The 57671-nt window shown below is 59.0% G+C and carries 43 protein-coding genes, 1 tRNA gene and 1 pseudogene (2 of these 45 running past the window's edge); 24 read left to right on the top strand and 21 right to left on the bottom strand.

Annotation, left to right across the window (positions count from 1 at the left end):
* The 3 genes from OA90_RS07290 to dnaK form a co-directional block, all read right to left on the bottom strand.
* Positions 1 to 482: the 5' portion of an rRNA adenine N-6-methyltransferase family protein gene (locus OA90_RS07290; protein ID WP_068408988.1), read on the bottom strand. Its footprint begins 181 nt before the window's first position; only the first 482 of its 663 coding nucleotides appear in the window; the start codon lies at positions 480 to 482; its stop codon lies off the left edge, out of view.
* A gap of 79 nt (positions 483 to 561) precedes the next feature.
* A complete protein-coding gene (gene dnaJ, locus OA90_RS07285) occupies positions 562 to 1689 on the bottom strand; it encodes a molecular chaperone DnaJ (RefSeq protein ID WP_068408987.1) in 1128 nt (375 codons plus the stop codon).
* A gap of 163 nt (positions 1690 to 1852) precedes the next feature.
* On the bottom strand, positions 1853 to 3790 hold the full coding sequence (gene dnaK, locus OA90_RS07280; RefSeq protein ID WP_068408986.1) for a molecular chaperone DnaK: 1938 nt from the start codon (positions 3788 to 3790) through the stop codon (positions 1853 to 1855).
* Between the two features lie 276 nt (positions 3791 to 4066).
* Between dnaK and OA90_RS07275 the strand changes: the two genes are divergently transcribed.
* Positions 4067 to 4693: an alpha-ketoglutarate-dependent dioxygenase AlkB gene (locus tag OA90_RS07275; RefSeq protein WP_068408985.1), complete on the top strand. Its 627-nt coding sequence runs from the start codon at positions 4067 to 4069 to the stop codon at positions 4691 to 4693.
* 34 nt (positions 4694 to 4727) lie between these two features.
* Here the strand turns inward: OA90_RS07275 and OA90_RS07270 are convergent, their stop codons facing one another.
* The 3 genes from OA90_RS07270 to OA90_RS07260 form a co-directional block, all read right to left on the bottom strand.
* Positions 4728 to 5663 (bottom strand): hypothetical protein, encoded by a 936-nt coding sequence (locus OA90_RS07270; protein WP_199823635.1) that lies wholly within the window; start codon positions 5661 to 5663, stop codon positions 4728 to 4730.
* 197 nt (positions 5664 to 5860) lie between these two features.
* Positions 5861 to 6061 (bottom strand): hypothetical protein, encoded by a 201-nt coding sequence (locus tag OA90_RS28485; protein WP_156510418.1) that lies wholly within the window; start codon positions 6059 to 6061, stop codon positions 5861 to 5863.
* A gap of 581 nt (positions 6062 to 6642) precedes the next feature.
* Complete coding sequence (locus tag OA90_RS07260) at positions 6643 to 7404, bottom strand: class II aldolase/adducin family protein (protein ID WP_082836899.1); 762 nt, start codon at positions 7402 to 7404, stop codon at positions 6643 to 6645.
* Between the two features lie 153 nt (positions 7405 to 7557).
* Here OA90_RS07260 and OA90_RS07255 point away from each other — a divergent pair, with 153 nt between their 5' ends.
* From OA90_RS07255 to OA90_RS29450, 4 genes and pseudogenes are all read left to right on the top strand, one after another.
* Positions 7558 to 8514, top strand: coding sequence for an NAD(P)-dependent oxidoreductase (locus OA90_RS07255; protein WP_156510417.1), 957 nt, complete (start codon positions 7558 to 7560; stop codon positions 8512 to 8514).
* A gap of 88 nt (positions 8515 to 8602) precedes the next feature.
* Positions 8603 to 9253: a TetR family transcriptional regulator C-terminal domain-containing protein gene (locus OA90_RS07250; protein WP_068408983.1), complete on the top strand. Its 651-nt coding sequence runs from the start codon at positions 8603 to 8605 to the stop codon at positions 9251 to 9253.
* Between the two features lie 14 nt (positions 9254 to 9267).
* A complete protein-coding gene (locus tag OA90_RS07245; protein ID WP_068408982.1) occupies positions 9268 to 10443 on the top strand; it encodes a pyridoxal phosphate-dependent aminotransferase in 1176 nt (391 codons plus the stop codon).
* Positions 10437 to 10613: pseudogene (locus OA90_RS29450) on the top strand (alpha-ketoglutarate-dependent dioxygenase AlkB); the annotation flags it as partial. The gene OA90_RS07245 and the pseudogene OA90_RS29450, both read left to right, overlap by 7 nt.
* A gap of 136 nt (positions 10614 to 10749) precedes the next feature.
* On the opposite strand, the gene OA90_RS07240 reads toward OA90_RS29450, so the two are convergent.
* The 4 genes from OA90_RS07240 to iolD are packed head-to-tail and all read right to left on the bottom strand — an operon-like array spanning position 10750 to position 15284.
* Positions 10750 to 11580, bottom strand: coding sequence for a class II fructose-bisphosphate aldolase (locus OA90_RS07240; RefSeq protein WP_068408981.1), 831 nt, complete (start codon positions 11578 to 11580; stop codon positions 10750 to 10752).
* Complete coding sequence (locus OA90_RS07235) at positions 11577 to 12419, bottom strand: 5-deoxy-glucuronate isomerase (RefSeq protein ID WP_068408980.1); 843 nt, start codon at positions 12417 to 12419, stop codon at positions 11577 to 11579. The genes OA90_RS07240 and OA90_RS07235 overlap by 4 nt, the downstream gene beginning before the upstream one ends.
* A 13-nt stretch (positions 12420 to 12432) precedes the next feature.
* Positions 12433 to 13413, bottom strand: coding sequence for a 5-dehydro-2-deoxygluconokinase (gene iolC / locus OA90_RS07230; RefSeq protein ID WP_068408979.1), 981 nt, complete (start codon positions 13411 to 13413; stop codon positions 12433 to 12435).
* A complete protein-coding gene (gene iolD / locus OA90_RS07225; protein ID WP_068408978.1) occupies positions 13413 to 15284 on the bottom strand; it encodes a 3D-(3,5/4)-trihydroxycyclohexane-1,2-dione acylhydrolase (decyclizing) in 1872 nt (623 codons plus the stop codon). Before iolD ends, iolC begins: the two co-directional genes overlap by 1 nt.
* A 120-nt stretch (positions 15285 to 15404) precedes the next feature.
* Here iolD and OA90_RS07220 point away from each other — a divergent pair, with 120 nt between their 5' ends.
* Genes OA90_RS07220 through OA90_RS07210 form a run of 3 tightly spaced genes read left to right on the top strand, consistent with a single transcriptional unit; the run spans position 15405 to position 18614 of the window.
* Positions 15405 to 16508 (top strand): Gfo/Idh/MocA family oxidoreductase, encoded by a 1104-nt coding sequence (locus tag OA90_RS07220; protein ID WP_068408977.1) that lies wholly within the window; start codon positions 15405 to 15407, stop codon positions 16506 to 16508.
* A 21-nt stretch (positions 16509 to 16529) separates the two neighbouring features.
* Positions 16530 to 17420, top strand: a complete 891-nt coding sequence (locus tag OA90_RS07215; RefSeq protein WP_068408976.1) for a TIM barrel protein — start codon at positions 16530 to 16532, stop codon at positions 17418 to 17420.
* Between the two features lie 60 nt (positions 17421 to 17480).
* Positions 17481 to 18614, top strand: coding sequence for a Gfo/Idh/MocA family oxidoreductase (locus OA90_RS07210; protein WP_068408975.1), 1134 nt, complete (start codon positions 17481 to 17483; stop codon positions 18612 to 18614).
* A gap of 59 nt (positions 18615 to 18673) precedes the next feature.
* Here OA90_RS07210 and OA90_RS07205 read toward each other — a convergent pair whose 3' ends face one another.
* Positions 18674 to 19675, bottom strand: coding sequence for a LacI family DNA-binding transcriptional regulator (locus OA90_RS07205; RefSeq protein WP_068408974.1), 1002 nt, complete (start codon positions 19673 to 19675; stop codon positions 18674 to 18676).
* 192 nt (positions 19676 to 19867) lie between these two features.
* Between OA90_RS07205 and OA90_RS07200 the strand changes: the two genes are divergently transcribed.
* The 3 genes from OA90_RS07200 to OA90_RS07190 all read left to right on the top strand — a co-directional run bounded on the left by OA90_RS07200 (position 19868) and on the right by OA90_RS07190 (position 22803).
* Positions 19868 to 20809, top strand: coding sequence for a sugar ABC transporter substrate-binding protein (locus tag OA90_RS07200; protein ID WP_244274566.1), 942 nt, complete (start codon positions 19868 to 19870; stop codon positions 20807 to 20809).
* A 73-nt stretch (positions 20810 to 20882) separates the two neighbouring features.
* The gene (locus OA90_RS07195) at positions 20883 to 22007 is read left to right on the top strand and encodes an ABC transporter permease (protein WP_068408972.1); all 1125 of its coding nucleotides are present in this window, start codon (positions 20883 to 20885) and stop codon (positions 22005 to 22007) included.
* A 1-nt stretch (position 22008) separates the two neighbouring features.
* Positions 22009 to 22803, top strand: coding sequence for an ATP-binding cassette domain-containing protein (locus OA90_RS07190; protein ID WP_068408971.1), 795 nt, complete (start codon positions 22009 to 22011; stop codon positions 22801 to 22803).
* 39 nt (positions 22804 to 22842) lie between these two features.
* Here OA90_RS07190 and ubiB read toward each other — a convergent pair whose 3' ends face one another.
* Together ubiB and ubiE are read right to left on the bottom strand one after the other, a co-directional pair.
* Entirely contained in the window at positions 22843 to 24426 is a 1584-nt protein-coding gene (gene ubiB, locus OA90_RS07185; RefSeq protein WP_068408970.1) for a 2-polyprenylphenol 6-hydroxylase, read from the bottom strand.
* Between the two features lie 3 nt (positions 24427 to 24429).
* Complete coding sequence (gene ubiE, locus OA90_RS07180; RefSeq protein WP_208986029.1) at positions 24430 to 25179, bottom strand: bifunctional demethylmenaquinone methyltransferase/2-methoxy-6-polyprenyl-1,4-benzoquinol methylase UbiE; 750 nt, start codon at positions 25177 to 25179, stop codon at positions 24430 to 24432.
* 290 nt (positions 25180 to 25469) lie between these two features.
* On the opposite strand from ubiE, the gene mutM reads away from it, so the two are divergent.
* The 8 genes from mutM to gyrB all read left to right on the top strand — a co-directional run bounded on the left by mutM (position 25470) and on the right by gyrB (position 35619).
* The gene (gene mutM / locus OA90_RS07175) at positions 25470 to 26363 is read left to right on the top strand and encodes a bifunctional DNA-formamidopyrimidine glycosylase/DNA-(apurinic or apyrimidinic site) lyase (protein WP_068408968.1); all 894 of its coding nucleotides are present in this window, start codon (positions 25470 to 25472) and stop codon (positions 26361 to 26363) included.
* Between the two features lie 100 nt (positions 26364 to 26463).
* Positions 26464 to 27237, top strand: coding sequence for an enoyl-CoA hydratase (locus OA90_RS07170; RefSeq protein ID WP_068408967.1), 774 nt, complete (start codon positions 26464 to 26466; stop codon positions 27235 to 27237).
* Between the two features lie 178 nt (positions 27238 to 27415).
* A complete protein-coding gene (gene rpsT / locus OA90_RS07165) occupies positions 27416 to 27682 on the top strand; it encodes a 30S ribosomal protein S20 (protein ID WP_068408966.1) in 267 nt (88 codons plus the stop codon).
* A gap of 644 nt (positions 27683 to 28326) precedes the next feature.
* Entirely contained in the window at positions 28327 to 28767 is a 441-nt protein-coding gene (locus OA90_RS07160; RefSeq protein ID WP_068408965.1) for a rhodanese-like domain-containing protein, read from the top strand.
* 157 nt (positions 28768 to 28924) lie between these two features.
* Positions 28925 to 30388: a chromosomal replication initiator protein DnaA gene (gene dnaA / locus OA90_RS07155; protein WP_068408964.1), complete on the top strand. Its 1464-nt coding sequence runs from the start codon at positions 28925 to 28927 to the stop codon at positions 30386 to 30388.
* 332 nt (positions 30389 to 30720) lie between these two features.
* Positions 30721 to 31839, top strand: coding sequence for a DNA polymerase III subunit beta (dnaN, locus tag OA90_RS07150; RefSeq protein WP_068408963.1), 1119 nt, complete (start codon positions 30721 to 30723; stop codon positions 31837 to 31839).
* A 46-nt stretch (positions 31840 to 31885) separates the two neighbouring features.
* Positions 31886 to 33034, top strand: coding sequence for a DNA replication/repair protein RecF (gene recF / locus OA90_RS07145; protein ID WP_068408962.1), 1149 nt, complete (start codon positions 31886 to 31888; stop codon positions 33032 to 33034).
* 131 nt (positions 33035 to 33165) lie between these two features.
* A complete protein-coding gene (gene gyrB / locus OA90_RS07140) occupies positions 33166 to 35619 on the top strand; it encodes a DNA topoisomerase (ATP-hydrolyzing) subunit B (RefSeq protein ID WP_068408961.1) in 2454 nt (817 codons plus the stop codon).
* 75 nt (positions 35620 to 35694) lie between these two features.
* Here gyrB and OA90_RS07135 read toward each other — a convergent pair whose 3' ends face one another.
* On the bottom strand, positions 35695 to 37755 hold the full coding sequence (locus tag OA90_RS07135) for a GGDEF and EAL domain-containing protein (protein ID WP_208986022.1): 2061 nt from the start codon (positions 37753 to 37755) through the stop codon (positions 35695 to 35697).
* Between the two features lie 433 nt (positions 37756 to 38188).
* Here OA90_RS07135 and OA90_RS07130 point away from each other — a divergent pair, with 433 nt between their 5' ends.
* Positions 38189 to 38605: a septal ring lytic transglycosylase RlpA family protein gene (locus tag OA90_RS07130; protein WP_068408960.1), complete on the top strand. Its 417-nt coding sequence runs from the start codon at positions 38189 to 38191 to the stop codon at positions 38603 to 38605.
* 345 nt (positions 38606 to 38950) lie between these two features.
* Here OA90_RS07130 and OA90_RS07125 read toward each other — a convergent pair whose 3' ends face one another.
* On the bottom strand, positions 38951 to 40507 hold the full coding sequence (locus OA90_RS07125; protein WP_068409220.1) for a cryptochrome/photolyase family protein: 1557 nt from the start codon (positions 40505 to 40507) through the stop codon (positions 38951 to 38953).
* Between the two features lie 404 nt (positions 40508 to 40911).
* On the opposite strand from OA90_RS07125, the gene OA90_RS07120 reads away from it, so the two are divergent.
* The 4 genes from OA90_RS07120 to OA90_RS27935 all read left to right on the top strand — a co-directional run bounded on the left by OA90_RS07120 (position 40912) and on the right by OA90_RS27935 (position 44002).
* Positions 40912 to 40988, top strand: a tRNA-Arg gene (locus tag OA90_RS07120).
* Between the two features lie 185 nt (positions 40989 to 41173).
* The gene (locus OA90_RS07115) at positions 41174 to 41932 is read left to right on the top strand and encodes a helix-turn-helix domain-containing protein (protein WP_068409219.1); all 759 of its coding nucleotides are present in this window, start codon (positions 41174 to 41176) and stop codon (positions 41930 to 41932) included.
* Positions 41933 to 42057: 125 nt separating this feature from the next.
* On the top strand, positions 42058 to 42390 hold the full coding sequence (gene mobC / locus OA90_RS07110) for a plasmid mobilization relaxosome protein MobC (protein WP_068408959.1): 333 nt from the start codon (positions 42058 to 42060) through the stop codon (positions 42388 to 42390).
* Positions 42380 to 44002 (top strand): relaxase/mobilization nuclease domain-containing protein, encoded by a 1623-nt coding sequence (locus tag OA90_RS27935; RefSeq protein WP_199823634.1) that lies wholly within the window; start codon positions 42380 to 42382, stop codon positions 44000 to 44002. Before mobC ends, OA90_RS27935 begins: the two co-directional genes overlap by 11 nt.
* Positions 44003 to 44250: 248 nt before the next feature.
* On the opposite strand, the gene OA90_RS07095 is transcribed toward OA90_RS27935, so the two are convergent.
* The 6 genes from OA90_RS07095 to OA90_RS07070 form a co-directional block, all read right to left on the bottom strand.
* Positions 44251 to 46986: a phospholipase D-like domain-containing anti-phage protein gene (locus OA90_RS07095; protein WP_068408956.1), complete on the bottom strand. Its 2736-nt coding sequence runs from the start codon at positions 46984 to 46986 to the stop codon at positions 44251 to 44253.
* A 24-nt stretch (positions 46987 to 47010) separates the two neighbouring features.
* Complete coding sequence (locus tag OA90_RS07090) at positions 47011 to 50049, bottom strand: anti-phage-associated DUF1156 domain-containing protein (RefSeq protein ID WP_068408955.1); 3039 nt, start codon at positions 50047 to 50049, stop codon at positions 47011 to 47013.
* Positions 50050 to 50682 (bottom strand): anti-phage-associated DUF3780 domain-containing protein, encoded by a 633-nt coding sequence (locus OA90_RS07085; protein ID WP_199823633.1) that lies wholly within the window; start codon positions 50680 to 50682, stop codon positions 50050 to 50052. It abuts the gene before it with no gap.
* 3 nt (positions 50683 to 50685) lie between these two features.
* Positions 50686 to 53808: an anti-phage-associated DUF499 domain-containing protein gene (locus OA90_RS07080; RefSeq protein ID WP_068408954.1), complete on the bottom strand. Its 3123-nt coding sequence runs from the start codon at positions 53806 to 53808 to the stop codon at positions 50686 to 50688.
* Between the two features lie 332 nt (positions 53809 to 54140).
* Entirely contained in the window at positions 54141 to 56837 is a 2697-nt protein-coding gene (locus OA90_RS07075) for an ATP-binding domain-containing protein (RefSeq protein WP_068408953.1), read from the bottom strand.
* A 53-nt stretch (positions 56838 to 56890) separates the two neighbouring features.
* A protein-coding gene (locus OA90_RS07070; RefSeq protein WP_068408952.1) for a DUF262 domain-containing protein crosses the window boundary here: on the bottom strand, positions 56891 to 57671 show its 3' portion. It continues 1316 nt past the right edge of the window; the window shows 781 of its 2097 coding nt (coding positions 1317–2097); the start codon falls outside the window, past its right edge; its stop codon occupies positions 56891 to 56893.

Raw genomic sequence — 57671 nt, 5'->3', positions numbered from 1 at the left:
CGGACAGGTTCGGGCCGGGTCAGCAGCGGCAGCGAGGAGACGATGCCGTCAAGCGTGTGGGTGTGTTCTTCCCCGCCCGCCAGAAATCCACCCGGCTGCCTGAGAGCAGCGGTAAGGGCGTAGGCGTCTCCCTGAAGAACCGTCAGACCCGGATAGCGTCCGTTGAGAAGTTCGCAAAAATCGGCGCTGTATTCGACCAGATTGAGATGTTTGGGGGTAAAGCCCCGCTCCACGAGCGCCCGGGTCACGACGCCCGTGCCCGGTCCGAGTTCGACCACGCGTGAATGCGGGAGGGGGGTCAGGTAAGACGCCATCCTGGCGGCCAGATCCGGGCCGGACGGGGTCACTGCACCGGTTCTCAGCGGGTTCTGCGCCCACGAGCGGATGAACTTGACTTCATCGAGAACCCTGGTTCGCACGGCATTCACCCTGGTGAGTTTCTGCCGCAGCACTTCCCTGCGATTTCCGTTACGCTTCAGCATGTAAACTCACCAACTTCCATGAAAGGAATATAGGAAGAATTGCGAGAAGATACTACATGCGAACGCCCGGATCGTGCATTTACGCACCAAGATTGTCGATGAAATCCTTCACCTTGGAGAAGAAACCCGCAGATTCCGGATGATTTTCTCCCGAGGCTTCCTGTTCGAATTCGGCGAGCAATTCGCGCTGGCGTCTGCTCAGGTTGGTCGGCGTCTCGACGGTCACCTGGATGTACATGTCGCCATGCTGGCTTGAACGCATGATCGGCATGCCCTTGCCGCGCAACCGGAACTGCTTGCCTGTCTGCGTGCCCTCGGGGACTTTCACCCGGCTGGTGGACCCATTGACGGTCGGCACATCGAACTGGCCACCGAGGGTCGCCGTCGACATGGAAATCGGCACCCGGCAGTAAAGGTCCGCACCGTCGCGCTGAAACAATTCATGTGGCCTGACTGACAGGAAAATATACAGGTCGCCCGCCGGACCGCCGCGCGCACCGGCCTCGCCCTCACCGGCAAGGCGTATACGGGTGCCGTCTTCGATGCCCGCGGGAATATTGACCGACAGCGTGCGTTCCTGGGTCTTGCGCCCGGAACCGCCACAGCTTTCGCATGGGTCCGTGATCACCTGTCCGCGCCCCTGACAGGTAGGGCAGGTGCGTTCCAGAGTGAAGAAGCCCTGCGCGGCCCGAACGCGTCCGGCGCCCCCACAGGTGCGGCACGCGGAGGGGCTGGTTCCCGGCTTTGCTCCGGAACCGGAGCAATCGTCGCATGTGATGCTCGTCGGAACCTCGATCTCCACCGTCTTGCCGGTAAAGGCGTCTTCCAGTGCAATGTCGAGATTGTAGCGAAGGTCCGCGCCGCGTTCGCGTCCACCCGACCGGCGTCCGCCTCCCATACCGAAAAATTCCTCGAATATGTCCGACATCGTCGAGGAGAAATCATGCGCGCCACCGCCGCCGCCAGCTCCGAAACCGCCATTTTCAAAGGCGGCATGGCCGAAGCGGTCGTAAGCGGCCCGTTTCTGCTCGTCCTTCAGCGCATCGTAAGCTTCGTTGACTTCCTTGAACTTCGCTTCGGCTTCGGAGTCGCCCGGATTGCGGTCCGGATGGAATTGCATGGCCATCTTGCGATAGGCGCTCTTCAACACCTTGCCATCCGCATCGCGCGAAACACCCAGCACTTCATAGAAATCACGTTTTGACATCAAGATCTCTCGGTCTTGTTGTTGCACCGCCGGCTGCCAGGATTGTTCCGGCGCCAAGTACGGCGAAGGCGCCGGGCACTGGTGCCCTTGTCATCAGGCAATCAAGCATCCGGCGCCAGGAATTACGCGGCCAGCCCCTTACAGGGCCGGCCGCAGGTCTGGTTTATGCAGATTTTTTATCGTCTTCGTCTTTGACTTCTTCAAAATCCGCATCGACGACATCGTCTTCGGCCTTGGCTTCCGCTCCTTCGGCTCCTTCGCCGCCATCGCCTTCGCCCTCAGCCTCGGCTTCCGCCTGGGCCGCCTGATACATGGCCTCACCGAGCTTCATCGAAGCTTCGGCAAGAGCCTGCGTCTTGGCCTTGATGTCTTCCAGGTCTTCGCTTTCCAGAGACGTCTTCAGGGAAGCCAGAGCGGTTTCGATCGCCGACTTGTCGTCTTCGGAAACCTTGTCGCCATAGTCCTTCAGCGATTTCTCGGTGGAGTGGACCAGGGATTCGCCCTGGTTCCTGGCTTCCACCAACTCCTTGCGCTTCTTGTCCTCGTCAGCGTGTGATTCAGCGTCCTTAATCATCTGTTCGATGTCGGTGTCGCTGAGGCCGCCGGAGGCCTGAATGCGGATCTGCTGTTCCTTGCCGGTCCCCTTGTCCTTGGCGGACACGTTGACGATACCGTTGGCATCGATGTCGAAGGTGACCTCGATCTGCGGAACGCCGCGCGGTGCGGGCGGCAGGCCGACAAGATCGAACTGGCCAAGGACCTTGTTGTCCGCCGCCATTTCGCGCTCGCCCTGGAAAACGCGGATGGTCACGGCCGTCTGATTGTCTTCAGCGGTCGAGAACACCTGGCTCTTCTTCGTCGGGATCGTCGTGTTGCGGTCGATCAGACGGGTGAAGACACCACCGAGGGTCTCGATTCCGAGCGACAGCGGCGTGACGTCCAGCAGGAGAACGTCCTTGACGTCGCCCTGCAGAACACCGGCCTGAATGGCCGCGCCCATGGCGACGACTTCGTCCGGGTTGACACCCTTGTGCGATTCCTTGCCGAAGAAGGTATTCACCGTCTCCTGGATCTTCGGCATACGGGTCATACCGCCGACCAGAACCACTTCGTCGATTTCACCGGCAGCAAGACCGGCATCTTTCAGGGCTGCCTTCATCGGCGGGATCGTGCGCTTGACCAGTTCTTCCACCAGCGATTCAAATTTCGCGCGGGTCAGCTTCAAGGTCAGGTGCTTCGGACCGGAGGCATCCGCCGTGATGAACGGCAGGTTGATTTCGGTCTGGGAGGAAGAAGACAATTCGATCTTGGCTTTTTCAGCCGCCTCCTTGAGGCGCTGCAGAGCCAGTTTGTCATTCTTCAGATCGATGCCCTGTTCCTTCTTGAACTCGGAAGCAAGGTAGTCGACCATCAGCATGTCGAAGTCTTCACCGCCGAGGAATGTATCGCCGTTGGTGGACTTCACCTCGAAGACGCCGTCGCCGATTTCCAGGATGGAAACGTCGAACGTGCCGCCGCCAAGGTCGTAGACCGCGATGGTCTTGCCTTCGTTCTTGTCGAGGCCGTAGGCAAGCGCCGCAGCCGTCGGCTCGTTGATGATGCGCAGGACTTCAAGACCGGCGATCTTGCCAGCATCCTTGGTTGCCTGACGCTGCGCGTCATTGAAGTAGGCCGGAACGGTGATGACCGCCTGGGTGACTTTTTCGCCCAGGTAGCTTTCCGCCGTTTCCTTCATCTTCTGAAGAATGAACGCGGAGACCTGCGACGGGGAATATTTATCGCCGTTGGCTTCCACCCACGCATCGCCGTTGTCGCCTTTGACGATTTCGAACGGAACGAGCTTCTTGTCCTTGTCGACGGTCGGGTCTTCGTACCGGCGGCCGATCAGGCGCTTGACCGCGAACAGGGTGTTCGTCGGGTTGGTGACCGCCTGACGTTTTGCCGGCTGACCGACAAGACGCTCACCGTCGTCCGAGAATGCCACCATGGAAGGGGTGGTGCGGGCGCCTTCGGCGTTTTCAATTACTTTGGGATCCTTGCCGTCCATGACGGCGACGCACGAATTGGTCGTGCCGAGGTCGATACCAATGACCTTTGCCATATCTGCCTCTCTTTCTAGCAAACCGGATAGACCCATGAAGGCGTCAATCCGGCTCCTTTCAGTTGGGTACCGGGATTTACCCGGACATCGCACCTGAACGTTCAGTTCGTGATTTGGCGCGAAGCTTGAACGCTATATAGGTGGATGAAACTTTGCCTGCAAGCCATCTGTCGACGGACACATAGCAGACATATCTCCTCATCCCCGATATTTCTTCCCGGAAAGTTACCGGAAGCAGAGGCTGCGGCAATTCCCATGTTGCGCTAAAAGACGTTCATGAGTGAATTGTCAGTCAACGGCCTGAACGGCCTCAGCTACTTGCCCGGCTATTTCAACCGCGGCGCGCAGGAAGCGTTGCTTGAGGAAATCCGGGCGGTTGTCGCCCGCGCGCCGTTGTACACGCCGGCAATGCCGCGCACCGGCAACGCCTTCACCGTGCGGATGAGCAATTGCGGACCGCTGGGCTGGGTTTCCGATATCGCCGGCTACCGCTATCAGCCGCATCATCCCGATACCGGACAAGCGTGGCCGGAGATGCCGGCTGTTCTGACGGCCCTGTGGAAAGACCTCGCCCCGAATGCCCCTGACCCGGAAGCCTGTCTCATCAACTATTACAAGGAGAGCGCCCGGATGGGTCTGCACCAGGACCGGGACGAGCAGACTTTCGAGGCCCCGGTGATTTCAGTTTCCCTCGGCGACACGGCAACCTTCCGCGTCGGCGGCTTGAGCCGGAAGGACCCGACAAAGTCCTTTCGCCTGCAGTCCGGCGACGTGGTCGTGCTGGGGGGCGACGCGAGACTCGCTTTCCATGGCATCGACAGGGTTCTTAAAGGCACGTCGACACTGCTGAAGACCGGCGGGAGGATCAATCTTACCTTGCGTAGAGTTATACCGCCCAGATAAATGCCGATCAGTCGCCTCCATTCATGACAGTCCGTCACGCCGCGACCGGTACAGCTCGGATCACACAGACTTCATGAAAGAGTGGCGTATCGGGATCCCGGTCAAGCAGGTCCTGTGCTTCGCTGGCAGACAAGGGACTGGCGGCATCTTCATCCGCGAAGAAAACGCAGACCAGATCCTTTTCAAGCCCGGTTCCCCTCAACGCTTTCTCAAGCATTACAAAGAAAGAAATATCGGTTCCCGCGTCCTGGCGGACGATCTGGGAATGCAGCTTTTCCGGCCGGAATCCGTTGGCTTCGAACATTTCGAAAATGATGCCGGTTCCGATGCGGCAGCCGAAATTCATAATCACCTGCGCGGTTGGCGCCTGGTCCCGTATGCGGCGCAGCAGCGCCTCGTTCAAGCCCAGACCGACCGAATTGAACGGATATTCGTCGAAAGCCGCCCACGGATAATAGTGAGCGATGTGATCGTCGGCCTTTTCACCCGCACCCTCCGGCAGCTCGACGGACTGGGCCTTCCGGAAAGCCGTCAGCCGCCTGTCACCAGGATCGCCGACCTGCGGCAGGCAGGCGATTATAACGTCAGTCTCGGCGATCCGGGCTTGGGCTTCCTCGGTATCAATCAAGCTCACCTCACCCCTGACCGGGTGAAACAGGTTGGCTTCTTCGGGAGCCAGACTCCTGACGTTACGCTCGGCGAGAACAACCAGCCGCGGGTCGAGATCGCTGCCTGACACATGCGCGGCGCCGCACATGCGCAGGAGAAAGGCCACATTGATCCCGGTGCCGATACCCACTTCGTAAATACGCTTGCCGGACAGCCCGGCACGCTCCAGGCCTTTCTGGAAAGTCTCCGTCCAGGGATCGGTTGGATCGAAAGCGAAATCCGGCACTTCCGGACTGACACCGTCTGCAGAAACCGGAACGGATGCTCCGGACGGAATTTCGTCAACATTCAGATCAGGCAAAAAATCATTTCCTTGTTTACCGGCCGCATTAAGCCGGCTTCGGCACCCCGGTCGGCAAACTGCATGCCGATCCGGACATTGATGCGTCTGGGTAAATTGACCGGCGTGGAAGAAACAACGGACCAATCTGTCCGCGGTCGTGACCCCGCTACGGATTCATTGATTACCCTTGAAACAGCCTTGTCCCGGGATGACCGCTACTGCGGCCGGGAAATCAGCCGGACGGCGCCACCATGCCGCCCGAGCGAACGGCGCAAACGTTCCTGGTCGCACCCTTCGTCCACGAGGATCTCCAACGGCAAGGCGTGGTCGACGAGCCCCACCAGCGCCTGCTTGATCCGCAAAAGGGTGGGAGCTGCGGATAATCCGTTGCAGTCTATTGCGTTCGTAACGTCCATGTATCCAGTTCCTTGGCTTGCTTCGGCAGCTTGCTGACAGGTTGCCGCAGGCCGGACAGCAGTCATCGCCGCCCGACGCACGTCTAGGGGATCCAGCCTTCCGGCAAGGACACGGTTTCCCATAACCGGACTCTTGTCGGCCAGCATCCCTGTGGCCCAGTGACCTGCATTCCAGATACCTGAAATGCTCACCGGAAAAAGTGTGCTTGTTTGGCAAACTGGTCGGCTACAGAAGCGCAACCAGGAGGTTCGGGCTCTCAATCGAACTTGGCCCAACATCGCTGGGGAGCCAGCGATGTTTCAACCCTCTGCCTTGTTTCACGGGCAAGCATTTTACAGTCTTCCCAGTCGCCCATTCCTGCGCGACACAGACCGGATCAAAAATTTCATGCCCGCGAAATGCCGAAAGTCCGGCAAATCGTGATGCGGCAAAGCTAACACGCAGCTCCGCCAAGTCAAGGACCTGCGTGACTATTTTGTAGGCAGGATCAAAATTGAAGCAACAATTTATATGTTGCTGAACATTTTCATGAAAATACGACACCAACATTACAAAGGACTGAAAAATCTACTAGATTGATCTATTCACAAAACCTGGCATCGATGCGCTCCACAAGGCGCATCATTGCATCCCATTCAAGCAGCAGGTCTCCGTCGTCGAAAGCCATCTGGTCGTATTGCCGGGTGACATGCGCCGCCAGCGCTTCCTCGATCTGCGCGAGCGGCAGTCCCATCGACAGCGTGGATTCCTGAATCTCGCAGGCCCTGTTGAGATAGAACATGTTGGAAAACATCTGCCCGGCGTTTTCCCCCACGGTCAGCAGGCCATGGTTGCGCAGGATCAGGGCAGGATAGGATCCCAGGCTTTCGACAATCCGCTCGCGCTCTTCAAGGTCGAGCGCAATTCCCTCATAATCGTGATAGCCGATACGGCCGTAGAACTGCAGGGCGATCTGGTTCAATGGCAGCAGCCCGTCCTTCAAAGACGCAACGGCAACCCCGGCCCGCGTATGCGTGTGCATGACCCAGGGCGCATCGCTGCGGGCCCTGTGGACAGCGCTGTGAATCGTGAAACCCGCCGGATTCACACGGTTCGGACTGTCGCAAACCTTGTTGCCGTCCACGTCGATCTTCACCAGCGACGATGCCGTGATCTCCTCCCACAGATAGCCATAGGGATTGATCAGGAAATGTCCCGGCTCTCCGGGCACCTTTGCGGTAATGTGGGTATAGATCAGGTCGGTCATCCGGAAATGCGCCGCGAGCCGGTAACAGGCCGCGAGCTCGACTCGGGCTTGATACTCGGCCTTGCTCACATCGCTGCGCCGGCTGGTCTGCAACATCGATTTCCCCTTCAGGTGACTGCTTCAGGTGCTGCGGCCGCATCGTACTTGCGCATGCGGACCCGCCAAATGCTTTACTCATTAATATACATTTGTATAACTGCATGCCAAGGGCAAGTGGAAATTCCGGCAAGGCGCCGCAGGAGACATCAATTGGAACAGGCAAAAACAATCGAAGGCGTGCTCTTGAGCGGTACAATGGATCTGAAAACCTTCTACGGACTCGACTTTACGGGCAGCGGCAGCCCGGTTCGGCTGTTCAACCCGCATGAGGTGTCCGATCCCGCCTCCATCCGTTTCGCCGTGTGCTGGCTGCCTGACGACGAGGCCTTTGCCCGCTATCCGAACATGGAGATGGCAATGTCCGTCGGCGCGGGTGTCGACGCCCTCCTCGCCAATCCAAGCCTTGCTGAAGAAACCCTGGTCTGCCGGGTACGCGATCCCCATCAGGCGGATCTGATGGCAGGATACGCAGCCCATGAAGTGCTTCATTTTCTACGCTCCTTCGCGCAGATGAAGGACCATCAGGGTGCGCGCGCCTGGAACCCGCTTCCCATGACACCGCCAAAGGAGACCCGGATCGCGGTGCTCGGCAACGGCACGATGGGGGCCGCCATTGCCCGCGCACTGGCCGCCATGGGCTATTCCGTAGCCGTTGCCTGTCGCACACAACCAGAGGAACCGCAGGCCGGGATCAGCTATCATTCAGGCACCGGCGCCCTGGACATGGCCTGCAAGGGCAGCCGGATCGCAATCAACGTGCTGCCGCTGACAGACGAGACGGAAAATATCCTGAACCGCCGGCTTTTCAACCAGCTTGAAGCCGGAGCCTGGCTGGTCCAGATCGGCCGGGGCGAGCACCTTCACGAGGCCGATTTCACAGAAGCTCTGGACAACGGGCAACTGGCCGGAGCCACCCTCGACGTCTTCCGCGAAGAACCCCTGCCGGAAAACCATCCGTTCTGGGACGATGCCCGGCTGAGGATCACTCCGCATATCGCCAGCGACTCCACGCCGAGCGTGGTGGCGGAGCAGATTCGCGCCTCTGCCGTCGAGCTCCTTCAAGGCAAGCGGCCGCTTCTGGCAATCGACAGGCATCAGGGTTACTGAACCGGCGGGACGGTGACGCCTTGTGACTTCCAATTTTTTATACAATTGTATAACAAGAATAATGAACCCATAAGCCAACTAGTTTACGATGAGCCGAAAAACTTTCCAGCGACTGACACTTGACGAGCGCAAGCGCACCCTTCTGGAGGCGACGCTGACCTGTGTCGCGCAGCAAGGTCTGAAAGGAGCGACGGTGCGCAGGATCGCGGAAGAGGCCGGTGTCACCGCAGGCCTCGTTCGCCATTATTTCGGCAGCAAGAACGGTCTGATCACCAGCGCCTATGCCTATCTGATCGGCCAGCTGACCGCCGAAGCAGACACCAGGGCACGACAGTCCACAGGCGACGCCAACGATCAGCTGCGCCACTTCCTTATTGCCAATATGACCATGCCCAACCTGTCTGAAGAGAAAGTATCCCTGTGGGCGACCTTTATCGGCCGTGTCCGCTACGAGACCGATTTCGCCGACATTCATCGCGAAGGCTATCGGGACTATCTGACGCTGCTCGAAAGCCTGATCGAGCCCGTTCTCGCCGCGCATGGCCGTCCGCACGGTTCCGCCGAGTGCCGGCGTCATGCCATTGCAGTGAACGGCTTGATCGACGGCCTGTGGATGGAGGGCTCACTCAACTCGGGTCTCTACAGCCGCAACATATTGCCGGATCTTGTCACCGGGGCCTGCGAACGTCTGCTCAGGCTGCAGGAAGGCAGCCTCTCGGGCGGCAAGCAACACACATAAGACAGGAACTCCAGATGCGCTACGCAGGTATCACAGATCGCCTCGCCAACCTCGGCGGAGAAAAATGGGCCGTTCACAACGCCGCACGGGAAAAGACAGCCGCGGGCGAGGACGTGATCGAACTGACGATCGGCGAACCGGACATTGCCGTCGATCCGCAACTGGTCGATGTCTGCGCGGCCTCCATGCGCCGGGGTCGGACCCATTATTCCAACGGGCGCGGCGAACAGGGCCTTCTAGACGCGCTGGTCGAGAAATACGCGCCGCGGTTTCCCGGGATCACCCGCACCAATATCCTTTGCTTTCCGGGAACACAGACCGCGCTCTATGCCGTCATCACGGCGCTGGCGGGCGCAGGTGACGGCGTTCTGGTCGGAGATCCCTATTACGCGACCTATGAGGGTGTCGTTCGCGCGCCCGGCGCGATCCTGCAACCCGTCCCGCTCAACATCGAGGACGGGTTCATCATGCGCCCGTCGGACCTTCAACGCGCGATCACGCCGACAAGCCGTGTGCTGCTGCTCAACACACCGCACAATCCGACCGGATCCCTGCTTGACCGGGACACGCTTGTCGAGCTTGGGCGTCTTGCCTGCGAGCACGACCTCTGGATCGTCTGCGACGAGGTCTACGAGGACCTTATTTTCGAGGGCGAATTCGCCTCACCGCTCGAGATCGAGACGCTTCGGGAGAGGACGGTCGTCACCTCCTCCATTTCCAAGACATTTGCGGCGACAGGCTTTCGCAGCGGCTGGGCGGTCGGGCCGGAGGAATTCTGCACGAAGCTTCTGCCAATTTCCGAAACCATTCTGTTCGGCAACCAGCCCTTCATCGCGGACATGACCGAAGTCGCCCTGCGCGGCAATTTCGACACGGCGGAACGCATGCGTGAAAGCTATGCCGCGCGGGCCCGGTTGATTTCCGACGACCTTGCAAGTTGCGCCTCTCTCAAGACCGGCGGGGTGTCAGGTGGCATGTTCATCATGATCGACGTTTCCGGGACCGGACTGGACGGCGAACAATTTGCCTGGAGCCTTCTCAAGACCCAGGGGGTCGCGGTCATGCCCGGCCCATCGTTCGGACAGAACGCGAAATCCCTGATCCGGGTAGCTCTGACCGTTCCGGACGAGACGCTGCGCGAGGCGATGCGGCGCATTCACACCTTCGCCGATGCTCGCGCTGCGGCTTGACCCGAAAGGACCCGACGAAGTCCTTCCGCCTGCAATCCGGCGACGTGGCGGTGCTTGGAGGCGAGGCGAGATTCGCCTTTCACGGCATCGACAGGGTTCTGAAAGGCAAGTCGACACCGCTGGAGACCAGCGGGCGGATCAATCTCACCTTGCGGCGGGTCACGCCCTGAGCGTCCACGGCGCCGGCAGCACACTCCACGACGTCACTCTTTCAGTAGCCGGTATTCTGGAGCCGCAAGGCCGTGAGCTGGTTCAACCGCTCAATCGATATGGCAGTAACCTGTCGATGTCGATTGCCGGTTGGTCTCAATTCGCCTTGAAAGCGCTGAGAACCTGCCGCGTCGCTGCGACCACCGGGTCGTGGGTGTCCTTCAGGATTGAATTCCGGTCGAAGCGGGACGGATCGCTGCTGACCGCCTCGCGCAGTGCCTGACCGAACGCCATGCGCAGCTCCGTGCCGATATTGAATTTGCAGATGGAAGACCCCCGGGCCAGCGCGGTGCGCTGTTCCACCGGCACGCCCGAGCCTCCGTGAATGACCAGCGGCACGGTCGTCACGGCTTCGATCACGCGGATGCGGGGCTCGTCGAGCCCGCCTTGCTTGTCCTGCTGCAGGTGCACGTTGCCGACAGAGATCGCCATCGCGTCGACCGCTGTTTCCCGGGCAAATTTCTCGGCTTCCTCAGGATCGGTGCCGGCGGATGCTTCGCCGCCGGAATAGCCGACAAAACCGATCTCACCTTCGCAGGAAACGCCTGCGGCATGCGCCATTTCAGCGATGGCTGCCGTTTCGTCGATATTCTGTTGCAGGGGATGGCGCGAGCCGTCGAACATGATCGACGTGAACCCGGCGTCCAGTGCTTGCCTGCATTCGTCCGATGTGTACCCGTGGTCCAGATGGGCCACGACAGGAACAGAAGCGTTCCCTGCCAGATGCCGGAACATCTTGCCCAACACAGGCAAGGGTGTGTGTTCGCGGCACCCCGGCCCGGCCTGCAGAATGACGGGTACGTTCTCAGCCTCGGCCGCGGCCACATAGGCGCGCATGTCCTCCCAACCCAATGTGACCAGTCCGGCCACGGCGTAGTGGCCTTTCAGGGCGGGTTGCAGCACATCCGACAAGGTGACAAGGGTCATTTGAACTTCGCGATCATGTCCTTGATACCCGGTATGGTTTCCAGCTGCGCGGCATGGGTCGGCTGGAAATACTGCACCAGGGATCGCTGGCTCAAACCGCCGAGGATGGTGAAATAATACATCTCGTATCCGGGCAGGGCGGCGCAGGGGTGATAGCCCTTGTCGAGGCAGATCGTGGAGCCATCCATAATGTGATAGGCGTCGCCGGGCTTGTTGTCCTCGCGCTGGAGCATCTGCACGCCGGAGCCGTAGTTGGGCCTGAACCTGAAGTTATAGGTTTCGTCATGACGGGTCTCGACGGGGAGGCGGTCGGTGTCGTGTTTGTGGCTTGGGAACCCGGACCATCCGCCCTGACCGACGGTGAACAACTCGCTGACCAGAAGCCGTCCGACCTTGTCGTGATGGTTGGCGCCGAGAATGTGCTTGATCTTGCGGTGGGTCTTGGTGTCATCGGAGCCGTATTGCACACGGTCGATGCCGTCGCCACGCACATCGAAGGGCTCCAGAACCTTGTCGTATTTCGCGCCCGCGATGAAGGTTTCGGTTTCATCGGAGGTGCAGACGATTGTCACTCTGGCGCCGACCGGCACATAGACGCCCTCGGGCTCGCCGTCCCAGACATCAACAGTGCGATTGCCGAGAGCGTCGAAGCGAACGCCTTCGATCTCGACATCCACGGTGCCCGTCGCCGGTACGATGCAGGTCTCATAGCCGGGGACGCAATATTCGAACGCATCCCCCTTCCGCAGCTTGACGATGTTGAAATAGTTCAGTGGGACCAACGGGTTGTCGACGTCGACAATCGGCTTGTTGTGGTTGTCATGGGGCGCGATATGCATGTCTTCTTCCCTTTTAGGCTGTTGTGGGGCCGGGGTGCGTGGACAGGAAATCCTCAAGCTCGGCGGGTGTGGGCATGGCAGGCGCGCAGCCGACACGGCTGACGACGATCGAAGCGCAGGCAGAGCCGCGCAGAACCGCATCGCGCAAGTCACGTCCGTCGGCGAGGCCCGCAATGAACCCGCCCATGAAACTGTCGCCTGCACCGGTGGGCTTCAGGGCCGTCACGGGATAAATGCCGGTTCGGAATTCACCTTCGGGGGTCAGCGTGATCGCACCTTCCTCACCCATCTTGTAGACAACGATCCGGGCAGTGGTGGCGACCAGGTCGCGGGCCTTGTCCAGGCCCTTGTCATAGTCGCCCGCCATGAACCCGAATTCGACATCGTTGCCGACAATGATGTCGCACATCGCGGCGGCGCGGGAATAGACGTCCGCGGCAACCTCCGCGGAGGGCCAGGAATAAGGCCGGTAATCGACGTCGAAGATCAACGGAAGGCCAGCCGCGCGGGCCGCATCGAAGGCGTGGAAGGTGGCACTGCGCGACGGTTCGGCGGCAAACACCGTGCCGGTGGTGATCAGCGCCGAATAGCTGCCGTAGTCAACCGCCGCCACATCCTCGACGGTCATTTCGAAATCGGCTGCCCCGTTGCGATAAATCACCGACTGGTGGTCCTCGACCCGGCTTTCCACAACGGCAAGGGAGTTCCGCGCCTCGCCGCCGACCGACCTCACATGGGTTCGCTCGATGCCGTAAAGATCGAGTTGCTTGAGCGCAAAACGCCCGATCGCATCATCCGACACCGTGGTGACCAACGCAGCCTGACCGCCATGCCGGGTGATGGCCGCGGCGATGTTGGCTGACGATCCTCCGAGGCAGGTAAAGAAGTGTGTTGCATCCTCGGTCCTGGTGCCGGGCGGGTCGGCGTAAAGGTCCATCCCGGCGCGCCCGAGAATGACAAAACTGTTGCCCTTCATGCGGTCCAGATCGGGCATCACACACCCTGCCTTTGCCTTGGACGGGCGGATTCCCAGTCTTCATGGGCCGCCCGGACTTTCGGATCGTCAGAGACCTGCTGGGTACCGCATTCCCACCAGGTATGCCCTTCCTTGGTCCAGCCTTCGTAGGCGTCCACCTTCATGCAAATGACAGTGGTTTTCTCAGCCGCCTTCGCACGCTTGAAGGCCTCGCCCAACTCGGCCGGGTTCGCCACGGTTTCGGCGATTGCCCCCTGCGCGCGCGCATGGGCTTCGAAGTCCACGCCGAACGGCTCGGGGATGGTCGGGCAATCGGCGATCAGATTGTTGAAACTCTCGTTGCCGGTGTTGTTCTGCAGCTTGTTGATCACTGCAAAACCGCCGTTGTCGAGCACCAGAATGATGAGTTTCTTCTGGCTGAGCACGGAGGAATAAACGTCCGAATTCAACATCATGTAAGAGCCGTCACCGATGAAAACGATGGTGTCCTGTTCGGGCTCGCGCTGGGTCTGGGCAATGCGCGCGCCCCAGGCGCCGGCAATCTCGTACCCCATGCAGGAGAAACCGAATTCCACATCCACCGTGCCCGGTTCAAGCGTGCGCCAGTTGGCTGTGACCTCTGCCGGCAGCCCGCCGGCGGCGGCGACCACACGGTCGCGCGGGTCACACAGATCGTTCACCACGCCGATCGCCATCGCGTAGGAATTGGGCCGGTTCCCAGGCGCCACGTTTTGCGCCACATAGGCATCCCAGTCAGCGCGATGCCCCCTGGCTTCAGCAGCCCATGCTTCCGGCGCCGAATATCCTCCTGCACCCGCCGCAAGAGCCTCGAGCGACAGTTTTGCATCGCCGACAACCGGCAGGGACATGTGCTTGACCGCGTCATGGCGCGCAGCGTTGATCGAGATAAAGCGCGCCTCCCTGGAAAAGGCGGTCCACGAACCGGTGGTGAAATCCTGCAATCGCGTACCCACGGCGAGGATCACATCGGCTTGCTCCGCTATGGCGTTGGCGGAATTCGACCCGGTCACCCCTATGGGCCCGATGTTCAGCGGATGGGTCGCCAGCATGTTCGCGCGGCCCGCGATGGTCTCGACAACAGGTATCCGGTGCGCCTCGGCAAAGCTGGTCAGCTCTTCCACAGCGCGGGAATACTGCACGCCGCCCCCGGCGATGATCATCGGCCTGCGGGCGGTTTTCAGCAATGCCACCGCATCCGCGATTTCTGCCATATCGGGGGTCTGACGGCGAATGCGGTGCACTTTCTTCTCGAACCAGATGGCAGGATAGTCATATGCCCACCCCTGAACGTCCTGCGGCAACCCGATGAAGGCAGGTCCGCAATCCGACGGATCCAGCAGGGTCGCGAGAGCGTTCGGAAGCGAGGACAGTATCTGCGCCGGATGATTGATCCGGTCCCAGTAGCGCACCACCGGCTTGAAGGCGTCGTTCACCCCGAATGTCGGGTCGCCGAAGTTCTCCATCTGCTGCAGCACCGGGTCAGGCAACCGGGTGGCATAGGTATCGCCGCACAACAGCAGCATCGGCAGCCGGTTTGCATGGGCCAGCGCCGCACTGGTCAAAAGATTCGACGTGCCCGGACCGGCACTCGCGGTGCAGAACATGAACCGCTGGCGCAGCCATTGCTTTGCATAGCCCGCCGCGGCAAATCCCATGCTCTGCTCGTTTTGTCCGCGATAAAGCGGAAGTTCCTCGCGAACCGAATTCAGCGCCTCCCCCAGACAAGTCACATTGCCATGACCGAAAATGCCGAAGCCGCCGCCGCAGACGCGCAGTTCCTCTCCGTCGATTTCGATGAACTGATTGGACAGCCAGCGAATGATCGCCTGCGAGGTCGTCAGGCGGAGTTTTTCACTTACCTTGCTCATCTTGGCAGGCCCTCTTGGGAATTTCCGGTCATGAACCGATTGCAACTTGCGTGGTTTCTAATCTCAAGATACAAGGTTTGCAACCGGTTGCAAATTATATTTCCGTTGGGAGCAAGCTGAATGAAAGACATCGGCATCGGAATCATCGGCGGCGGCTACATGGGCAAGGCCCACGCTGTCGCCATGGCCAGCGTTGCTGCCGTGTTCAACACCGCGCTCCGCCCCCGGCTGGAAATGATCTGCGCCACCAGCATGGAAAGCGCCGAGCGATACCGGCGTGCCTATGGCTTTGCCCGGTGCACGGAGTCCTGGCTCGACCTTGTCCGGGATCCCGGGGTCGAAGCCGTGATCATCGCGTCACCGCAAGACACGCATCGCGCCGCCGCCGAAGCCGCATTCGCCCTCGGCAAGCCGGTCTTTTGTGAAAAGCCGCTTGGCGCCTCGCTGGACGACAGCCGCGCGATGGTGGCCGCCGCAACGGCAAGCGGCGCCATCAACATGGTGGGTTTCAACTATATCCGCACCCCCGCCAGCCGCTTTGCGCGCCAATTGGTGACGGACGGCGAAATTGGCGAGGTCACATGGTTTCGCGGCGAGCACACGGAAGATTTTCTCGCCGACCCGCAGGCTCCCGCAACCTGGCGCACAACGGGCATGTCGAATGGCACCATGGGGGACCTGGCGCCACACATGATCAATGGCGCACTGGCCCTGATCGGCCCGATCACACGCCTGATCGCCGAGGTCGAAACCGTGCACTCCGAGCGGCCCGGCGGCAGCGTCACCAACGACGATCACGCCCAGATGATGTGCCGCTTCGAAAACGGCGCCATGGGGCAGATGTATTTCAGCCGGATCTCGACCGGACGCAAGATGGGTTATGCCTACGAGATCTCCGGCACAAAGGGCGCCATCCGCTTCGATCAGGAAGATCAGAACGCCCTGTGGCTCTATCGTATGGAAGGCCCGGATGCGACGCGTGGCTTCACCAAAATCCTGGCAGGCCCCGCGCATCCGGATTACGAACCCTTCTGTCAGGGGCCGGGCCACGGCACCGGCTACCAGGACCAGATCATCATCGAGGCCAAGGATTTCCTGACGGCCATCGACACAGGCAAGCCGGTCTGGCCGACCTTTCGCGACGGGATGGAGGTCAACCGCATCGTTGCCACCGCCCTCGCATCTTGCGAATCGAAAACCTGGCAGGACGTGGCGGCGTTCTGAGCATCTGAAAGGCTACGCAAAATGACTATTCGCATTGGCAATGCCCCGTGTTCGTGGGGCATCGAATTTCCAAGCGACCCTTCCTATCCCACATGGCAGTCGGTCCTGGACCAGTGCGCAGGCGCGGGATACAAGGGAATCGAACTCGGGCCCATCGGTTACATGCCCGAGAATCCCGCCATTCTTGCGCCCGCGCTGGCGGAACGCAATCTGGAAATCATCGGTGGTGTCGTGTTCCGCCCCTTCCATGATCCCGCGAAATGGGATGAAGTCCTGGACGCGAGCCGCCGCACCTGCAAGGCGCTGGTGGCGCATGGTGCAAGGCATCTGGTGCTGATCGACAGCATCTCGCCCCGCCGCGCCCCGACGGCCGGGCGGGCGGATGAGGCCGAACAGATGGGGCCGGCAGAATGGACCGCATTCCGCGAGCGTATCGAAACGATTGCCAGGATGGGCACCGAGGAATACGGCCTGACCGTCGGCATGCACGCCCATGCCGCCGGTTTCATGGACTTCGAGCCGGAGCTCGAGCGCCTGCTGGACGAGGTCGATGAAACCATCCTGAAGATCTGTTTCGACACCGGCCATCACAGCTATGCCGGGTTTGACCCGGTGGCTTTCATGGATCGCCACATGGACCGCATCTCCTACATGCACTTCAAGGACATAAACCCGGTGATCAAAGCCGACGTGGTCGCCAAACGCACCGACTTCTACAAGGCCTGCGGTCAAGGCATTTTCTGTAATCTCGGTCAGGGGGACGTGGATTTCCCCGCCGTCCGTCAACGCCTTCTGGATGCCGGGTTCGAAGGCTGGTGCACGGTCGAGCAGGACTGCGACCCCACCATGCCGGGCACCCCGCTCGAGGACGCGCGGGCCAACCGCGAATACCTGCAATCCATCGGATTCTGACTGCCTGCCGGGATCTGGTTGGTGACTTTCAAACATAGTAATGCCGGGAAAGGCAAAGACATGGCAAAATTGAAATGGGGCATGATCGGCGGCGGTGAGGGCAGTCAGATTGGACCGGCGCACCGGCTGGGCGCACAGGCCGACGGGCTTTTCGAGTTCACCGCCGGCGCGCTGGACCACCGCGCGGAAGCAGGCCGTAACTATGCCCGGAGCCTTGGTGTGGCGGCGGACCGGGCCTATGGCGACTGGCAGGAAATGCTGGCTGGAGAACGGGGCCGCGCCGACAAGGTGGATCTGGTTACGGTGGCGACACCGAACTCCACGCATTTCGAGATCACCAAAGCCTTCCTTGAGGCCGGGTTCAACGTGTTGTGCGAAAAGCCGATGACCATGCAGGTCGACGAAGGTGAGGAGATCGTCCAGGTGGCCAAGGCCGCAGGAAAGATCTGCGCGGTGAACTATTGCTACTCGGCCTATCCGATGGTGCGTCAGGCGCGGGCAATGGTGCAGGCGGGCGAGATCGGCAAGGTGCGCCTTGTGGTCACCAATTTCAGCCACGGCCATCACGGCGATGCGGCAGATGCTGACAACCCCCGCGTCCGCTGGCGCTATGATCCGGCGATGGCCGGAGTTTCCGGCCAGTTCGCGGATTGCGGCATTCATGCACTTCACATGGCCAGCTTCATCTGCAACGACGAAGTCGCCACACTGTCCGCCGATTTCGCATCGACGATCCCCAGCCGCGTGCTGGAGGATGACGCGATGGTCAATTTCCGCCTGTCGGGCGGAACGGTCGGGCGACTGTGGACGTCATCGGTTGCGATTGGTCGCCAGCATGGTTTCGATATCCAGGTGTTTGGCGAAACCGGCGGCCTGCGCTGGCATTCCGAGCAGCCCAACCAGCTGATCTACACACCGGTTGACGGCCGCACCCAGATCATCGAGAAGGGCGAGAGCGGCTTGCACGCAGACGCGCAACGTTTGTCGCGCGTTTCCATCGCGCATCCCGAAGGGTTCCCGCTGGCGGTGGCCAACATCTATTGCGATCTGGCCGATGCGATCCGGGGCGAGGTCCGCGACGGCCTGCCGGACGCTGCCGCAGGCGTGCGGTCGATGGCGGCAGTGCACACTGCCGTGGCTTCGGCGAAAAACCAGGGTGCGTGGATGGACGCCCGGCCGCCGATGTTCCGCTGAAAACAGCCGGAAGCCGGGTTTGCCCCGGCTTTCGGAAGCACATCTGACCGGGAAAAGCTCTAGACCTTCAGGGGACGCAAGGTGCCGCGTTCGACAATTTCGCAGGCAAAGATCCGGGACTCGGGCAGCCGGTCCGGGTCCTTCAGCATTTCGGCCATCAACTCGATGGACGAGGCGACGATGTGACGGATCGGCTGACGGATGGTGGTCAGATTTATGTTCTGCCAGGCTGCCATTTCCATGTCGTTCAAACCGATGATGCCGATGTCGCCCGGAACGGTCAGATTGCATTCGCCGATCGCGGACAGTGCGCCGATGGACAGCACGTCGTCACCGCCGAAATAAGCCTGTGCGGGATCGTCCGCCAGCAACCGCAACATCTCGCGCCGGCCGGCCTCAAACGAATAGGCCTCGGCAAAGGAATGTCTGACGCGAATGTCCGGGCAATTCGCCAATTCCGCCAGAAATCCATGCAACCTGTCCTGCGTGGAGGTTGCCGTCTCCGGACCGCCAAGAAATCCGATGTCACCGTATCCGCGCGCGATCAACGTGCGCGCGGCCATCCGTCCGCTTTCGATATTGTCGATGCCGACGACATGGACTTCGGGTGAGCTGGTCGGGCGGCCAAAGGCGTGCACGACCGGCATGCCTGCGTCGCGAAACGCCTTGGAAAACCCCGGCGGCAATGTCGACGAGGCCACGACGACACCGTCGACCGAATATTGCCGCAGCATGCGCACCGAACTTGCCGGATCGGTTTCGTCGGTCAGATTGACCAGCAGCGGCCGCAGGTCCTTTTCCTGCAACGCACGGGTGAACCGGTCGAAAACCTCCAGAAAGATCGGGTTGTGAAAGTTGTTGGAGACAAGACCGATCAGCTTTGTCCGCCCTGTTGTCAGACTCGAGGCAAGCGCGTTCGGGCTGTATCCAAGTTCGGCGGCGGCCTTCTGGACGCGGCGGCGCATCTTGTCGGAAACCGAAGCCCCATCGGTGAAGGTGCGCGAAACCGCGGACCGCGAAACGCCCGCCCGAATAGCAACATCCTTTAAAGTCTTCGGCATGCTCACAAATCCCCGCCCGTGACCGGCTCCTTTTATCATCTGGCTAATCAAAACGCATGGTGGCACTCATCGAAGTCTTTTGCAACCGGTTGCAATTATTTTCCGAATGTGATTGTCTGGAATACGAAGGGCGGACAAACGCCGTTTTCGGACCAGAGTTCTGGTCAAAACTGGGAGGACTACATGACTTCAATGATCAAGAAAGCCGCACTTGCGATAGCTGTTGCGGCGGTGCCGCTGATGGCGGCAACCGCGGCCTCCGCCGAGGGGGAGAAATATGTCCTGGTCAGCCACGCGCCTGACAGCGACAGCTGGTGGAACACAATCAAGAACGGCATCGCGCTTGCCGGCGACCAGATGGATGTCGAGGTCGAATACCGCAACCCGCCGACCGGTGACGTGGCAGACATGGCCCGGATCATCGAACAGGTTGTCGCATCGGGGCCGAACGGTCTTATCACCACCCTTGCCGACTACGACGTGCTTCAGGGACCGATCAAGGATGCCGTCGCATCGGGTATCGACGTGATCATCATGAACACCGGCACACCCGAACAGGCCCGTGACGTCGGTGCCCTGATGTATGTCGGTCAGCCCGAGTATGACGCCGGCCTTGCAGCCGGTACGCGCGCCAAGGGCGACGGCGTGACCGCGTTCCTGTGTGTCAACCACGCCATCCAGCAGCCCACGGTCGGCGAACGCTGCCGCGGCTTTGCCGACGGTCTCGGTGTCGATCTGGGCGATTCCATGCTGGACAGCGGAACCGACCCGGCAGAAATCAAGAACAAGGTCCTGGCCTATCTGTCGGCTCACCCTGAAACCGACGGCATCCTGACGCTGGGTCCTGTGTCCGCGGGTCCGACCATGCAGGCGCTGAACGAAAACGGCATGGCCGGTGACATCTATTTCGGCACTTTCGACCTGGGCGATGAAATCGTCAAAGGCATCAAGTCCGGTGTCATCCAGTGGGGCATCGATCAGCAGCCCTTCCTGCAGGCCTATATGCCGGTTGTCATCCTGACCAACTACCACCGCTACGGCGTTCTGCCGGGCAACAATATCAACTCTGGCCCCGGCTTCGTCACCGCTGACGGGCTGACCAAGGTTGAAGAGTTCGCCGGCGAATACCGCTGAATTCTAAGGAGGCGCCCGATTGCGGGCGTCTCCGTTTTTTTAATTCTTCCAATCGAGAAACGGAGCGCGAGCGATGTCAGAGACAACGCAGCCAAAGCCTGTTGCCGATGAACGAGTCAAGGAAATGTCGTCGTTTCGGCGCGCCCTGATCCGGCCGGAACTTGGTGGGATTTGCGGTACGATCGCCGTATTCACCTTTTTTCTGCTGTTTGCCCACGATAGCGGCATGTTCAACAGCCAGGGTGTGCTGAACTGGTCGACTGTATCGGCGCAGTTCATGATCATCGCCGTGGGTGCCTGCCTCCTGATGATCGCCGGCGAATTCGATCTGTCGGTCGGTTCGATGATCGGCTTTGCCGGGATGATGATCGCAATTTTTTCTGTGACCCTCGGATGGCCTGTCTGGCTGGCCATCATGGTGGCTTTCGTCCTTTGCCTCGCCATCGGGGCGCTCAACGGCGTGATCGTGGTGCGGACCGGGCTGCCCAGCTTCATCGTGACGCTGGCGACACTGTTCATCCTGCGCGGTTTCACGATCTATTTCCCGCAACTTCTCGAGAACAAGACCATCATCGGCGGTATCCGGGAGAAAGCCGAGGGCGATTGGCTGGCTCCGCTTTTCGGCGGCAAGGTCCTGACCGGCTTTTTCCAGTTTCTCGGTGAACACGACCTCATCGCCACGTTCGAGCGTGGCTCAAGGCAGGGCGAACCGGTCGTCGACGGGATCCCGATGCTGATTGTCTGGGCGATATTTCTGATCGTCTTCGGCCATGTGCTGCTGACCAAGACCAAGTTCGGCAACTGGATCTTTGCTTCCGGCGGTGACGCGCAGGCCGCGCGCTACGTGGGTGTGCCGGTGAACAGGGTTAAGATCCTCATGTTCACGTTCACAGCCTTCTGCGCAGCGGTTTTCGCCACCTGCCAGGTCATGGAGTTCGGCTCCGCGGGCGCGGATCGGGGGCTGCTGAAGGAATTCGAGGCAATCATTGCGGTTGTTATCGGCGGCGCCCTGCTGACCGGTGGTTATGGATCCGTTCTGGGGGCTGCGCTGGGTGCGCTGATCTTCGGTGTCGTTCAGCAGGGACTGTTCTTCGCCGGTGTAGAAAGCTCCCTGTTCCGGGTGTTCCTCGGCGTGATCCTTTTGCTCGCCGTGATCCTGAACACCTATATTCGCCGCATAATCACAGGGGAGCGGTAACATGAATTCCCGAACCACCCACGCACCCATCATCGAGATGAAAGGAATCGAAAAGCATTTCGGCTCCGTCATCGCCCTGGCTGGCGTGTCCGTCGATATCTTCCCCGGTGAATGCCACTGTCTTCTGGGGGACAATGGCGCGGGGAAGTCCACCTTCATCAAGACCATGAGCGGTGTCCACAAACCGACGAAGGGCGAAATCCTCTTTGAAGGCCATGAAATGCACTTTGAGGATCCGCGCGACGCGATCACCGCCGGTATCGCAACCGTCTATCAGGATCTGGCCATGATCCCGCTGATGTCGGTGGCGCGGAATTTCTTCATGGGGAACGAGCCGACCAAAAAAATCGCCGGCATATCGTTCTTCGACCGCAAGCATGCCGATCGGGTGACGATGGAGGAAATGAGCCAGATGGGCATCAACCTTCGCGGCCCGGATCAGGCGGTCGGCACCTTGTCCGGCGGCGAACGTCAGACCGTCGCCATCGCCCGCGCCGTACACTTCGGTGCCAAGGTGCTGATTCTCGATGAACCGACGTCGGCCCTCGGGGTGCGGCAGACCGCAAATGTTCTGGCAACCATCGACAAGGTGCGCAAACAGGGCATTGCCGTGGTGTTCATCACTCACAACGTGCGCCACGCAATGGCTGTCGGAGATCGTTTCACCGTCCTGAACCGGGGCAAGACCCTGGGCACCGCCCAACGAGGCCAGATCGAACCTGAAGAATTGCAGGATCTGATGGCGGGCGGTCAGGAACTGGTCGCGCTCGAGGGCAGCCTGGGCGGCACCGTCTGAAGTGTATGGGGATCGAGGATCCCCATACACACATCTGCCCTAGAAGATTACATGCACGGCAATGGCGCCAAGTGACAGGGCGATCACCCAGAGCGCGAGCCTGCCCGAACGGGTGTGGCGCGCTTCCGCCTTGCCTATGGCTTCGGCGGTGTTGCTGTCGAACCGCAGACCGGAAGCGGTCATTCTTTCCAGTTCCTCGGACATGCGGCCGATCCTGTCGGCGAAGATCGGCATGTCGTTGGCGATGCGGGCCAGCGCAGAGACCGCATCGCCCGCATCGCGGAGCTTGCCGGCCGGGCCGAGATTCTCCCTGATCCAGGTTCCCACAACCGGTTCGGCGGTCCGCCACATGTCGAGGTTCGGATTGAGCGAGCGAGCCACGCCCTCGACCACGACCATGGTCTTCTGCAGCATGAGCAGTTGGGTCTGGGTGCGCATTTCGAAGAGTTCGGTGACCTCGAACAGCTGGGTGAGCAGCCGGGCCATGGAAATCTCGCTGGCGTCATGCCCGTGGATCGGCTCGCCGATGGCGCGGATCGCCTGGGCGAACATGTCGACATCCTGATGGGCAGGCACATAGCCGGCCTCGAAATGCACTTCCGCGACGCGCTTGTAGTTGCGGGTGATGAAGCCGAAGAGGATCTCCGCCAGAAAGCGGCGCTCACGCTTGTTGAGGCGGCCGACGATGCCGAAATCGACGGCTACAAGCGTGCCGTCTGCCTGCACGAACAGATTTCCCTGGTGCATGTCCGCGTGAAAAAAGCCGTCCCGCAGCGTGTGGCGCAGGAAGCTCTGGATAACGGCTGCGCCCAGCGCTTCAAGGTCGTGGCCATCTTCCCGCATGCCGTCAACGTCCGACATCTTGCGGCCGTCGATCCACTCCATCGTGAGCACACCCTTGGCGGTGCGCAGCCATTCGACGCCGGGCACCCGGAAGCCCGGATCGTTCGCGATATTCTCGGCCATTTCCGACAGGGCAGCCGCCTCGAGGCGGAAATCCATCTCCATGGCGACGGATTGCGCCAGCGTGTCGATAACGGCGACCGGCCTGAGACGGCGGGACGGCGCATGGAACCGTTCAGCCAGACGGGCGACCAGATAAAAGCTCTCCAGGTCCCGCTGGAAGCGGCGCGCGACGCCCGGGCGCAGGATCTTCACGGCGACTTGCCGCTCCTCGCCGTCGCTGTCGCGGATCACAGCGGGGTGCACCTGCGCGATGGACGCGGCCGCGACCGCTTCTCCGAACTCGGCGAAGATATCCTCCACCGGCTGGCCCAGCTGTTCGGCAACGGCGCTGCGGGCAGCATCGTGATCGAAGGCGGGCAACCTGTCCTGAAGCGCCGAAAGCTCACGCGCGGCGTCCTTGCCGACCACATCGGCGCGGGTCGCAAGGAACTGGCCGAGTTTGACGTAGGAAGGGCCCAGCCTGTTAAGGGCGTTCGAGAGCCGCAGATCCGCGCTTTTGTTCTTTACCGCCCGGCGTTCCAGCAGACGCGCCGAGGCGATGACGAACCTGGGACCCGCCGGAAGATCCGGAAGGGAGACCAGACCGAAGACGCCCTCGCGCGCCATTACAAATCCCGCCCGCATCAGACGGAAAAAAGGCATGACCGGAAGCGCCATCTATCAGAGTTTCCAGCCGGTATGCAGAGCGGCGATGCCGCCGGAATAGTTGCGGTACCCGACCCGTTCGAACCCGGCCTCGCGGATCATCTCGGCAAACCGCTCCTGGTTCGGGAAGTTGCGGATCGATTCCACCAGATACTGATAGGGATCGCCGTCTCCCGTCACCATCTTGCCGATCGCGGGAATCGCCTTGAAGGAAAAGGCATCATAAGCCTTGTCGAGAAGCGGAACCTCGACTTCCGAGAATTCCAGGCAGAGGAACCGCCCTCCCCGCTTCAGGACGCGGTAGGCCTCGCCGAGTGCCTTGGGAATGTCCGGCACGTTGCGGATACCGAAGGCAATCGTGTAGGCGTCGAAACTCCTGTCAGGATACGGGAGTTCTTCAGCGTTGCCCTGAGAAAACGTGATCAGGTTGGAAAGGCCGGCCTTTTCAGCCCGGTCGCGGCCCACGCCGAGCATGGATTCGTTGATGTCGCAGACGACGGCCTCGACCGTCTCGCCCGACCGGCGCACGACCCTTGTGGCGATATCGCCGGTGCCACCGGCCACGTCGAGAAGACGCCAGCCCCTGGCTCCCGATTTCGGCGGCGCGAGATACGAGACCATCGCGTCTTTCCAGACCCTGTGGAAACCGCCGGACATCAGGTCGTTCATCAGGTCGTAACGTTCGGCAACCTTGTGAAAGACATCGTCCACCAGGGCCTGTTTGCGACCCTCGTCAACCCTGGTAAAGCCGAAGCTGGTCGGCATGTCTTCCGGCGAACGGCTGGATGTCCCGGTCTGCCCGTGTGCCTGCTGCGTCATGAAGCGCCTCCAAGGTCAACTTTTGCGCGTTGCTGCGAACGCGGATACTGGTGTGGGATCTGTCTCGTCAAAGTGCGCCGAACCATAGTACAAGCCCCTGCAAAGCGCTATCTTCGCCGGGATCGAAAAGCCATATGACGCAGGCCTATAACGCGCAACGGAAGCTGAAACCAGACCCCGAAGGCAACTTATGTGCGATCCGATGACCACAGACAGCCAACCACGAGAAACTTCACATGCCTGAACTGCCGGAAGTCGAAACCGTCAAGCGGGGCCTCGCCCCGACCTTCGAAGGCGCGCTCATTGCACAAGTTGCGCAGAACCGCCCGGATCTGCGCTTCCCGTTTCCGGCCGGTTTTGCGGACCGGCTGACAGGGCGGCGGGTGACCTCGCTCTCGCGCCGGTCGAAATATCTGCTTGCGGACATCGACAGCAATGACGTGCTGATCATGCATCTGGGCATGTCCGGTTCGTTCCGGATCGAAGCCGGCCTTGCGGAAGATCTTCCGGGCCGGTTCGCCCTGCCGCGTGGCAAGGACCCGAAACACGATCATGTGGTGTTCCACCTGGAAACGGCGGAGGGAGCCGGCGCACGCATTATCTATAATGACCCGCGCCGCTTCGGCTTCATGGACCTCGTGTCGCGCCCGGAGCTGCCTGCGCACCCCTATTTCAGGGAGCTCGGTCTGGAGCCGCTTGGCAATGAGCTGAGCGGCGCGACGCTGGCGCGGCTGTTCGCGGGGCGCAAGATGCCCATGAAGGCCGCGCTGCTGAACCAGAAGTTCATCGCCGGCCTCGGCAATATATATGTCTGCGAGGCCTTGTGGCGGACAGGCCTCAGCCCGCAAAGCCCCGCCGGCATGCTGGCGACAAAATCCGGGCGGCCGGCAAAGAAGGCCGATCTGCTTGCCGCGAACATCCGGGCGATCCTCGAAGAAGCCATCGAGGCAGGCGGTTCCTCGCTGAAGGACCATACGCAGACGGACGGCACACTCGGCTATTTTCAGCATTCCTTTGCCGTATATGACCGGGAAGGCGAGGCCTGCAGAACGCCCGGCTGCGCGGGCAGCATTGCCCGGCTGGTGCAATCGGGCCGGTCGACATTCTATTGCCCCTCCTGTCAGGCTTGAGGATAAGCCGCTAGCCGAAGAGCCAGCCTTGCCAGACCAGCCCCCGGTCGGGTAGGCATGGCCCTTGGCACTGACACGTCCAGGCACAGGAGCGGGTGAAATGGGATATGAAAACATCCGCGTTGAAAAACGCGGTAAGGTCGGTCTGATCACTCTGGACCGTCCGAAGGCCTTGAACGCGCTGAACGCGGGGCTGATCGCGGAGCTCGGCAAGGCCCTGGACGGTTTCGACTCGGACGAAAAAATCGGCTGCGTCGTGATCACAGGATCGGAAAAGGCTTTCGCCGCCGGTGCGGACATCAAGGAAATGCAGCCCCATGATTTTTCCTCCGCCTACCAGAACGATCTCATCACTCCCTTCGACAGGGTGTCGCGGAACCGCAAGCCGATCATCGCCGCCGTTGCAGGCTATGCGCTGGGCGGCGGTTGCGAGCTTGCCATGCTGTGCGACTTCATCATCGCGGCAGACACCGCCAAGTTCGGGCAGCCGGAAATCACCCTCGGCGTGATCCCCGGCGCGGGCGGCACACAGCGCCTCACACGCTTCGTCGGCAAGTCGAAAGCCATGGAAATGGTGCTGACCGGACGCATGATGGATGCCAAGGAAGCCGAACGTTCCGGCCTGGTCAGCCGGATCGTTCCAGCGGACGATCTGATCGAGGAAGCGCTCAAGGCCGCCGAAAAGATCGCCGACTTCTCGCTGCCGGTGGTCATGATGGCCAAGGAAAGCGTCGACCGGGCGTATGAGACCACGTTGTCGGAAGGTGTCCGCTTCGAACGCCGTGTGTTCCAGGCGATGTTCGCGCTTGAAGACCAGAAGGAAGGCATGAGCGCCTTTGCCGAGAAACGGACACCACAGTTCCGGAACAAATAATCTTGACGGTTTCAATGATAAAGCCGTTGACGGCGGACCTAACCGCCATTATAAGCTGCGCCCAACCGGTGGCGGACTTTCGCCGCCGTTGTTGTTTTGATCGGGTCTTGCCGCCGTTGCGTTTCGGTCCCGATCGCCACCGGACACCAGTCCCAAAATACCGATCAGGATAGAGCCCATGGCCAACACACCATCGGCCAAGAAGGCGGCCCGAAAGATTGCCCGCCGGACGGCCACGAACAAAGCCCGCCGTAGCCGCATGCGCACCTACCTGCGCCAGGTTGAAGAAGCGATTGCTTCCGGCGACCAGAGCGCTGCCAGCGAAGCTTTCAAGGCTGCACAGCCGGAACTCATGCGCGCTGCGTCGAAAGGCGTCCTGCACGCCAATACGGCTTCCCGGAAGGTTTCCCGTCTCAATGCCCGCATCAAGGCACTCGGCGCGTAATCACTCCGTTACATGACTGTCAAAAAAACCCGGCCCGCGTGCCGGGTTTTTTTAGCCGTGCAATTTTGTGGATGACCTGGAACGACAACCCTGACGGGTATTTCCGGCATTTTAGACCCTCAGAAGGCTGACATGAATTATCCCATATTTTCAATAACTTATGCACATGTAAGAATTGCGGAAGCCGCTCAAACCGGATTCGATACGAGTCAAGGTATGTGTGCTGAATTTTTTTTTATTAATGTTGTTTTTGCATTGTGACGGGACGGCCCGCAGGCAAAAGTCATTGCGGTCAAAAGCATTTGTTCCATCACCCACAGCCGGCCAGTTTCCTGTGACGTCGGGGCAGAAACAGGCGACTCTCGGTATTCGTTCAAACGCACTGTTGCCCCATGGGGCGCTGTCTGTATATTAACAAACGGCTGGCGGAGAAAGACCAGCGGACAACTCAAAAATGGTGCTTGGATCAACAATGAATAAGTCACTGAGATATAAAACTAAGCACGAAGCCCATAGAATACCGGATGAATACATTAATTTATTCGGCACCCACGGAGCCTAGCTTCGGCTGCGGCCCAATCTTCTTCCCGAAAATCTTGTTTTTTCTTTAAATCGATAGCTCATGGCTATTGAAGGGGGTAATAGTGCATTTTGTCGGTGGCTACGCTGGAAACGTCGAAGTGTTGGAGGCTTTCAACGAGCTGTCCAATTCTAAGGACGCGACCCTTGTGGACGTTCGCACGCAAGCGGAATGGGCTTTTGTCGGCGTGCCCGATCTACGCCCGATCGGGAAGGAAGCCATTCTGGCGGAATGGCAGAGTTTCCCGTCCTCCGGACCCGATCCGGATTTTGTGACGAAGATTTCCGACACTCTGGTCAAAAAAGGGCTTGACCAAAACGCGCCAATCTATTTTCTCTGCCGCTCCGGTGCCCGGAGTCAGGCGGCGGCGATAGCCCTGACTGAAGCCGGCTACACCCGGTGCTTCAATATTTCCGATGGTTTTGAAGGCCCGCTCGATGCAGACAGTCATCGCGGCGTCAGCTCCGGTTGGAAAGCGGCCGGGCTGCCCTGGATTCAAAACTAGTTACCCGCTCAGGTGGGCAACGGGCAACGGGAGATTTCCCGCAGCCAAAACTATAACCGTCCCAAAAGGGACAATATAAAGCCGCAAAAGCGGCAAGGCGTAGGTAGAAGAACGGCTGTGGCGGACGGTTCTTCACCGAAGACAGGAGGCAGATAACATGCAGGTTCAGGAGGCAGGTGGCTCGGAACAATGGAAGCGTGTCAAGAAACATCTTCGCGCGCAATTGGGCGATGACGTCTTCACCAGCTGGTTTGCACGTGTAGATCTGGAAGAACATCAGGACGGCACTGTGCGCCTGTCCGTTCCCACCAGATTTCTCAAACAGTGGATTCAGAACAATTACAACGATCAGCTGATGGGACTGTGGCAGCGTGAATGTGACAACGTTCACCGCATCGAGCTGACGGTCCGCGGCGCCATCAGGCCCCGTCAGGTGCCGGTATCCCAGCCGAGCCTTGCCTTGCCTTCCGGTTCGAAGCCGGCTGCAGCGGATACGCTTGCCGAAGCCTCTCAAGTGACACGTGCACAAGCAGCGACGGCTGCCCTGGGCCGTGGCGACACCGGTGGCGACACGCCTCGCGATGTTCTCCAGGGCGCCTCGCTCGATCCGAAATACACGTTCGATACCTTTGTCGAGGGCGAATCCAACAATCTTGCGCTGGCCGCGGCCCGGCAGGTTGCTTCGGGCGGGCCGGTCACGTTCAATCCGCTTTACCTTCATGCGGCCGTCGGTCTGGGCAAGACCCACCTGATGCAGGCTGTCGCCGCGAAGGCACGGGCAGGCGGCCGGAAGGTGCTCTACCTGACCGCCGAGCACTTCATGTACAAGTTTGTCGCTGCGCTGAAGTCCCAGTCGGCCCTGGCTTTCAAGGACACACTGCGCACCATCGACCTGCTCCTGATCGATGACATGCAGTTCCTGCACGGCAAACAGGTTCAGCAGGAATTCTGCCATACGCTTAACGCGCTGATCGACGGCGCGCGCCAGGTCATCGTGGCCGCGGACCGCGCCCCGTCGGAACTGGACACCCTGGACGATCGTGTCCGCTCCCGTCTTTCCGGTGGCCTCGTCGTCGGCATCCAGGAACCGGATTTCGTCCTGCGCCGCAGCATTCTGGTGTCGCGCGTGGCAGCCGCCCGCAAATCCTATCCGCAGTTCGAGGTGCCGGAAGGCGTGCTTGACTATGTGGCCCGTCACGTCGCCTCCTCCGGCCGCGATCTGGAAGGCGCCCTGAACCGCCTGATCGCCCATAATCAGCTGACCAACCAGCCGATCACCCAGGAAATGGCCGAGTTGACGCTTCGCGATCTGGTGCGCTCCAGCGAGCCGCGCCGGGTCAAGATCGAGGACATCCAGCGGGTGGTCTCGAAACATTACAACGTCACCAAGGCGGATCTTTTGTCTGCACGCAGGACCCGGACCATCGTCCGCCCGCGTCAGATCGCCATGTATCTCGCCAAGGTGATGACACCGCGCTCGCTTCCGGAAATCGGCCGCCGTTTCGGAAACAGAGACCACACCACAGTTTTGCACGCGGTGCGGAAGATCGAAGAGCTGGCCCGGGGGGACTACGCTCTTGCACAGGAGCTTGAACTGCTGAAGCGTATGCTCGACGCCTAGGTCCGAGCCTCTGGCGGCCCGGGCAAGACGACCCGGGCCGGCTGACCACAGGCGGGTTGCTCCGACACTTGAAACGGCGCAACCCGACCGCACTCTTGCGAACGCCCGACAGTCTGGATTAACCTGTTTCGATGCGGCTGCGCAGGAAAGCGGAGAAGCTGATCGGTCCCGGATTTAGAGTGTGTGATATTCCACCAAAATCGGACCGGACGGCCTCTTGCTTTTGAACCCGGTTAAGGGCAGTGTCTTCCACCCCGCTCCCGACCGGAGCCCAATTGTCCAGTTTTTGCCAGGCAGCTCTGCCCGGCGTTTCATGAGTACGGAACGAGTGTATGAAAGCGACCCTCGAGCGGACCGACCTCCTCAAGTCCTTGACCCATGTTCACCGGGTGGTCGAGCGCCGGAATACCATTCCCATCCTGTCCAACGTCCTGTTGCGCGCAGATGGCGGTGCGATCAACCTCAAGGCAACGGACCTTGACCTGGAAATTGTCGAATCCGTTCCCGCGATGATCGAACTGCCGGGAGCGACAACGGTTCCGGCACATATGTTCTACGAGATCGTTCGTAAACTGCCCGATGGCTCGCAGGTGGTCCTTGAAACCACGAGCGACAACGCCACGCTGGAAATCCGCGCCGGCCGCTCGAGATTCACCCTGCAGATCCTGCCGGAAACGGATTTCCCGGACCTGACCGCGGGCGACTTCAGTCACGGTTTTTCCCTGACCGCCGCCGATATCCGCAAGCTGATCGACACGACCCAGTTTGCGATCTCCACGGAAGAGACCCGCTACTATCTGAACGGGATCTACCTGCACGCGGTGGACACGCAGGACGGCCAGCGGTTCCGTGCTGTCGCCACCGACGGTCACCGTCTGGCGCAGGCCGAAGTGCCGGCTCCTTCCGGGTCTGCCGGCATGCCGGGCATCATCGTGCCGCGCAAGACCGTCGGCGAAATGCAGAAACTTCTGGAAGACCCGGAAACCAATGTGCAGATCGAACTGTCGGACACCAAGATCCGGATCACAACCGGATCCGTGGTTCTGACGTCAAAACTGATCGACGGCACCTTCCCGGACTACGGCCGCGTGATCCCGCAAGGCAACGACAAGGAAATGCGCGTCGACCGCGACGAGTTCAAGGAGGCCGTGGACCGTGTCTCGACGATCTCCTCCGAACGCGGCCGCGCCGTGAAACTCGCTCTGAGTGAAGGCCGGCTGGTGCTGACCGTAAACAATCCGGACTCCGGCAGCGCCACGGAAGAACTGGCGGTCGAATTTGACGCCGAGCCGCTGGAAATCGGCTTCAACTCGCGTTACCTGCTCGACATCGCCAATCAGCTCGGCAGCGATACCGCCCTGTTCCGGCTGGCGGATTCCGGATCGCCGACGCTCATTCAGGACAGCACGGTCGAGGACTGCCTGTTCGTCCTGATGCCGATGCGGGTCTGACGACCGGAGCCCTGGTCACGGACGGCTCAAAAGCGGAAGTGGGTTCATGACAGAGTTCCGGACGGCGCAGCTGACCCGTCTGTCCCTGACCGGCTTCCGCAACTACGCCGCCCTGACGCTGCCGCTCAGCGCGAAACTGACTGCTCTGGTCGGGCCCAACGGTGCCGGCAAGACCAACATCCTTGAGTCAATCTCGTTTCTGACCGCCGGCCGCGGCCTGCGCCGCGCCACCCTGGCCGACATTGCCCGCCTGGGTGGTGACGGGAGCTGGAGCGTTGCGGCCAGTGTGCTGCTCGACGGCATGGAAACCCGGATCGGAACCGGGCTCGTCGCCGGCACCGCCGGGCGCAAGGTGCGTATCGACGGAACGGAGGTGCGCGGTTCGGAAAGTCTCCTCGATTACATGCGGGTGTTATGGCTTGTGCCGGCCATGGACGGCCTGTTCACCGGGCCCGGTTCCGACCGGCGCCGCTTTCTCGACAGGCTGACGCTGGCGATTGATCCCTCGCACGGGCGCCGGGTCGGCGACTTCGAAAACGCCTTGCGTCAGCGCAACCGTCTTCTGGATCAGGGCGGGTCGGATTCCTTTCTCGGCGCCCTTGAACAGCAGGTTGCCGAGCTCGGCACGGCGGTTTCCATCGCCAGGGGCGAAACCGTCGGCCTGCTTGGCCGGATGATCTCGGACCAGGCAGGCGAGGCCCTGCCCTTTCCGCACGCCTCCGTCGCGCTTGAAGGAGCGTTCGAGGCCGAAACGATCGGTCTCAGCGCCGCCGACCGCGAAGATGTCTACCGACACATGCTGCGCGACGGACGCACGCGTGACCGCGCCGCGGGGCGCACACTGAACGGACCGCATCTGAGCGACCTGAAAGTTCTGCACGCCGCCAAGAACATGCCGGCCTCCCAGTCCTCCACCGGCGAGCAGAAGGCGCTCCTGATCGGGCTTATTCTGGCTCATGCGGAACTGACGGCGAAACTCTCCGGCATGACACCTGTTCTGCTGCTGGATGAAGTAGCGGCCCATCTGGATCCGGACCGCCGGGAGGCCCTGTTCGTCAAGCTCGATTCACTCGGCGTTCAGGTGTTCATGACGGGGACGGACGAGGCGCTTTTCGAGGCTTTGCCGCAGGAGGCGGAAATATTCGAAATCAGGGATGGGACCGGCCGTTTGATCCGCACGGAAAAGACCCCTTAAATCCGCCTGATTCTTGTGGTTTTCCACCATAATCCCTTTGCTGGCTTGCCTGAGGAACGCGCGCGGTTGAACGCCCGCCGGAACCCCGTATAACGGGGGGATAAAGATAAACCGATTGGTGATTGATTCGCATGAGCGACACGTCCACGTCCGAGCCCATTCCGACCCCGGAAACCGACAACGGCGCCGACTACGGCGCAGACAGCATCAAGGTTCTGAAAGGCCTTGATGCCGTGCGCAAACGGCCCGGCATGTATATCGGCGACACAGATGACGGCTCCGGGCTGCATCACATGGTCTATGAGGTGGTCGACAACGCCATCGACGAGGCGCTTGCCGGACATGCGGACCATGTGACGGTGACCCTCAATCCGGACGGCTCTGTGACCGTGTCTGACAACGGGCGCGGCATTCCCACGGACATCCACACGGAAGAAGGTGTCTCCGCGGCCGAGGTCATCATGACCCAGTTGCACGCCGGCGGTAAGTTCGACCAGAATTCCTACAAGGTGTCAGGTGGCCTGCACGGCGTTGGCGTCTCCGTGGTGAACGCGCTCTCCACCCGGCTCGACCTGCGCATCTGGCGCGACGACAAGGAACACTTCATGACCTTCGCCCACGGCGAAGTTCAAGCCCCCTTGGAGATTGTCGGTCCCGCAGATGGCAAGAAGGGCACGCAAGTCACTTTTCTGCCGTCTCCGGAGACCTTCACCAGGATCGAATTCGACTTCGGGACGCTGGAGCACCGGCTGCGCGAGCTCGCCTTTCTCAACTCGGGCGTCCGGATCATCCTGACCGACAATCGCGGTGTGGAAACCCAGGTCGAAGAGCTTTACTACGAGGGTGGCCTTGAAGCCTTCGTCCGCTATCTGGACCGTGCCAAGCATCCCCTGATCGAAACGCCGATCAACATGAAGGCCGAGCGCGACGGCATCACCGTGGAAGCCGCCATGTGGTGGAACGACAGCTACCACGAGCATGTCCTTTGCTTCACCAACAACATTCCGCAACGCGACGGCGGCACCCACCTCGCCGGCTTCCGGGGCGCCCTGACGCGCCAGATCACCGGATATGCCGAGGCGACCGGCCTGATGAAACGCGAAAAGGTGTCGCTGACCGGCGACGATTGCCGCGAAGGCCTGACCTGCGTCCTGTCCGTCAAGGTGCCGGATCCGAAGTTCTCCTCGCAGACCAAGGAAAAACTCGTGTCCTCCGAGGTGCGGCCGGTTGTCGAAAACCTGGTCTCGCAGATGCTCAGCGAATGGCTGGAAGAGAATCCCGCCCCCGCCAAGATACTTGTTTCCAAGGTTGTCGAGGCTGCCTCCGCCCGGGAAGCGGCCCGCAAGGCCCGCGAGCTCACGCGGCGCAAGGGCGCACTCGACATCGCCTCGCTTCCCGGCAAGCTGGCGGACTGCCAGGAGCGGGATGCCTCGAAAGCCGAACTCTTCCTGGTGGAGGGTGATTCCGCAGGCGGGTCCGCAAAGCAGGGCCGCCACCGGGAGAACCAGGCCGTCCTCCCACTGCGCGGCAAGATTCTCAACGTTGAGAGGGCGCGCTTCGACAAGATGCTGTCTTCCAACGAGATCGGCACCCTGATCACCGCGCTCGGCACCGGGATCGGCAAGGAAGAATTCAACATCGAGAAGCTGCGCTACCACAAGATCATCATCATGACCGATGCTGACGTCGACGGCGCCCACATCCGGACATTGCTTCTGACCTTCTTCTTCCGCCAGATGCCAGACCTGATCGAAAACGGCTACATCTATATCGCCCAGCCACCGCTCTACAAGGTCAAGCGCGGCCAGTCCGAACAGTATCTGAAAGACCAGACGGCGCTGGAGAACTACCTGATCGCCCAGGGTCTGGACGAGGCCTCGCTGACGCTTGCCGAGGGCGAAGTGCGCACCGGTCACGACCTGCTTTCCGTGCTGGAGACCGCGCGCAAGATCTTCGATATCTTCGACGGACTGCATTCGCGCTATAACCGCGATGTTGTGGAACAGGCGGCGATCGCCGGCGCTCTTACTCCCGAGATTCTGGAAGACGACGCCAAGGCAAAGGAAGCTGCGGCCTATATCGCCCGCCGTCTGGACATTCTCGCGGACGAATTCGAACGCGGCTGGACCGGTGAGGCGCAGGACGACGGAAGTCTTGTGTTCAAACGCACCGTTCGCGGCGTGGAGGAGACGGCGACTATCGATGCAGCGCTGCTCGGTTCGACCGACGCCCGCCGCCTGGCCGCCCATGCCGACCACCTGAACGAGATTTACGGCAAGGCCGCGGTTCTGCGCCGCAAGGACAGTTCAAGCGAGATTCGCGGCCCCCGAGCCCTGCTGCAACAGGTTTACGCATTCGGCCAGAAGGGTATTTCGCTCCAGCGCTACAAGGGTCTCGGCGAGATGAACCCGGAGCAGCTTTGGGAAACCACGCTCGATCCGAATGTCCGTTCCCTGCTGCAGGTGAAAGTGCGCGAGGCCGACGATGCCGACGACATCTTCACCAAGCTGATGGGCGATGAGGTGGAGCCCCGTCGCGAGTTCATCCAGGACAACGCTCTCTCGGTCGCCAATCTCGATATCTGACCGGCACTCAACAGCGGATTGTGGCTTCCGGACACTGAAGGGCCGGGATGCTGTGGCTGTCTGTTTGCAGACGGGTCAACTTTCCGACCAGGGCTCCGGTTTTCCGTAGAGATAGCCCTGCGCGGCCTCGATATCGAGCGAGCGGAGAAGATCGGCCTCCTCGGCCGTTTCAACTCGTTTTGCCACGACCTTTATGCCGAGTTCATGCGCCGCCCTGACCAGTCCGGCCAGGATAGCCGCTTTCGCCGGAGATCCGGCCACCTGCCGCGTCAGACCGGATTCCAGTTTCAACCACACAATGCGAAGCCCGGTGAGCCGGGACAGAACCGGCCAATGCCCGGCGAAATCGTCGATCGCCGTCTGACAACCCAGATCCGTCACATAGCGGAAGAAGGCTTCGACCGTCGACGGCTCGCGCAGAAAGTCCCTCTCCGAGATCTCCAGACAGAGTTTCGACGCCAGAAGCGGATTGGACGACAGACGCTGGCGAAGGCCTTCGCGGAAATTCTGGTCCCGCGCGGAGTCCACCGAGACGTTCATCGTCAGGGTCATCCGGGCCGAATGGCGGTCCGCCGCGTTGAGCACCTTGTCGAGCGTCCAGGCATCGACCTGAGCGATAAAACCCGATCTTTCAGCCGCGTTGATCCAGGCACGCGAGGACAATTCGCCCGCCCGCTCGCCCTGCAGGCGCAACAGCACCTCCCGCCCGAAGATCCTGCCCTTTTTCAGATGCATGATCGGCATGGAGCTAAGTGTGAGTTCGTTGGCACGGAAGCTTCCCGGTTCCGGCAGCGCGGTCAGTTCCATTGCGCGCTCCCGATCCTCGGCCGGGTCCATGGTGTGGATCTGTACGGACTGGCCGCCGAACCGTTTGCCGCGCAGGCAGGCCCGGTCGGCTATGCCCAGGAGCACGGAGGCATCGATATCCCGCAGCAGTGTTTCGCCATCGACATATGCAATACCGATGGAGCCGCCTATTGTGAATATCCGTTCTTTTACTTCCAGCCGTATCCGGTCGAAACCCTCGAGAATCTCTTCAGCGACCTGAAGCGCCGCTTCCTTGTACGCCACCGGCAGCATTCCGGCGAATTCGTCACCGCCTATCCGTGCCGCCGAACCGAATTTGCCCAGGGTCTGCGTCAGACAGGCCGCGACACGTAAGAGCATGTCGTCGCCGACATCGTGACCGCCGTGATCGTTGACCTTCTTGAACTCGTCCAGATCAATATAAAAAACGGCAAGGCCTGTTTGCGGCCCCGCCTCCAGGCGCTTCAGCTCCCGCTTGAGAGACTTGGTGAAGGCCCTGCGGTTTTCCAGACCCGTGAGCGGGTCGAGGTAGGCCAGGCGCCTGTTTTCCGCAGCCTCTTGAGGGCAGTCGACATTCCGCCGGATGATCGCCATCGTCTTGACGGTACCGCTGCTGCCCTCCTTCTGTCCGGGCAATGGAACCAGGCGGATTTCACAACTCTTGCGGTCAGTCTCATAAACGGCCGGATCGCTTCCGGGGTTCTCCGGAATGTAGAACGTTTGCGGCGGGCGGCTCTTGAGGTCCGCCAGGGCGTCCACCAGCCCCTCCGCCTCATGCTCTCCGCCGATGACCTCAAGCAACAAGAAGGCCTTTTCCTCAAGGCTCTCCGAGCCGTCGAATACCACGACATCATCGGGAAAATGATCCAGCAGAGACTCATTCTGCGCCGTGCTGCCGGAAACATCCGTAAGGACGGCAGGCTTCACCGGTGTCGCCTCCGGCATTTCCAATATGTGTTCCCGAACACCTTTTCGGGATATTCCCCGGGCTTGTTCCGGCTGCACCTCTTCCGGGGAGCCTTCATTCATGTCGAACTGGACAAGCACCGCACGCCGGTCCCTTGAAAGGGACAGGAAGGAGGTGCAGATCACGTTTCTGCAAAAGGCGGCGCCGGACTTGACGGACATGCGGCCGCTGGCTTCAGCCGGCACACCGTTGAAAGCAGCCGACAGGACTGTTTCACAACGCTTCCAGCTTTCGGCGGACAACAACTCGCTGAGGCGGGCGGAGGAGTCCTCGACACCAAGGGTGGCACAAACCGTCATCAGCCTGGCGTTGCGCGCAAGAATGCTTCCGTCCTGAGCAACATATGCGGCAGCATGCGGCAAGACTTCCAGAAGGGAGGCGTGGAACCCAGCGGAAGTATGTAACTCCGGATGAACGGAATCCCTCCACCGGCCACCTGTAAACAGTTGGCTGACTTGCACCAGACCGACCTTTCAAAAATGTCCGAAGGCGCGAACTCGATACCGGCGCCGCTGCATTATGCCCGATTATTATCACAGTTTATTTGGGAATAGAGAGCATCCCTAAATACCCACAAATCTATGGAAGTCTATACCTAATGAATTATGTAATTCTCATCATACAAATTGAGTAAAATTTTAGTTATTTACTTTCTTCAGGCCTGTGCGGCCTGAGAAGCCGCCACATTTTGATCATGCTCTCGTCTTAAACGCGCCTGCGCCCGATGTTAGCCAAAGTGCTGATAATTCCGGATGCACATCCGGCACGGCACATTTCCGGCTCATAGGGACAAAAATGCGTTCCATAATCCGTTCACGCCCCCGCTACGGGACTGTCCTTTGCGCTCTCGCATTGCTTTGCGTCAGTTCTGGCGCACCGGCTTCGGCAGACGTCTTTCAGCAATGCGGCAAGGCTTCCTGGTACAAGCTGGGTGGCGTCACGGCGAGCGGCGAGCGCGCAGACCCTTCCGGAATGACCGCGGCTCACCGGACGTTGCCTTTCGGCACACTGGTCAAGGTGACCAATCTGGCGAACGGCAAGTTTGTGACCGTGCGCATCAACGACCGTGGACCGTACTCCAGAGGACGCGTGATCGATGTGACCCGGGCCGCCGCACAGAAACTGGGTTTCATCCGCAGGGGAGTAACGCGTGTACAGATTGACGGAACAACCTTTCAAAGCAGAAAACATCATGGCGAAAACTGCCAATAATTGAACCTCGAAGAGCGACAGGTGAACCGCGCCGATACGGCCCAATTTCTTTCAACGATACATATATAGCTTTACTTTTCAGCTGTTTATAGCAGATTTCACTAGTTTCAAAGGCAACTCAGTATGAATAACGATCAGTCGCATTACGGTGAATCAAAAAATAAAATATTTTACGGTAATGACATTCTCGAAAGATGCCGGTAGAGTTGCGCCCGTGGTCGATGGGGCCACGTGCACAGTAACTTTATTCGCGCAGTCTTATTGGCTGCGCGTTTTTTTTTGGTTTCCTAAATAACTTCCGGATTATCGACCCCGGATGCCCGGCGCTCGCGCCTCAGGGACACTTCAAACCAACTCTCCGGAATCAAGCCGGGCCAGAACATCGGCCGCGCTCTTTCTGTACTCCTCCTGTTTTGCCGCCCCCATTCGCGACCACGTGGCGTAAGGCTGACCCAGACGGGGATTGCCTTTCAGAACGGCCGCATTGCGATCGAGAAAATCCCAGTAGAGCGCGTTGAAGGGACAGGCCTGAGGACTGGTGCGCTGACGGACATCATAGGTGCAGTCGCCGCAATAGTCCGACATCCGGTTGATGTAGTTGCCACCGGACATGTAAGGCTTTGAGGCGAGCAGACCGCCATCGGCGAACTGGCTCATGCCGAGCGTGTTCGGCAGCTCCACCCACTCGTAGGCATCGGCATAGACCGCCAGGTACCATTCATGAACTTCCTGCGGTCTTACGCCTGCCAGCAGAGCGAAATTGCCGGTGACCATCAGCCGCTGGATATGATGGGCGTAAGCCTCGTCCAACGTCTGCGATATGGCTTCGCCGACGCAACGCATCCGCGTTTCGCCCGTCCAGTAGAACTCTGGCAGCGACCGATCCGCCGCCAGCGCGTTCTGTGATGCGTAGGACGGCATCTTCAGCCAATAGATGCCGCGCACATATTCCCGCCAACCGAGGATCTGCCGGATATAGCCTTCCGCCGCATTCAGCGGCACCTTCCCCTCCAGATACGCAGCTTCTACCTTGCGGCAGAGCTGCAAGGGGTCGAGCAGGCCCGCGTTGAGACAGGCGGACAGGACGGAATGGAAGAGAAATTTCTCGCCGCTCAGCATGGCGTCCTGATAGGTGCCGAATTCCGCCAGGGCGGTTGCCAGAAAATGATCGAAAGCCTCTTCTGCCTGATCCCGCGTCACCGGGAACCAGAAAGGCTCCAGCGCGCCAACATGCGCGTCGAAGCGGTCCGCGACCAGATCGAGCACCTCACGGGTGATCCTGTCAGGCCGGAACCCTTGCGGCGCGGGCATGAACAGGTCCGCTTTCGCCGGTTTGCGGTTGTCGGCATCGTAATTCCAGCGGCCGCCGACCGGTTTGTCCGCCTCCATGAGCAGGCCGGTCTTGCGGCGCATCTCCCGGTAGAAATATTCCATCCTGAGCTGCTTGCGCCCGGTGGCCCAGCCGCGGAAATCGGCGAGCGAACAGATGAAGCGCGTATCCGTCAGGATATCGACGGGCAGGCGGAGGTCGGCGGCCCAGCCCTTCATGTCTTCCAGCACGCGCCATTCGCCCGGCTCTGTGACCAGCACCCGCTGCGGCGCGAGCCGCCGGCAGGCGCGGGCGACTTCGCCGCTGAAGCTGCCGGAATTGCCGCCCTCGTCGAGCGTCACATAATCGACGGTCCACCCGTTCGCGCGCAGCTTTTCGGCAAAATGGCGCATGGCGGAAAACAGGAAGGCGATCTTCTTCTTGTGATGGCGCACATAGGTCGCTTCCGCCATCACCTCGACCATCAGCACCCGGTCTACGGCGGCATCCGCCCGTTTCAGGCTGGAAAGCGCAGGTGACAGCTGATCCCCAAGGATCAGGACAAGATTGCGGCAGTGATGGGGCTCGGTCATATGGGCTGCGTTTTTACCGGTTGTTTCGTTCTGTACGCACCTCGGCCGCTTTCGTATCATCGCGATCTGAAAATAGCTTCCGGAGCCCCCCAGGCAGCTTGCCTGCCATGCCGGGGCCACACAGAGCCACAGCAGATGATGTTTCCGACACAGCGACAGGACGATGCCATCACACGGCGAAACCGTCGTCATCACTCAATTCCGGTTGGAGCCCCTGAGATGTCACCGCCCCCCACCCCGTAGACCGCTCCCCGGAACCAACCCGGTGCCGCTTCGCCCGGCACCTGCCGTAGCCACCGGCCGACCGTATATCCTGTCCAAATTCTCACAAAGCCATTGCCTGCACCGGCGCGATCTTGTATCAGGTCGCTCTATCCGCCGCGTGGCCCCGCCGCGCCGCCTACGCACCCGTAGCTCAGCTGGATAGAGCGCTGCCCTCCGAAGGCAGAGGTCACAGGTTCGAATCCTGTCGGGTGCGCCAAAAATACAAACAATTTCAGCAGCTTACAGAGACACCTCAAAAAGAGCCGCTCGGACACTGCAAATTTTTGCAGGTGTTTTCCGGCGATTTTCGAGGTGTGCTCGTACAAATCCCGTACAGCGCTTCTCTGAAAGTTGGGTTTGCAAATGCACGCGCCCAGCCTGCCTTCCGGCAAGGAGGCACGCATGAGCGAGCGCCGTCCGTTCCGGGAAGTGAAGCTTCAGTGGCTGCGACTGCTGAGCTGTGATGCCAATATCAACGACAATGCCAAGTGCGTCGCGCTCTATATCGTGACTGCACATGTGAACGGCCACACCGAGAAGGCGTGGCCGTCCTACAAGACCATTGCCGAGGCAACCGGCAAGAGCGTCAAATCCATCCAACGCGCCATCCGAGATCTGGAACTCGGCGGATGGCTCAGCGTTCAACGCGGGAATGGCGTCGGGCACAATACGGAATATCGCCCTACCGACGCCTCGATCCTAAAGGCCTCCGAGCTTCGAGAAAAGACGGACAAATCTGTCCACCTTGCCCGGTCAGAAGGTGGACAGATCTGTCCCGAAAGGCGGTCAGATGTGTCCGGTGAAGGCGGTCAAATCTGTCCACCAAACTTAGAGAAAGAAATAAATAAAAAACCTAACGCGCGTGAGGCGCGCGCGAAGGCGGCTCCCCGCCGTTCCATTCCCGTCGTCGTTCTTCCAAAAAACCAGACCCGGCAGGTCGAGGAATGGAACGCCTGGCTCTCCGAAAAGACCCTGCCCGACCTGGCGCGGTTCAATCTCGCAACCAGCGTCAACGGCTTCTCCGGATACCAGGTTCCAGGGCGATGGCCACCGGAAGATGGCTCGGACAAAGAACAGCATTGCCTCTCGTATTTCCTGAACAGACTGCCAGCGATCGCACACCAAGCAGCCTCTCAAACAGCATACAGGCAAGCGGCATGACTGCGGCGGATCTGACAAGAGCAAGGCGACCCGTGTCATACGACACAGGACCTTGCGAGGGGCGGCAGGCCTCCCCTTCGAACCCCTCCGGACCGCAAACGGCCCGCCTCGCCGAGACGGTTGTTATGCGCTGTACGACGGAGGAAAAGAGACATCTCAAGCGCCGCGCCGCCGCCGACAAGATCTCCGTCTCGGAGCTGTTGCGCGGAGCCTTGGGGCTGATCAAGACCTCCCGCCGCCGCACCACGCCGCAGGTCGATCCGCAGCTTGTGACGGCGCTCAGCCGCATCGGCACCAACCTGAACCAGATCGCCCGCGCCGTGAACGCCGCCCAAGCGGCCGGCGACATGCGCCAGGTCGACGGCCTGCAGCTGCTCGCGGAGCTGATCGGCATTGAGCGCCAGATGGCGGCCCTGCTTGCCAGCCATCACCAGCAGGATGCCAGTCATGCTGATTAAGCTGTTCCGCAGTGGCAAGGGCGGCGGCTCGGCACCGGTCGATTATCTGATCGCCTCTCACGTGCTTGCCTATGACGGCAATCGCGATCTCATCCGCGACGACGCCGGCGTCCCGCTGATGAAGAGCCGCGACCCTCTGCCGGAAGTGCTGGCCGGCGATCCCGACCACACTCGGGCCCTGATCGATGCCTGCCCGCACGCCTGGACCTACCGGGCGGGCGTCATCAGCTTCGATAAGGACGACCATCCGACGGACGAGCAACAGCAGGCCGTCATGGATGCCTTCGACGAGCTGGCCTTCGCCGGTCTGGATCGCGACCAGGTCGATATGCTCTGGGTGTGGCACAGCCATGAAGGCCGGGTGGAGCTGCACTTCTGCACACCGCGCATGGAGCTCACATCCGGCAAGAGCCTGAACATCGCCCCGCCCGGCTATCAGAAGGCGATGGATAGCCTGCGTGACATGCTCAACAAGGAGCATGGCTGGGCCGATCCGCAGGATCCCTCCAGATCGCAGGACATCAAGCAGCTACCGGAGAAAAAACTTCGGGCCCAGGGCCGCGAAGACATCCAGCACTGGCTGGAAGACCTGATCGTCGCCGGCCGGATCTCATCCCGGCCGGACATGGTCGCCGCTCTTGAAGGAGCCGGCTTCGAACTGCCCCGCCAGGGCAAAACCTATCTCACAGTCAAGGACCCGGACAGCGACACCCGCTGGCGGCTCAAGGGAGACATTTTTCATGCAGATTGGACCAGAGAGAAGACCGCTGAGAGAGCGGCTGAGCGAGAACATCGAGCAAGCGCACCAGGATCAGAACGCCTCGCTGCACGAAGCCATTCAGACCTCAGAGGCGAATATCGAGCGCATGTTGAAAAGCGCAGGCTCTACAATGAGCAAAGATATCCGCTCGTCCCAGGAGACGCTGAACGCGACCTTGGAAAGGCACTTGAGGTCGAGCGAGGAACAGATCCATCAGTTGAAAACAAGCATGGCGGAAAACGAGAGATTGGCGGCGAAGAACCGCTTGTTGAAACTCTCGGCAGCGGTCCTGGTCTCGGTCGTCCTGACGCTTGGCGGGGTTCTGTTCCTGGAGAACCACTTGAGAGGGGCGCTGATCGCCTCGGCATTCAATCAGACAACCTACACGGAATTTCCGATCCTGATCTTCGACACGAAAACCGGCACGTACGAGCGCTGCCGGGACATAGACGGGAATTTCTCCTGCCACCTAACCGAGTAGAGCACCATGACAGACGACAGTCTCTCCGCACTAAACCTGCCACCCCTACAAACCCTGACGCCGCTCGAGCGCGGGTTGCTGAGCTTGGTCGAACGCTTGACCAACGCCTTCGAACATTCGACCGTTCAGCTGGAGCATTTGGAAAGACGCTCGACCGGCTTGCTGGAAGAGCGACTGACCGAGCTCGAGACGTTGCTCGACAGGTCCATCAGCTCGCAGCAGGCCTTCAACGAGGCCTTGCTCGACTTGCTCAGTGCGCCGGAATCCTCAGGCAGATCGGTGGAAGAGCTTGGGAGGGCCGTGGACGAGCTCAACATCATTCTGCGCCAAAGGTGATGAAGACGCGACGCCAAAACGTGATGGAACGTTAGCATTGGGCAAAAGGCCGCTGACAAACGTGCCCTTGCTAATGACGTGAATTGGGCCCGAGCAGACTGGCGGGTTTCAGTTCGAATATCGATGAAACAGACGCTCGTTGAGATTGCGAAATGAGCTGCGCGTCGCCTGCTTGGTGGCTCCGGAGGGAGGGAGCACGAAAGCAATAAAATAATACTTTTCAATTAGATAAGAAATTTCTGGAGTAGCGGTTTGTAGTAACCTTGTGTCACAGCAGTTGAACTCAGCTCCAACCAGTCCTCATCAGTTTTGCAAAATCTCTCCGTGACAATACCTCGGTGCAGTCTCGCCAGTCTTTTTCGGTGGCTTCGGAGGTTGCTTTGTAGCGAAGGTCGAATCCAGTCGCCTCCTTCTGGGCATCAATGTATTCATCCATCTTCCTGCCCAACGTTTCAATATCGTCGATCCATTCATCCTTGATGGTATCCGGCAGAGACCCGAACAAGTTGAAACGATCGCGCATCCGTTCAGATAGGCGCTCATAGACTTTTTCGTCCACAGTCTGCTCATTGACGAGATTGAGCATGTCGACTTTCTCGCGTGCCTGACCGAAACGTTTGATACGTCCGATGCGCTGTTCCAGCCGGGTAGGATTCCATGGCAAATCAATATTGATGAGTGTTCCAAGCGTTTGGAGGTTGAGGCCTTCGCACGCGGCATCGGTGGCAACCATGATCTTGATTTCATGCTCCGCGACCATCTTTTTCAATGTCTCGCGCTCGATGCCGACGCTATCGCCCTTTTGATAAAGCCGGCTCCTAGAAGCACCTGCGTAGAGACCGATTGCAAGGTCCGAATAGCGTTCTGCCAGTGAGTCTGCGACCCACTTCGCGGTGTCGTAGTACTGGCTGAAAATGATCACTCCGTGATCAAGCCACTTTTCACTGTCCAGAAAATGTTCCACGGCCTGAAGCTTTGGGTCGCTTTCGATCCGCTCCAAGCGGTCAATCAAACGCTTTAGTGCTTCCCGTTCATCAGAAGCCTCGACAGTTAGCTCGACAATTTGATCTTCTGTTTCTTCTTCGATGGTGTGACCTGACAGAAGCATTCTGGCCGTGCTTAAGCCCGCAACGATACTCGAGCAGATCCTCTGCTCCATAAGATTTTTCATGAATCCACCTCCCTTTCCGCGGCGGGAGAGTGCTTTCCCAAAGGCTCTGGCTTCTCGATAGGCTTCTCTGAAGTCGTCGTTCGTTCTCAGAGCTTTTCCTTCAAACAGGGCGTCAAAGCGTTGGGTATCACGCACGAACTTTCTGTCCGGATGAAGATCAACGCCGATCCGCGGAAGCAAACCAGCATCCTCAAGGTCGGCCCGCTTGCGCAGGACGATATGCCGTGTGAATGGGTTCTCCCGTTGGAAAAAAGTTGCGCCGGAGATCTTTCGTTCAAGTTCGACTTCAAAGGTCTCGCGCGTGTCATCCTTTAGCAACATCAGTGTTGCCCCGCACTCGGTCTCTCTCTCAGCAAGCGCAAGGTCCTGGCGGATTTCGCTGAGCAGCCTTCGTGCTTTGGGTTCATCTGTCGAATTGACCACCGGCAGCGGAGACCGGAGCAGTTCCCAGCCCTCGTTCAATTCAACAATGTCAGTTTGACCTGAAATTATCGGAAGAACCGCATCAGGATGATGCCAACGAGCGTAGTCACTCCCGAGAACAAAGCGTCCTTTGCCGCGGTGCAGGATGCGCATCAAATCCCACAAATCTTCGGGTCGCGTCTGAATTGGTGTCGCCGTTCCCAGCAGCACGTGATCGCTGCGTTCGGCGACAGACTTGATGAATGTCAGCAGTTCGTTTGGTGTGCCCGCGTCCGACCCAAATCCTTGCCGGCTACGCGCCTTGTGCGCTTCATCGAGAATGACGAGACCAAAGCGCAGTCCTAGCAGGTGTTGCTTTTCAAGGCAGTCGCGCATCATCAATCCTGTCGAGACGATGCCAATTCTCAATGGGCAGCGTGCGATCTGGTCTCGGCCGGATGGAGAGATCGCCCGATCGTCATGGTCCAACCATACTTTCTTCTGGGTTTCCCATCGGGCACAGGGAACCCCCAGCTTGTCGATCATTTCCGTCTGCCACTGCTCGCAAAGTGTTGCGGGAGCAAAGATGACTACAGGTTTCTGTCCAGAATTTTCCTGGTCCTGCAGGAGACAAAGAGCGAGCGCCGCAGTCCCCAATGAAAGCGTCTTTCCAAGCCCGACCTCGTCGGCAAGCAGCAGCCGCACGATGCCATGGTTTTCGAAGTGGCGCAGGCACTCGGTCAAAAAACCCTGTTGCCAAGGCTGCAGCGAGAAACCTTCACGATAGAGCGGAGATTCAACGAGGGCAGCAGGCGCGATGTCGTCAGGTTCCCCGATTTCCTCGAAATCGACTTCATGACGATATCCGCGGCGGCGCACTTCCCGGATGACAGCGCGCGGCAATTCCTTCGAGGCCCTCCAGAGGAACTCGAACTCCTCTTCAATCCAGGCAACACCTTCCGGCGAGGTATCCTCCCAAAGGATTTCATAGTGGCGCTGCCATCCACTTCTTGTCTCGTTCATCGAGCCAATGAAGCCGAGCTTTCTGCCGTCGCCGCACTCGATGACGCCAGCCTTGCCGTGCAGAAAACCGCAGACATCGTCGGGGGCCACTCGAACAGCCTGACCGTGTGCTTGAAGGAAATCATCCAGGCGCCGGTAACGTTCCCGGTTCAGCAGCGCTTCCGCTTCAAGAGCGCGTTCATTCCAACGCCCGACCATCTTCGCTTCGCGCAGCTTTGCAACCTTCAGATCGTCCGGGTGAATATCGACATTGCAGACGATCTTCACTTCGGGAATTTGGTCCAGCAACTCACCGGCCACTTCGAAGAGCGAGCTGGTGAAGTAGCCGGCGATCCGTCTGTAGCTGCGGGCTCCCTTGAGATGCTCGAGCAGAATTGTCTGATCGAGACGATGGGTCCGTGAAGAGAACCGACGAATGGTCATGTCGCGGATCCCTCCCTGAGCGCGTTACTGGCTAAACGCGCGGAGGTTCTTGAGACGCCCGCCGAGGACCTCGGCGGCATCGCGCACCTCTTGCTCAGGGACCTTCCTCTCAATGAAGGCGAGCATGTCGATCAGAAGGACGCGCACTTCAAAAAACTCCGGAATATCCTCCTGGATCTGGCTGACGACGACAGCCGGCTCCACTTCCGCCAACAGCTGCTGGAAACCCATGATTAACCTTCCAAGCCAGGTTGGGCCGATTTCAGTGCTGTCGGTCAAGTCGCGCGATGCGAATTCTGTCACCCGTTTCAGGCGCGCGCTGTTTGCGGCCATGTTGCCCATAACCTTCCCGTAGTCGGCAACTCGGAACGCCTTTGCGAAATTCTGATAATTGTCGAGCTTCCGGGCGCCCGTTGTCTCCATGTCCATCATGCGGAAATAGAACCGCTGAATGCCCGTCAGCCGGGACCAGGTTTCTGCCTGCAGCCCCCCGGGAACGAGCAGACTGTTGGCGGCTTCGGCTGCCTGTTGGACGATCTCGTCCACGACTGTCACCTCGCCTTTCTGACGCGGACGCAACGCAAAGGACGTCACGTCCTCACCGCCGATGTGCGTATAGGCCGTCAGCACCTTTAATGCGGCAGCATAGCCTGCCATCTGCAAATCGGAATCGTTGAAGACCGGCTCACCAAGCTTGTCTTTCACTTCGTCATTGAGGTGCATCATGCTCTCGATCTGCCGCTCCACCTCGGCGCGGACGGCGGGTAGAATGCGTTGCTTGAAGCCGGCTCGTTCGCCGGCCGGCCGCTTGCGCAGCATCAGGATGACGGTGCCTTGGACATAACCGCCTTTCTTCAGCTCAGAGGTCGTTTCGGTGGCGATGTACCAGGCCGCCACGACCTGAAGGCCCGCGGCCCAGAAGATGCCGACCATGTCGGACCACACACGGGTATCCTGATGGGTGAACATCACACATTGCATGCCATTGTCCGGCATATGCTCAGTCATGGCACGATACGCGTCGACCATGCCGCGCCTGAACTCGTCTCCGGCCCCCTTGATCGCAAGCGCACGGCGGGAGTCCCAGACCCACGTATCAAAAGGCTCAGGAGGGCTCTTTCGAAGCCACGCTATGAAAAATTCGGTAATTTCATGATAGTGCACAGCATCCGCATAAGGGGGATCTGTTACGAACAAATCGGCCTCGAAGTCCAATTGATCTGCGCTTGCCGTTCTTACCTGGTGCGTGCCAGCGATCCCAATCAGCTTATCATTCGATCTTCCAACTAGCTTCCTCGAGATATGTGTTACGCATCTACAGCTATAATTGTAGTGTGTGTTAAGCGCCTGGTTATTAAAAACGTTAGTCGTGAACTCACCTGATCCCGGATGACCAGGATTCCAACCGCAAAGCTTACTTGCATTATCGGTCACCATCGGGATGGACAAATACAGATGAGGCACAAGCTCTTTCTTTTGAGCGCGCACTTGCTTGGCATATGTTGCTATACCAAGTAGGTCGCGCGGGCTAAACAAATGGTGCCAGTAAGTCCACCCGCGCTCTCTGATAGGCTGGTCAGTGTTGTAGCCGCGTTCAATCTTCATATCTGGCACCAAACCTAATTTCTGCCAGTTCTCAAGATTTTCCGATACAATCCTTTTAACGCGTTGCTCCCGTGTCAAGTCTTCTTCTTGAGGTGATGAAAAGAATGCAACTTCACGTCCCTTTCCAATTGTGTCCTCTTGTACCCAATGGATCGCGTATAGCCTCTCTTGAAAGAGGTCGCTCGACTTTGGCGTGAATTCATTTTTTTCCCAAAGGCGCAACTTGTTTTGTGTGCCCCCATTTCCATCGCGATAGTCGCCCCGCAAGGTTTTAATCGAGGTTCGATATGTTCGCCCTGCGATCTCATACACCAGGTGCCCGCCTTGAAGGGTACCGGTGTTCGCGATCTTCATATCTGAAGAATTTGCTTGGCTTTTAAGAATAATATCAAATCTCTTTTCAGTCGCATTCGGTACAAGCTTTGCGACCACATTTCTCGTCTTCGAGATAATCCAACTGGATGAAATAGGAACGAGCCAGCCTGTCTCTGGGCATCGGGTCTCCAAACAGTATAGATACGCCTTTGCTCGGTTGCCCCTACCGTCTTGCTCAACTCCCAAATTAGATAGCTCTTGCTCAACTGCTAAAGCGACAGCTCTCTGTGAAGCCGCAATCTCTGCACGGAACTGGGGCGTCGCTCCCAAGCTGTTAAGCGCTCCCCACGTGAGCATTGCCGCTATTGGATTTAAATCAGACGAAAAGGTATCAGCTCCTAGCCTTGACGCCTCGAAAGGAATAGAACCACCACCGCAGAATGTGTCTGAGACTCTGGGCCGATGTCCGTATCTTAGCTGGCCGATGCTCTCAATCAATTCAGGCATGGATGAAACCGTAATGCCAAATTGCTTGTAGTGGTTGTTAACTGCAGGCCAAATGGGAGCAAAAAGCCAACTCTGATCTACTTCCTCAGGCCGCTTACAGAAACTGGATTTCTCTTCGTAACTATCTAATGTCGCAAGCGTTTGCTCGATCAGTTGGAGCTTGGCCTCGTCGGAGGTGTTTCTATCCCAACGGAGAGAAATACCTTCCTCGTCCGCGTCGAACGGGCACTCAAGGTTCAAAAGCCGCTCACCCACGGGGAGGTTTTTGTACCCCGTAAAAGTGAAGTAGTCCCACGGGTTCGAAAGCGTGATGCGCGCCGCAATCTGCTTCGGTTTGAGATCATTTTGGGCAAAAGCCCGTCGCGCAAGTCCGTGATCGTCGAATGCCATCAACTTCTCGAAGATCTCGAGATCTTTTTCGTCGTCGCCTGTCTGCGGTAGCAGTGAGCCAAGGACGATGGCACGCACCAGAATGAGCGGTTTGCGTCCTTTCCAGTACGAGCCAAGTGTCGTCAGCGTTTGTCCGGCGCCCGCCTTTCGCTCACGTTGCGCTTCAAATGACACCTTCTGCGCAGGGAAAACCGCTTCAATCAGTGCTGGCGCATCTTTCAGGGCAAGTGGCCTCAGGTCTTTCATTCAGTTCTCGCCATCAAAAAGGTCGAGGGTCGGCCGATTACTGACCTTCCCAATCTGCCGCCTGGCACGGGGCTGCATCAAGTCACTCTGTGCTACGTCTCCCAGCGCGTGCCTGAGCGCTAGGCGCCAACCTCGGCCTGCGTCCTTCACCGTGCCGGTGGCCATGGCGGTCATGCCGAAGAGCCACCACCTTTCCTCCGGCCGCAACGCCAACCAATTCCGCACAGCAACAGGGACCTGATCCATTTCCAGATCTTCAACGGCCCAGGCGAGCACGCAAAGCTCCTTACCGAGCAGGCGATCCACCGGGTTCTCGCCGACCTTCCAGGCAGATATCTTCAGGCCATGTGCCTTTAGCCGCGCGTTGAAGGCACGCTGAACTTCGCTGCGGATTGCGGTCCAGCGTGGCCGGTCGAGCACAACCCGGTCCATGACAGCGAATTCGTCGCTGCTGGCCTGCATACCAAGATATTCGCTGATCTGGACCTTTGCCGAATTTGCGGGCGGAATACTGACCTTGAAATGATGCGGGTCAGAAGTCGCGGGGACACCAAAACCAAGTGTCGGTTTGGCAGGGCCACTGTCATCGCGTTCTTTACGTTTCATCATACCAGCGGTCAGCCCTTGCGGCATCGATCACGTCTCCTGCACAAGTTCACCCGGCTTGAGGTCAAGCCCCGCAATCTGCGCGAATTCCTTCACAGCAAATCCATTCTCGAACTGAATGCCGTCACTGATTGTGATGGCAAGCTCCGCTTGGTCCTCCTGAAGGACGTCGCGGAGGCTGTTTACCACACCCTCTATCATGGCTGCCGTGATCGCACGTTCCTGGAACCGGACGGTAACAGTGTTCTCACCTTCACCTATTTCGATGCGAACACCTTTGAAAAGCGTGTTCGCACTGTCCTTGAATTTGTTGATCACACCATAGACGCGGTCAGTGGTGTCCAGGGAAACACGTTTACCCTGAAGTCGTGCGGCTTTGGTATCGTCGATTTGAACCCGTTTGTCTCCGCTCGCGGGGATCTGAAAATCCGCGGTCTTGTTGGCTTCACCTGCGCGAGCATAAACGAGCAGACGGATCGCTTCAGGCCCGATTTCGAATGGCCCATCATATTTTTGGCCATCCTTTGGATTGGAACCGTCAAGCGAATAGGAAATTTCTGCTTTGGGTGTTGATTGCAGGGTAACACACCGGTTGCCACCTGCCGGGTCGACCTGGTGACGGATCTTCAGGTCCGCCGTCCAACGAATCGGCGGGCCGCTTTCATATTTCCCGGATGGTTCCCTCACCCAAAAATACAGCGTCCCTTCTCCGGTGGAGAAGTTGTCGATGTCCTCTATTTGAGGATCGTTTTCCGACACATCGGGTTTCGTCGAATAATAAATGATTGGGCTGTCACCGGCATTTCGCGGTGTCAGGCTGAGAAGCGCCTCGCCCGTTTCGGGATTGCTCCCCTGGAGCGAGACGTTTACGGTTGTCTTTTCCTGAGGAAACGGTCCTTTTTCGATGTAGCCGTCCTCTCCCAAACGCCATCGACCTTGCTTCAATGCCTCAGCTTTCAAGCTGTCCATACCACTGGAGCCTGGCATCCACGGCCAAACGGGAAAACTCTTGGCGCGACTGACCACATCTTTCCACGGCGTCCGACGATTGTCCTTGCCCGATGGCCACAGATCCTCCTCGGCCATCGCAAAGTATTGCGTCGGGTCTTCGGCCATATCGAGCGCCAGCTTGTAATTGGCGCGCGGGCTGGCAAGCAATTTCTCGATCTGGACTTCAGCCGACTGGTCTCCCTCGCCGATCTTGAGGCCATTGTCGATCGTCGCCGGCATGAGGCGCTCGCTACCGTCCGTCTGTTCCTGAGCAGGATAGTAAATACGGTTATAGCCCGCAGACAGCGCCTTGTGGAACCGCTCCTCGGCCTCCTCGAGGCGGTCTCGAGCTTCTTCGTAGAGCGTGTCCCCAGGCTTCAATCTTTTGTGGATCTGCTCGATGGCATAAAGCTCCCGTAACCGCTCCTCAACTGCATTGGCCAAATGGCTGTCCTGACCGGTCAGAACCAGCAAGTTGTTCTTTTCCTGCTGATAATCGAAGAAGTTCTGAAGTTCATCCGGAGGCACCCGACCATCCGGCCTAATCACGATCAGCACTCTTGGACCACCGAGACGCAATTCATCCAGCTTCGGAAGCACTTGCAGTTCCTGATAGGCACGCTTGCTGACCGGTTGCAGGATACCCGTCAAACGATTGATGAGAGCCTGGTCGATCTTCGGCTGGGGGATCTCCCTGGCTGTGCGCTCGATCTGTCTCGAGAGGTTCTCGGTCTCCTTGATGAAAAAGCGCTGCTCTTCCCGGTGCAGGTACCAGGCCTGCTCGCGCAGCTTTTCAAGTGCAGTCAGGAATTCATCCGATTTCCTGTTTGGTGCAGCAAGAAACTCGATAATTTCACTATCTGACAGCCCAATGCGCCCACCGACAGCGCGTGAAAGCGACGACGCCAACAGAAGCGTCATTACCTGCTGTGCAGCGTCGGAACTGAGCTCAAAATCGATGGTCTCAGAAATCGCATTACCACTGTCGGCAATGTCACGTGTTACCGCAGGTAGCAGTTTCGGAGCGATGCGTTCAATTTCATCCCGCACCTGGTCGTCGTTGAGGTCAAGATGCTGAGTACCAATCAGGAAGATGTCATCGGCTTGGCGCTGTTCCACGCTCTTGAGGAGCCTTGCCGTGAACTGCATGAGACCGCGGGTCTGACGAAACCCCTCATTCTCCTTGAAGAGTGCCACAAGATGCTTAAAAGAGGGATGAAATGGATAGGTTTCCCGAACTTGTTCAGCGATCTGTTCGATACTTGACGCCACGATGTAGCCGCCATCTTCCGCTTTCTTGACCTGTTGAGCGTATTCTTCGGCGACGTCGGATATCGTCCGTTCGTCTGGCAGTTCGTCGATGAGCCGTTTCTTCAGGATCTCGTAGATCTCGTTTCCGGCAAGCTGGACCGGGGTGATCGTCATGGCCTGGCGTCTGGCTTCCTGCTGCAGGTTAGCAATTGCGTCGGCCAGAGCCTTGGTTTGCGATTTATAGCTTCCGGATAGGTTTGCGATGACAATCGCGCAGTTCGGAAGTTCGAGCGCTGCACTCATCAACGAACTCAGACTGTAAACAACCATGTCTGCCAGCGTTCCAGCTCCAACAGCCTGTGTTGCCGCATTCTGGAGGTATGGCGGAAGCTCATCAAGCAGGATCAACGTCGGCGAATCGCCAATGATTTCTTTCCACTTGCGCTGGTCTACGGCCTTGGGACCATTTGCCCAATGAGGCCGGATTGCCTCGTCCGCACCGAGTTGGGAGGCAATTTCGCCCCAGATGAAGTTGTCCGGGCTGTTTCGGCCGTTGAACGCCGCAATTCGCGCTTCGCCAAACTCCACCCGGTCATTCAGTACAGCCGGCAGGACTTCCGGCCGCAAATGTTGATGGAGAGCGAGAAGTCCGAGCGCAACCATCATATGTGTCTTACCGCCGCCCATGGCCTGGGTCAGCTCAAAGACCGCTTGATCCGATTTTCCAGACAAGCGAAGCATGCCTTCCTTGAAGAGTTGCTCCATACCGTGGGTTATGAAGTTCCTCGCAAAGAACTCTCGTCCGTCACCATTGTCTGCAATGAGATCGGCGAGGTTTTCAATGCCCTCCGCCATCCGGTAATCCCGGATCACCGGATTAAAAATGCATGCCTGTTTAACGGATTTGATCATTGAGGAGCCCCCACGACATATCTCACTAACGTGCCGAATTCTGTCCCGACTATTCCTCAGAGGCCTTCATCGGGTAACTGCTTTTCTGCGATCATTGCACAACGCGGAGTATCACGCGCACGTCCGGATCTAAAACGGCATTCATGTTGTGATTGCAGAGAACCGTCCCAGCTTTCCGATCGTCTTTTTAGCATGGGCAATGCCGCTATGGCGGGCCGGCCAGCGAAGTCCACTAATAGCCTCCGACAAGCACCCGAGTTTGCCGCTCTTGTCGTGATCAGACGCTTTACCAGAGAGCACAAGAGGCTGATACCGCCACGGGATGCACCATGTCATTGGTGCGACCAATCTTTAGCAAATGCGCTTTCCAGCGACTGAATGCGTTCCGGCAAATCGGTTTCTGAGGTTGATACACCTAGGAACAAAGCCGCTCTGGTCGCACCCACGTAAAGAAACTTTTCGAATAGATGAGGGTGAAACTGCTCGAGACGATCAATTCCCACGAAAAAAACTGCTTCGAACTCCAGTCCCTTGATGTGGCGAACATCAAAGACGCGAACATCATTGTCCTCGCCCGCAAGTTGGCCGCGAGGGCACGGTACGACCCGGATGTTGGCGTCGGCCAGTTTCTGGTCAAGCGCATCTGCGAACGGGATCACTTCATCTTCATCTGTCACCAGTATCGCAATTGGGGGAAATTCATCTGCCAAGCGCTCGATTTCCGCGATCCGATCTGCGAGCCATTCAACGGTATCATGGATACTGACGATGCTTGTTCCCAGGACGGGCGGGTAGCCTTCGTTGTTCACTCGCTGCGGCAACTGTGCCTCTTCCACCTCGGGATCTGAGATATGTGCAATGTCCCTTGCAAGCTCATTCAGTTGTCGACTGTGGCGGTAGGAAATCGAAACTGACCGAATATCAAAGTCCTGAAAGACCCATCGAAGATCATCGCTCCCTCTGCTACCCCAATCGGTAATTCGCTGATTGAAATCGCCGCAAGCCACAAATGAATTAGACGCCCCATCACAGAGTGCCCCCATGCAGGCGAGTTGAATCGGCGAGAAGTCTGTCGCTTCATCGACTAGGACCTGAGTTCGGTAGAGTGACCTCAGCAGATTGAGAGCCGAATAGGACGGTGTATCGAGATCACGTGCGATCCTTCGATCCGCAATCAGGTCTGCGCAAGTCCGAAGAAGCGCCAACAGAATAACGTCCACTTCAAGCGTATGCAGTTCGTGTTTCTGAAACCCTTCCGCATTGTACCATTGCCTTTCCGCCTGACGCACTCGGCGGAAGCGCCGATACCGAGCGGGCATAGCGTTCACAAGCCGCCGCACAGGGGACAAACAACGGCGCAGTGAAGTCTGCACCGCCAGATCCTGTCCTACTTTTCGCAACGCCTCACGGTCAGGACCACGCTCCCCAAACCATTCAATTATTCGTCCGTTACGGGTACGTGGACCAACTCTTCTGCTGCTCGAAACGGCCCGCGCTTTTGCTTTCAAAGCTTTGATCAAGGCGTCAATAGCTGCATCACGCCCCACGCGAACTTTTTGCGGCTCGTCGTCCTCCTCAGAATCAAGCTCATCCTCATCAGGATCATCAACTGCATCGAGCGTAGCGACAAATGCTACAAGCTCCGGCAACAGCGACGGTTCGCTTTGCAAAACTTGTGCGATTTCCTTTCGGATAGTTTTCTCGGTGCCAGTTCGCATCTGAGTTATCAGAGCCTGCAGAGACTCAGACAAATTGTTCAGCGCAACGATCGACTCTGGATTAGGCCCATTGAGTTTGGAAGGAAGGACGGCCAGAACGCGCTGGCCAATCTGTCTGACAGAAGTGGCATTATCACTTGCGAGAATGTTGGCGTGATCATGGAGACCTTCCCAGAATAGTTCGAGCTGGAAGTCGAAAAAGTCCTCGAACCACTGACGTTGTTCAAGAACGGTATCAGGTGTAAGCGATGGCAGTTCATCCCGCATCACCAATCGACCACGGGATCCCGATCGAAGAATCGTGAAATGGTTGCGAGCAAGATGGCGCCGATAATCGTCCCAGGACTGAATTCGCTCGTCTGAGGCCGGTACGCCTTGACGGGAAAAGGCTTCTTTCACGTACTGCTTTAGAAGCCTAGTTGGCGTAAACATTATCCAGCTAGTGTGGTGACCAGCCTGTCCGGCAACGGTGCGCTCGACAACGTCGTGCTCTTCGTCAGTGAGATTTGGGTAGTCAAGCTTCTGACTCAACCGCTTAATCAGCGTTGTGGTCTTTCCTGTTCCGGGTGGGCCCAGAATGACGAGGTGAGTGTCAAGTGGCAGTCGGAAAATCTCGTCCTGATACTCGTCAAGGATCGCCAAGTCCCGCAATTCCATCTTGGCAATGGCGTCTCGCCGCAGCCCTTCCAATACAAGGCCGGCGGCCATGTCTTCGGCCAGTAGCGCGTCAAGAGCATCCAGTTCTTCTTCTGGAACGCCGAAGCCTTCAAGCAGCGCACGGAACGAGGGGACTGTAAAAGGTCCGAACTGCTCTCCTTCCACCACCGACTTCAAGGAATCCCATTGACCCTCAATTTCCTTCGGGGTCAGGATAGCTTTCTCGATCACCGTGAGCGTAATCGGTCCATTGCTGGAGGGGGCTTCGACTTCACCCCCGATTCCTAAGGCTGCCAGCCTGCCGAGTGGCATCGCATTGTAGCTAACGGCGTAACTGCCATCCGATGGGGATCTGTATGGTGTAGCACGTGATACGAAGTAAATGCGTCGATTGCCTTCCTCATCTTTGGCTACAACACGAGCGACGGCAGGTTCCAACAAGAGCGCGCGAAGCTCTCGGGTCCGCGAATCCGTGACCTCGTCCATTTTTCTTATTACAGCGTCTTCCGTGGCCGCATTGAAGGACGCCATCGCATTGCCAATGTCTGGATGAGACACCCTCAGTGCCTGCCTTGCCCGATCCGCAGTTTCGGTAAAGTGATGAAGTGAGTGGCCTGCAATCGAGGCGATTCTTTCGTTCTTATTTTCGTCCACAAATTCTCTCCCTACCGGGTATAGTCACCCAAAAACGGCACTTTCCTCACTTCTTATGACGCTATGCGACGGCGCCACTCGTCAGCCAAAACCCAGCCATCCTGACCATCCTGAAAATGCCAGTCTTTCCAGCCATTGCGGTGAGTTCGCGTTATGAATCGAGACGCTGCTGAGAGCGAGTCGAAACGACGGACGATCCCCTCTACGGCAAGCGAGCCGTTTTCAATTCGTCCGTCATATCGACGGCCAGCATAGGTGAAACAGCAGTTTGTACCCTCGACAGGTAGGCTATTTGCACCTGCTGGTATTTCACTTTCTGTTTCATCGCCATTAGGCGGAGCCATCCATACACGCGCTGCGATTTCGAATAGTGAAAGGCCACGCTCTGAGATCGTTTCTTCGTTCCAATTGTCGAACTGGTTGAGATCGCGATTCAGCGCAAGGCTAGAATGAGATTTTACCGCAGGCATCTTCACTGAGTAGGAGCCATTCGATACAGAGGAATTCAACGCTCCTGTGAGAAGAGTCAGGTTGCCAATCCGGTCTATCACCGCATCACGTTCTGCCTGCCGGCCCAAATATTCAACATCATCGTCATCCACATTGTCGTATCCCGGGATCGACCAAGTATCCCGCCATCGTTTGGGCATAATATGCTCGATCGTTAGGGCAGATTTTATCTCGATCTCCTCGTTAAGCGATGACCGTTTGGCCATCTCTATCGCTTCAAAGAGATACCGTAATCGAGCTTGCCGAGCACCTTTGTACTGGCTGCGGCTGAGCCATGCATTGCGCCACTCTTCATCGGTTGGCCAACGGTCAATATCCGATCGA

The organism is Labrenzia sp. OB1, from assembly GCF_001624695.1.
Classification (GTDB): domain Bacteria; phylum Pseudomonadota; class Alphaproteobacteria; order Rhizobiales; family Stappiaceae; genus Roseibium.
This window is presented reverse-complemented; position numbering and strand designations above follow the sequence as displayed.

Coding starts and splice junctions, on each gene's coding strand:
- OA90_RS07260 (WP_082836899.1), bottom strand. CDS start 7,404: ATGTTGCAGACCAGCCGGCGCAGCGATGTGAGCAAGGCCGAGTATCAA.
- OA90_RS07095 (WP_068408956.1), bottom strand. CDS start 46,986: ATGACCATTCGTCGGTTCTCTTCACGGACCCATCGTCTCGATCAGACA.
- OA90_RS07090 (WP_068408955.1), bottom strand. CDS start 50,049: ATGAAAGACCTGAGGCCACTTGCCCTGAAAGATGCGCCAGCACTGATT.
- OA90_RS07195 (WP_068408972.1), top strand. CDS start 20,883: ATGTCAGAGACAACGCAGCCAAAGCCTGTTGCCGATGAACGAGTCAAG.
- OA90_RS07115 (WP_068409219.1), top strand. CDS start 41,174: ATGAGCGAGCGCCGTCCGTTCCGGGAAGTGAAGCTTCAGTGGCTGCGA.
- iolD (WP_068408978.1), bottom strand. CDS start 15,284: ATGAGCAAGGTAAGTGAAAAACTCCGCCTGACGACCTCGCAGGCGATC.
- OA90_RS07125 (WP_068409220.1), bottom strand. CDS start 40,507: ATGACCGAGCCCCATCACTGCCGCAATCTTGTCCTGATCCTTGGGGAT.
- OA90_RS07130 (WP_068408960.1), top strand. CDS start 38,189: ATGCGTTCCATAATCCGTTCACGCCCCCGCTACGGGACTGTCCTTTGC.
- OA90_RS07275 (WP_068408985.1), top strand. CDS start 4,067: ATGAGTGAATTGTCAGTCAACGGCCTGAACGGCCTCAGCTACTTGCCC.
- OA90_RS07215 (WP_068408976.1), top strand. CDS start 16,530: ATGACTATTCGCATTGGCAATGCCCCGTGTTCGTGGGGCATCGAATTT.
- dnaN (WP_068408963.1), top strand. CDS start 30,721: ATGAAAGCGACCCTCGAGCGGACCGACCTCCTCAAGTCCTTGACCCAT.
- mutM (WP_068408968.1), top strand. CDS start 25,470: ATGCCTGAACTGCCGGAAGTCGAAACCGTCAAGCGGGGCCTCGCCCCG.
- mobC (WP_068408959.1), top strand. CDS start 42,058: ATGCGCTGTACGACGGAGGAAAAGAGACATCTCAAGCGCCGCGCCGCC.
- dnaA (WP_068408964.1), top strand. CDS start 28,925: ATGCAGGTTCAGGAGGCAGGTGGCTCGGAACAATGGAAGCGTGTCAAG.
- recF (WP_068408962.1), top strand. CDS start 31,886: ATGACAGAGTTCCGGACGGCGCAGCTGACCCGTCTGTCCCTGACCGGC.
- OA90_RS07190 (WP_068408971.1), top strand. CDS start 22,009: ATGAATTCCCGAACCACCCACGCACCCATCATCGAGATGAAAGGAATC.
- OA90_RS07220 (WP_068408977.1), top strand. CDS start 15,405: ATGAAAGACATCGGCATCGGAATCATCGGCGGCGGCTACATGGGCAAG.
- OA90_RS07235 (WP_068408980.1), bottom strand. CDS start 12,419: ATGCATATCGCGCCCCATGACAACCACAACAAGCCGATTGTCGACGTC.
- OA90_RS28485 (WP_156510418.1), bottom strand. CDS start 6,061: ATGGACGTTACGAACGCAATAGACTGCAACGGATTATCCGCAGCTCCC.
- OA90_RS07200 (WP_244274566.1), top strand. CDS start 19,868: ATGATCAAGAAAGCCGCACTTGCGATAGCTGTTGCGGCGGTGCCGCTG.
- OA90_RS07245 (WP_068408982.1), top strand. CDS start 9,268: ATGCGCTACGCAGGTATCACAGATCGCCTCGCCAACCTCGGCGGAGAA.
- OA90_RS07080 (WP_068408954.1), bottom strand. CDS start 53,808: ATGATCAAATCCGTTAAACAGGCATGCATTTTTAATCCGGTGATCCGG.
- OA90_RS27935 (WP_199823634.1), top strand. CDS start 42,380: ATGCTGATTAAGCTGTTCCGCAGTGGCAAGGGCGGCGGCTCGGCACCG.
- OA90_RS07240 (WP_068408981.1), bottom strand. CDS start 11,580: ATGACCCTTGTCACCTTGTCGGATGTGCTGCAACCCGCCCTGAAAGGC.
- iolC (WP_068408979.1), bottom strand. CDS start 13,413: ATGCCCGATCTGGACCGCATGAAGGGCAACAGTTTTGTCATTCTCGGG.
- OA90_RS07250 (WP_068408983.1), top strand. CDS start 8,603: ATGAGCCGAAAAACTTTCCAGCGACTGACACTTGACGAGCGCAAGCGC.
- OA90_RS07170 (WP_068408967.1), top strand. CDS start 26,464: ATGGGATATGAAAACATCCGCGTTGAAAAACGCGGTAAGGTCGGTCTG.
- ubiB (WP_068408970.1), bottom strand. CDS start 24,426: ATGGCGCTTCCGGTCATGCCTTTTTTCCGTCTGATGCGGGCGGGATTT.
- OA90_RS07085 (WP_199823633.1), bottom strand. CDS start 50,682: ATGCCGCAAGGGCTGACCGCTGGTATGATGAAACGTAAAGAACGCGAT.
- gyrB (WP_068408961.1), top strand. CDS start 33,166: ATGAGCGACACGTCCACGTCCGAGCCCATTCCGACCCCGGAAACCGAC.
- OA90_RS07205 (WP_068408974.1), bottom strand. CDS start 19,675: ATGCCGAAGACTTTAAAGGATGTTGCTATTCGGGCGGGCGTTTCGCGG.
- OA90_RS07210 (WP_068408975.1), top strand. CDS start 17,481: ATGGCAAAATTGAAATGGGGCATGATCGGCGGCGGTGAGGGCAGTCAG.
- dnaK (WP_068408986.1), bottom strand. CDS start 3,790: ATGGCAAAGGTCATTGGTATCGACCTCGGCACGACCAATTCGTGCGTC.
- ubiE (WP_208986029.1), bottom strand. CDS start 25,179: ATGCCGACCAGCTTCGGCTTTACCAGGGTTGACGAGGGTCGCAAACAG.
- rpsT (WP_068408966.1), top strand. CDS start 27,416: ATGGCCAACACACCATCGGCCAAGAAGGCGGCCCGAAAGATTGCCCGC.
- dnaJ (WP_068408987.1), bottom strand. CDS start 1,689: ATGTCAAAACGTGATTTCTATGAAGTGCTGGGTGTTTCGCGCGATGCG.